Source organism: Natrinema pallidum, from assembly GCF_005890195.1.
Lineage (GTDB): Archaea > Halobacteriota > Halobacteria > Halobacteriales > Natrialbaceae > Natrinema > Natrinema pallidum.
Map to the genome: position 1 here is coordinate 1,961,398 of NZ_CP040637.1, position 55,724 is coordinate 2,017,121.

At 64.8% G+C, this 55,724-nt stretch carries 56 protein-coding genes and 1 pseudogene (1 of these 57 running past the window's edge); 35 read left to right on the top strand and 22 right to left on the bottom strand.

Annotation, left to right across the window (positions count from 1 at the left end; all coding sequences use genetic code 11):
* Positions 1–143 precede the first annotated feature (143 nt).
* Positions 144–383, bottom strand: a complete 240-nt coding sequence (locus FGF80_RS09760; RefSeq protein ID WP_006184147.1) for a DUF5816 domain-containing protein — start codon at positions 381–383, stop codon at positions 144–146.
* Between the two features lie 178 nt (positions 384–561).
* Between FGF80_RS09760 and FGF80_RS09765 the strand changes: the two genes are divergently transcribed.
* Positions 562–972 carry a universal stress protein gene (locus FGF80_RS09765; protein ID WP_007108648.1) on the top strand — a complete coding sequence of 137 codons (411 nt, stop codon included), beginning with the start codon at positions 562–564 and terminating at the stop codon, positions 970–972.
* A gap of 21 nt (positions 973–993) precedes the next feature.
* Here FGF80_RS09765 and FGF80_RS09770 read toward each other — a convergent pair whose 3' ends face one another.
* Together FGF80_RS09770 and FGF80_RS09775 are read right to left on the bottom strand one after the other, a co-directional pair.
* Positions 994–1,437: a universal stress protein gene (locus tag FGF80_RS09770; protein ID WP_138653655.1), complete on the bottom strand. Its 444-nt coding sequence runs from the start codon at positions 1,435–1,437 to the stop codon at positions 994–996.
* Between the two features lie 80 nt (positions 1,438–1,517).
* Positions 1,518–2,519, bottom strand: a complete 1,002-nt coding sequence (locus FGF80_RS09775) for a mechanosensitive ion channel family protein (RefSeq protein WP_006184144.1) — start codon at positions 2,517–2,519, stop codon at positions 1,518–1,520.
* A 138-nt stretch (positions 2,520–2,657) separates the two neighbouring features.
* Here FGF80_RS09775 and trmB point away from each other — a divergent pair, with 138 nt between their 5' ends.
* From trmB to FGF80_RS09810, 7 genes are all read left to right on the top strand, one after another.
* Positions 2,658–3,722, top strand: coding sequence for an HTH-type sugar sensing transcriptional regulator TrmB (gene trmB, locus FGF80_RS09780; RefSeq protein ID WP_138653657.1), 1,065 nt, complete (start codon positions 2,658–2,660; stop codon positions 3,720–3,722).
* Positions 3,723–4,021: 299 nt separating this feature from the next.
* On the top strand, positions 4,022–5,488 hold the full coding sequence (locus FGF80_RS09785; protein ID WP_138653659.1) for an extracellular solute-binding protein: 1,467 nt from the start codon (positions 4,022–4,024) through the stop codon (positions 5,486–5,488).
* Complete coding sequence (locus FGF80_RS09790) at positions 5,478–6,521, top strand: carbohydrate ABC transporter permease (RefSeq protein ID WP_138653661.1); 1,044 nt, start codon at positions 5,478–5,480, stop codon at positions 6,519–6,521. Before FGF80_RS09785 ends, FGF80_RS09790 begins: the two co-directional genes overlap by 11 nt.
* On the top strand, positions 6,521–7,564 hold the full coding sequence (locus tag FGF80_RS09795) for a carbohydrate ABC transporter permease (RefSeq protein WP_006184140.1): 1,044 nt from the start codon (positions 6,521–6,523) through the stop codon (positions 7,562–7,564). Before FGF80_RS09790 ends, FGF80_RS09795 begins: the two co-directional genes overlap by 1 nt.
* A gap of 4 nt (positions 7,565–7,568) precedes the next feature.
* Positions 7,569–8,756, top strand: a complete 1,188-nt coding sequence (locus FGF80_RS09800) for an ABC transporter ATP-binding protein (RefSeq protein ID WP_138653663.1) — start codon at positions 7,569–7,571, stop codon at positions 8,754–8,756.
* 108 nt (positions 8,757–8,864) lie between these two features.
* Positions 8,865–9,980, top strand: a complete 1,116-nt coding sequence (locus FGF80_RS09805) for a Gfo/Idh/MocA family protein (protein ID WP_269150349.1) — start codon at positions 8,865–8,867, stop codon at positions 9,978–9,980.
* 76 nt (positions 9,981–10,056) lie between these two features.
* Positions 10,057–11,022: a sugar phosphate isomerase/epimerase family protein gene (locus FGF80_RS09810; protein WP_138653667.1), complete on the top strand. Its 966-nt coding sequence runs from the start codon at positions 10,057–10,059 to the stop codon at positions 11,020–11,022.
* Positions 11,023–11,203: 181 nt separating this feature from the next.
* Here the strand turns inward: FGF80_RS09810 and FGF80_RS09815 are convergent, their stop codons facing one another.
* The gene (locus FGF80_RS09815) at positions 11,204–12,613 is read right to left on the bottom strand and encodes a cryptochrome/photolyase family protein (protein WP_006184136.1); all 1,410 of its coding nucleotides are present in this window, start codon (positions 12,611–12,613) and stop codon (positions 11,204–11,206) included.
* Positions 12,614–12,927: 314 nt separating this feature from the next.
* Between FGF80_RS09815 and FGF80_RS09820 the strand changes: the two genes are divergently transcribed.
* Both FGF80_RS09820 and FGF80_RS09825 read left to right on the top strand, forming a co-directional pair.
* On the top strand, positions 12,928–14,088 hold the full coding sequence (locus FGF80_RS09820; protein WP_138653669.1) for a tubulin/FtsZ family protein: 1,161 nt from the start codon (positions 12,928–12,930) through the stop codon (positions 14,086–14,088).
* A gap of 165 nt (positions 14,089–14,253) precedes the next feature.
* Positions 14,254–14,442, top strand: a complete 189-nt coding sequence (locus FGF80_RS09825) for a hypothetical protein (protein ID WP_006184134.1) — start codon at positions 14,254–14,256, stop codon at positions 14,440–14,442.
* Positions 14,443–14,559: 117 nt separating this feature from the next.
* Here FGF80_RS09825 and FGF80_RS09830 read toward each other — a convergent pair whose 3' ends face one another.
* From FGF80_RS09830 to FGF80_RS09840, 3 genes are all read right to left on the bottom strand, one after another.
* A complete protein-coding gene (locus tag FGF80_RS09830) occupies positions 14,560–15,261 on the bottom strand; it encodes a 6-hydroxymethylpterin diphosphokinase MptE-like protein (protein ID WP_138653671.1) in 702 nt (233 codons plus the stop codon).
* 261 nt (positions 15,262–15,522) lie between these two features.
* Positions 15,523–16,716, bottom strand: a complete 1,194-nt coding sequence (folP, locus tag FGF80_RS09835; RefSeq protein WP_138653673.1) for a dihydropteroate synthase — start codon at positions 16,714–16,716, stop codon at positions 15,523–15,525.
* A 264-nt stretch (positions 16,717–16,980) separates the two neighbouring features.
* Positions 16,981–18,210, bottom strand: a complete 1,230-nt coding sequence (locus tag FGF80_RS09840; RefSeq protein ID WP_006184131.1) for a Cdc6/Cdc18 family protein — start codon at positions 18,208–18,210, stop codon at positions 16,981–16,983.
* 897 nt (positions 18,211–19,107) lie between these two features.
* Here FGF80_RS09840 and FGF80_RS09845 point away from each other — a divergent pair.
* Positions 19,108–19,866 carry an RNA methyltransferase gene (locus FGF80_RS09845; RefSeq protein ID WP_138653675.1) on the top strand — a complete coding sequence of 253 codons (759 nt, stop codon included), beginning with the start codon at positions 19,108–19,110 and terminating at the stop codon, positions 19,864–19,866.
* Between the two features lie 134 nt (positions 19,867–20,000).
* A complete protein-coding gene (locus tag FGF80_RS09850; protein WP_138653677.1) occupies positions 20,001–21,041 on the top strand; it encodes a hypothetical protein in 1,041 nt (346 codons plus the stop codon).
* A gap of 84 nt (positions 21,042–21,125) precedes the next feature.
* On the opposite strand, the gene FGF80_RS09855 is transcribed toward FGF80_RS09850, so the two are convergent.
* Complete coding sequence (locus tag FGF80_RS09855) at positions 21,126–21,791, bottom strand: HTH domain-containing protein (protein ID WP_138653679.1); 666 nt, start codon at positions 21,789–21,791, stop codon at positions 21,126–21,128.
* A 119-nt stretch (positions 21,792–21,910) separates the two neighbouring features.
* A complete protein-coding gene (locus tag FGF80_RS09860) occupies positions 21,911–22,861 on the bottom strand; it encodes a DMT family transporter (RefSeq protein WP_006184126.1) in 951 nt (316 codons plus the stop codon).
* Between the two features lie 179 nt (positions 22,862–23,040).
* Here FGF80_RS09860 and FGF80_RS09865 point away from each other — a divergent pair, with 179 nt between their 5' ends.
* A complete protein-coding gene (locus FGF80_RS09865; RefSeq protein ID WP_006184125.1) occupies positions 23,041–23,523 on the top strand; it encodes an Lrp/AsnC family transcriptional regulator in 483 nt (160 codons plus the stop codon).
* A 32-nt stretch (positions 23,524–23,555) separates the two neighbouring features.
* Here FGF80_RS09865 and gatE read toward each other — a convergent pair whose 3' ends face one another.
* The 4 genes and pseudogenes from gatE to btuC all read right to left on the bottom strand — a co-directional run bounded on the left by gatE (position 23,556) and on the right by btuC (position 29,149).
* Positions 23,556–25,424 carry a Glu-tRNA(Gln) amidotransferase subunit GatE gene (gatE, locus tag FGF80_RS09870; RefSeq protein WP_138653681.1) on the bottom strand — a complete coding sequence of 623 codons (1,869 nt, stop codon included), beginning with the start codon at positions 25,422–25,424 and terminating at the stop codon, positions 23,556–23,558.
* Between the two features lie 522 nt (positions 25,425–25,946).
* A complete protein-coding gene (locus tag FGF80_RS09875) occupies positions 25,947–26,471 on the bottom strand; it encodes a cupredoxin domain-containing protein (RefSeq protein ID WP_006184122.1) in 525 nt (174 codons plus the stop codon).
* Positions 26,472–26,720: 249 nt separating this feature from the next.
* A pseudogene (locus tag FGF80_RS09880) lies at positions 26,721–27,935 on the bottom strand (ATP-binding cassette domain-containing protein); the annotation flags it as partial.
* A 116-nt stretch (positions 27,936–28,051) separates the two neighbouring features.
* Positions 28,052–29,149, bottom strand: coding sequence for a vitamin B12 ABC transporter permease BtuC (gene btuC / locus FGF80_RS09885; RefSeq protein ID WP_138653683.1), 1,098 nt, complete (start codon positions 29,147–29,149; stop codon positions 28,052–28,054).
* Between the two features lie 58 nt (positions 29,150–29,207).
* Between btuC and FGF80_RS09890 the strand changes: the two genes are divergently transcribed.
* The 4 genes from FGF80_RS09890 to FGF80_RS09905 all read left to right on the top strand — a co-directional run bounded on the left by FGF80_RS09890 (position 29,208) and on the right by FGF80_RS09905 (position 32,100).
* Complete coding sequence (locus FGF80_RS09890) at positions 29,208–30,290, top strand: PGF-CTERM-anchored ABC transporter substrate-binding protein (protein WP_138653685.1); 1,083 nt, start codon at positions 29,208–29,210, stop codon at positions 30,288–30,290.
* A 94-nt stretch (positions 30,291–30,384) separates the two neighbouring features.
* Positions 30,385–30,666: a signal recognition particle subunit SRP19 gene (gene srp19 / locus FGF80_RS09895; RefSeq protein ID WP_006184118.1), complete on the top strand. Its 282-nt coding sequence runs from the start codon at positions 30,385–30,387 to the stop codon at positions 30,664–30,666.
* Between the two features lies 1 nt (position 30,667).
* Positions 30,668–30,928, top strand: a complete 261-nt coding sequence (locus tag FGF80_RS09900; RefSeq protein ID WP_006184117.1) for an H/ACA ribonucleoprotein complex subunit GAR1 — start codon at positions 30,668–30,670, stop codon at positions 30,926–30,928.
* Positions 30,929–31,026: 98 nt separating this feature from the next.
* A complete protein-coding gene (locus tag FGF80_RS09905; protein ID WP_006184116.1) occupies positions 31,027–32,100 on the top strand; it encodes a presenilin family intramembrane aspartyl protease PSH in 1,074 nt (357 codons plus the stop codon).
* Between the two features lie 66 nt (positions 32,101–32,166).
* Here the strand turns inward: FGF80_RS09905 and FGF80_RS09910 are convergent, their stop codons facing one another.
* From FGF80_RS09910 to FGF80_RS09925, 4 genes are all read right to left on the bottom strand, one after another.
* Positions 32,167–32,862, bottom strand: a complete 696-nt coding sequence (locus FGF80_RS09910; protein ID WP_138653687.1) for a DUF6517 family protein — start codon at positions 32,860–32,862, stop codon at positions 32,167–32,169.
* 85 nt (positions 32,863–32,947) lie between these two features.
* Complete coding sequence (locus tag FGF80_RS09915; RefSeq protein WP_138653689.1) at positions 32,948–34,081, bottom strand: sensor histidine kinase; 1,134 nt, start codon at positions 34,079–34,081, stop codon at positions 32,948–32,950.
* Positions 34,082–34,186: 105 nt separating this feature from the next.
* Positions 34,187–35,707: a cysteine--tRNA ligase gene (cysS, locus tag FGF80_RS09920; RefSeq protein WP_138653691.1), complete on the bottom strand. Its 1,521-nt coding sequence runs from the start codon at positions 35,705–35,707 to the stop codon at positions 34,187–34,189.
* 230 nt (positions 35,708–35,937) lie between these two features.
* Positions 35,938–36,558, bottom strand: coding sequence for a DUF7509 family protein (locus FGF80_RS09925; protein ID WP_138653693.1), 621 nt, complete (start codon positions 36,556–36,558; stop codon positions 35,938–35,940).
* A 98-nt stretch (positions 36,559–36,656) separates the two neighbouring features.
* Here FGF80_RS09925 and FGF80_RS09930 point away from each other — a divergent pair, with 98 nt between their 5' ends.
* The gene (locus FGF80_RS09930; protein WP_138653695.1) at positions 36,657–37,061 is read left to right on the top strand and encodes a winged helix-turn-helix domain-containing protein; all 405 of its coding nucleotides are present in this window, start codon (positions 36,657–36,659) and stop codon (positions 37,059–37,061) included.
* Between the two features lie 51 nt (positions 37,062–37,112).
* Here the strand turns inward: FGF80_RS09930 and FGF80_RS09935 are convergent, their stop codons facing one another.
* A complete protein-coding gene (locus tag FGF80_RS09935) occupies positions 37,113–37,664 on the bottom strand; it encodes a DUF7523 family protein (protein WP_138653697.1) in 552 nt (183 codons plus the stop codon).
* A gap of 103 nt (positions 37,665–37,767) precedes the next feature.
* Between FGF80_RS09935 and FGF80_RS09940 the strand changes: the two genes are divergently transcribed.
* The 5 genes from FGF80_RS09940 (at position 37,768) to FGF80_RS09960 (ending at position 42,160) form a co-directional block, all read left to right on the top strand.
* Complete coding sequence (locus FGF80_RS09940) at positions 37,768–38,094, top strand: NifU family protein (protein WP_138653699.1); 327 nt, start codon at positions 37,768–37,770, stop codon at positions 38,092–38,094.
* 180 nt (positions 38,095–38,274) lie between these two features.
* Entirely contained in the window at positions 38,275–38,532 is a 258-nt protein-coding gene (locus FGF80_RS09945) for a BolA family protein (RefSeq protein WP_006184108.1), read from the top strand.
* Between the two features lie 118 nt (positions 38,533–38,650).
* Complete coding sequence (locus tag FGF80_RS09950; RefSeq protein WP_138653701.1) at positions 38,651–39,112, top strand: PH domain-containing protein; 462 nt, start codon at positions 38,651–38,653, stop codon at positions 39,110–39,112.
* A 31-nt stretch (positions 39,113–39,143) separates the two neighbouring features.
* On the top strand, positions 39,144–40,724 hold the full coding sequence (locus tag FGF80_RS09955) for a PH domain-containing protein (RefSeq protein ID WP_138653703.1): 1,581 nt from the start codon (positions 39,144–39,146) through the stop codon (positions 40,722–40,724).
* Between the two features lie 20 nt (positions 40,725–40,744).
* Positions 40,745–42,160: a class II fumarate hydratase gene (locus tag FGF80_RS09960; protein ID WP_138653705.1), complete on the top strand. Its 1,416-nt coding sequence runs from the start codon at positions 40,745–40,747 to the stop codon at positions 42,158–42,160.
* A 45-nt stretch (positions 42,161–42,205) separates the two neighbouring features.
* Here the strand turns inward: FGF80_RS09960 and FGF80_RS09965 are convergent, their stop codons facing one another.
* Entirely contained in the window at positions 42,206–43,282 is a 1,077-nt protein-coding gene (locus FGF80_RS09965) for a CNNM domain-containing protein (RefSeq protein ID WP_138653707.1), read from the bottom strand.
* A gap of 301 nt (positions 43,283–43,583) precedes the next feature.
* On the opposite strand from FGF80_RS09965, the gene FGF80_RS09970 reads away from it, so the two are divergent.
* Positions 43,584–43,817: an HVO_2901 family zinc finger protein gene (locus FGF80_RS09970; protein WP_006184102.1), complete on the top strand. Its 234-nt coding sequence runs from the start codon at positions 43,584–43,586 to the stop codon at positions 43,815–43,817.
* A 97-nt stretch (positions 43,818–43,914) separates the two neighbouring features.
* Here the strand turns inward: FGF80_RS09970 and FGF80_RS09975 are convergent, their stop codons facing one another.
* Together FGF80_RS09975 and FGF80_RS09980 are read right to left on the bottom strand one after the other, a co-directional pair.
* Positions 43,915–44,646 (bottom strand): DICT sensory domain-containing protein, encoded by a 732-nt coding sequence (locus tag FGF80_RS09975; protein WP_138653709.1) that lies wholly within the window; start codon positions 44,644–44,646, stop codon positions 43,915–43,917.
* 5 nt (positions 44,647–44,651) lie between these two features.
* A complete protein-coding gene (locus FGF80_RS09980; protein ID WP_138653711.1) occupies positions 44,652–45,014 on the bottom strand; it encodes a DUF7344 domain-containing protein in 363 nt (120 codons plus the stop codon).
* Between the two features lie 417 nt (positions 45,015–45,431).
* Between FGF80_RS09980 and FGF80_RS09985 the strand changes: the two genes are divergently transcribed.
* Both FGF80_RS09985 and FGF80_RS09990 read left to right on the top strand, forming a co-directional pair.
* Positions 45,432–45,920, top strand: a complete 489-nt coding sequence (locus FGF80_RS09985) for a PH domain-containing protein (protein ID WP_138653713.1) — start codon at positions 45,432–45,434, stop codon at positions 45,918–45,920.
* Positions 45,917–47,500 carry a PH domain-containing protein gene (locus FGF80_RS09990; RefSeq protein WP_138653715.1) on the top strand — a complete coding sequence of 528 codons (1,584 nt, stop codon included), beginning with the start codon at positions 45,917–45,919 and terminating at the stop codon, positions 47,498–47,500. The genes FGF80_RS09985 and FGF80_RS09990 overlap by 4 nt, the downstream gene beginning before the upstream one ends.
* 14 nt (positions 47,501–47,514) lie before the next feature.
* Here FGF80_RS09990 and FGF80_RS09995 read toward each other — a convergent pair whose 3' ends face one another.
* Positions 47,515–48,381 carry an SDR family NAD(P)-dependent oxidoreductase gene (locus FGF80_RS09995; RefSeq protein WP_049907821.1) on the bottom strand — a complete coding sequence of 289 codons (867 nt, stop codon included), beginning with the start codon at positions 48,379–48,381 and terminating at the stop codon, positions 47,515–47,517.
* Between the two features lie 1,299 nt (positions 48,382–49,680).
* Here FGF80_RS09995 and FGF80_RS19150 point away from each other — a divergent pair.
* From FGF80_RS19150 to FGF80_RS10035, 9 genes are all read left to right on the top strand, one after another.
* Positions 49,681–49,833 carry a hypothetical protein gene (locus FGF80_RS19150; protein WP_175417013.1) on the top strand — a complete coding sequence of 51 codons (153 nt, stop codon included), beginning with the start codon at positions 49,681–49,683 and terminating at the stop codon, positions 49,831–49,833.
* Positions 49,826–50,299: a hypothetical protein gene (locus FGF80_RS10000; RefSeq protein ID WP_138653717.1), complete on the top strand. Its 474-nt coding sequence runs from the start codon at positions 49,826–49,828 to the stop codon at positions 50,297–50,299. The genes FGF80_RS19150 and FGF80_RS10000 overlap by 8 nt, the downstream gene beginning before the upstream one ends.
* A gap of 188 nt (positions 50,300–50,487) precedes the next feature.
* Complete coding sequence (locus FGF80_RS10005; RefSeq protein ID WP_138653719.1) at positions 50,488–52,605, top strand: minichromosome maintenance protein MCM; 2,118 nt, start codon at positions 50,488–50,490, stop codon at positions 52,603–52,605.
* Positions 52,606–52,607: 2 nt separating this feature from the next.
* Complete coding sequence (locus FGF80_RS10010; protein WP_138653721.1) at positions 52,608–52,988, top strand: hypothetical protein; 381 nt, start codon at positions 52,608–52,610, stop codon at positions 52,986–52,988.
* Complete coding sequence (locus tag FGF80_RS19585) at positions 52,981–54,234, top strand: hypothetical protein (RefSeq protein ID WP_238705272.1); 1,254 nt, start codon at positions 52,981–52,983, stop codon at positions 54,232–54,234. Before FGF80_RS10010 ends, FGF80_RS19585 begins: the two co-directional genes overlap by 8 nt.
* Positions 54,231–54,467 (top strand): MarR family transcriptional regulator, encoded by a 237-nt coding sequence (locus FGF80_RS10020; protein ID WP_138653723.1) that lies wholly within the window; start codon positions 54,231–54,233, stop codon positions 54,465–54,467. Before FGF80_RS19585 ends, FGF80_RS10020 begins: the two co-directional genes overlap by 4 nt.
* Positions 54,468–54,593: 126 nt before the next feature.
* Positions 54,594–55,187 (top strand): hypothetical protein, encoded by a 594-nt coding sequence (locus FGF80_RS10025; RefSeq protein WP_138653725.1) that lies wholly within the window; start codon positions 54,594–54,596, stop codon positions 55,185–55,187.
* A complete protein-coding gene (locus FGF80_RS10030) occupies positions 55,184–55,366 on the top strand; it encodes a hypothetical protein (protein WP_138653727.1) in 183 nt (60 codons plus the stop codon). The genes FGF80_RS10025 and FGF80_RS10030 overlap by 4 nt, the downstream gene beginning before the upstream one ends.
* Positions 55,367–55,650: 284 nt before the next feature.
* On the top strand, positions 55,651–55,724 hold the start of the coding sequence (locus FGF80_RS10035; RefSeq protein ID WP_138653729.1) for a hypothetical protein. 157 nt of this gene lie beyond the right edge of the window; the window shows 74 of its 231 coding nt (coding positions 1–74); the start codon lies at positions 55,651–55,653; its stop codon lies beyond the right edge, outside the window.

Here is a 55,724-nt window from a genome sequence, read left to right on the forward strand (position 1 = left end):
ATCGAGTCCCGCCTCGAAAGGAAGATTCGCCAGTGTCGGCGCGGAGCCGACGTGCGGTCAGTAATCAGTCTTTACCGGCTGTTCTCCGGATTTTCACGGCCGCAGAAGCGGTCTCACGTGGACTCGAGCGTGTGGCAAACCGATCACTCGTGGGCGGCGTCCCACTCGGTGGGTTTGCGGAAGTTCCCACACCGGTTGCACTTGATCCGGCCCATCGAATCCATCGCGTTGTCGAGGCTCTCGCAGTTCGTACAGAACCAGCCATACCGATGGGTCGTGTCTGGCGATTCGTAGGCGACGAGGAACGCCCCTTTCGATCCCCTATCGCCGTCCGTCTCCGAAACGTAGACGGTGTCGCCGTCGTCGGTCGACCTGCTTTGCATGCCCGCTCGTACGCTTGCACCCGGTAAATGGCTGTCTTTCCGGGTCGAATTCGCCGCCGAGAGCGGGTCACCGGATCCGGAGTGCAATTCATGACATAACCTGCCACATGTGACACATACTCATTCCTGATAGTCCGTACTGAAAGGTTTACCCGCTCGGAAGGCGTCCGGATGTCTAATGTCGCTGGTCGTGGTTCCCGTTCGGTATCCGTTGTCGAAACACTCGCGGCGAACGCTCGAGCAGGCGATCGAGATTGCTCGCGAGCGCGACGCAGCGCTGACGATACTCCACGTCGACCTGTACCAGAACGGGAAGAAAACAACGCGAATGGATCTGAAAAGTGCCGTCGAGCGGACCTTCGGACGGCTCGAGAACGCACGGTACGTCGTCCGAACCGGCTTCCTCGTCGAGGAGAGCATTCTCGACGAGGTCGGGGCGGAGGGTGCCGATGCCGTCGTCATCGGGACTAAACAGGCAAGTCGGCTGCGACGGCTCTTCCAACGCCTGACGGATAACCCGGACATCGACCGCTATCTCCGGGCCCACCTCGACTGCGAGGTCATCACGGTCGACAGCGCACGCGCGTGACCGCGGTCGAAAGCTGGCCGCTCACTCGTCGCTGCCGGCGTTTCGCACGACGAACACCGGAATCGAGGCGTTGTCGACGACCCGCTCCGAGACGCTCCCCAACGACGCTACTTTTTCCCGTGGGCTCTTGCCGCGCGTCCCGATCACGATCAGGTCGATCCCCGCCTCGTCGGCGTACTCGAGGATCGTCTTCGCGGGCGTCCCGTGGCGGACTTCGCTGACGGTCTCGAGGTCCGCCGCCGCTGCCCGTTCCTCGACGTCAGCGACCGCGTCCCGTCCCTCGTCCTCGAGCGAGCGCTCGAGGTCGGCACCGGTCTCGTCGTCGGCCGCGGCGGTGACGCGGCTATCGACGACGTACAGCGAGTGGACCGTCGCATCGTTGTCCGCGGCGAGTGGCAGTCCGTGGGCGAGCGTCTCGGGAACGGTATCGCTTCCGTCCGTCGGAATGAGAACATCGTCGTACATCTGTCGACTGACTGCGCATTGAACCGGAGACAGCATAAATCACCCCCACAATACCGAGCGAGCGGAAGCGCCGGCCGCCGTCACTGATCCGTCGGGTCCGCGGGACGCTCGCCCGCCGGCCCCGGCGATCGGGACGCGTTCGCGTGCGGTCGCTCGAAACCGGAGTCGTCGACGGACACGCGGGCGACGCCGCTGCTTCCGTCGAAGACGTGGTGACGACGCGGGTAGGCGAACTCCGCATCGATATCGGCGAAACGCTCGTTGATCGCGTCCTGAACCGCCGATCGGACGACGATCTGCTTGTAGGGGTGGTTCATCCAGAAGAACAGTTCGAGGGCAATCCCGTGATCCCCGTACTCGGCGATGTAACAGGAGGGGGCGGCGGCGTAGCGGGCGCTGCCGATCCGGATGTCGGGGCCGCCCGAAATAACCGCATCGACGCTCCTGGCTGCTCGTTCCGCGGCCTGCCGTGCCGCCTCGAGATCGCTGTCGTAGGTGATCTCGAGCCTGATGGAGATTCGTGTTCGTTCGTCTTCCGCGGAGAAGTTGACGACGTCGCGCGCGTGGATTTCGGAGTTGGGGATGACGATGAAGGTGTTCTGGAGCGTGAAGATCTTGGTGTAGCGGATCGTGATGTCCTCGACGAATCCGCGGTGGCCGGCGTCAGTGACCTCGATCATGTCGCCGATCTCGTAGGGACGATCCGCGAGGATGTAGAGGCCGTTGATCAGACTCCCGACCAGCGGCGCGAGCACGATCGCGATCACGGCCGAGATGACGGTCACCGAGAGGAGGATCTGCGTGTCGCCGACGCCGAGGATGCCGGCCGCGATGCCGATCGCCCAGAGCAACACGGCGAGTCTGACGCCCCGGAGCACGGTCCGTGTGACGCTCGGTCGTTCGATCCTGCGAGCGACCGTGCGACCGGCGACCCGAACGGCGAGTTTCGAGAGGTACCAGCCGACGACGAGGACGAGGAGGGCCAGCGCGATTTCGACCGCGAGTTCGGGCGTCCCGCTCGGCAGCACAGCCTGAGCCGCCTCGACTACCGAACTCGCATCTCTCCGGAGAACCTCGCGCATACCAAGACGCTCAGGCCCGTTGTGGTTAAGCGTTCTGACCGTCAGCTTTGGTGGACCGAAATCGACAACCCGATTTCGAAAACGCGTGCTACTCGAAGTATAATAAATCATTTAGCGGTCGGGGTCGTAGCGTCCGATATGGCACCAGACGAACTTCGCTCGACCGTCGAGCGCGTCGGGGACCGCTTTAACCTCGGCGAGTACGAGATCGACGCCTACCTCACCGTCCTCGAGCAGGGCCAGCTCACGGCGAGCGAGATCGCGGACCGAACGGAGATTCCCCAGCCCCGCGTCTACGACACCGTCCGCAGCCTCAGCGACCGCGGGCTGGTCGAGCTGCGGGAGTCCCGTCCGATGAAGGTCGTCGCGATCGATCCCGGAGAGGCCTTCGACGACGTCCAGACGTCATTCGAACAGATGATCTCGGAACTCGAGGCCCGCTACACCGCGCCGGCCCGCGATACGGAGGCCGTCTCCCTCGTGAAATCGCGATCGACGATCCTGCGCTATCTCGAGGAGGTCATCGACGCCGCGGAGTACGAACTCTCCCTGTCGCTGACACCGGACCTGTTGACGCGGTTCGAGGCGGAGTTGCGGACGGCGATCGAGGCCGGCGTGAGCGTCGACCTGATCGTGACGCCCGCGAGCGAAGCGCCCGATCCCGCGGAGTTCGAATACGGCGCGGTCGCATCGACCGCCCGCGCTCGCCGGGGAATCACGACGCCGGTCGTCGCCGTCGCCGATGGCAACTACTCGGTCTATGCCACCCAGGACGCCCTGCGCGACGACCAAGATCGATACGGTGTCATCTTCAACCGCTCCGCGCTCGGCTTCCTCATCTCCGGGTTCTTCGGGACGGTCCTCTGGACGACCGCCGAGCGAGTGCTCGGCGAGGACGGAACCGACCGAACGTACCCCCGGAAGTACGCCTCGATCCGCCGGTGTGTAAAGGACCTTATCGAGGAGGGCGGGGAGTTCTACGCGACCGTCGAGGGACGGGACGTCGAGGTCGGCGGCCAGCGGATCGTCCGCGGTCGCGTCCGCGACATTTCCTTCGAGGTCAGCGAAGAGGTCGCCAGTCTCACGATCGAAACCGACGACGGCGACGTCTCCGTCGGTGGCCGCGTCGCCGCTCTCGAGGACGTCGAGGCCCACGAGATCCACATCGGTCGGGACGAACCGCCGACGCTCGAGGACCGCTGATCCCGCCACTGGGACCGACCGCGCCGGGAGCCGACGTTCGCCGCGCCGAACCGGTCGATGAATTTGCCGCGTTCCGTACGATGAACAGCCACGTAGGCCGTCGGCCGGCATCTGCCGACCGCTGTCGGCCAATCGGTGATTAGCGTTCTCGAGGTGGGTCCGGTCGGTAGCGGGCCGATGTCCGTGCCGCTGGCGCTCGACGGGTCGAAACCGTAATCGAAACGAGATCCGAACACTCAGACCGTATTACAATATTTATAGCTAACAATTAAGGTGGAGAACGTAGTCCGTTGCCGCGCATGGGACGCGATACCACCGGACAGTATAACCGCGCCCGTCTGAGGCGGCGGTCGTTCCTGGCGGCTGCATCGGCATCGACGGCGGGAGCGGTCGCCGTCACCGGCTGTCTCGGCCGGGGTCGCAGCCCCAATACCGTGGTGATGACTGCCGACTCGGGTGTTGCGGGGATCATACACAGCGACGGCGACGAGCCCTCGGTTCAGCAGGCACTCTGGGACGCCGGTCTCGACGAAGACATCCGTGTCGAGATCCAGACTGTCGTCAGCGACTCCGCATCGCGGATGCAGACGGCTCAGTCGGCGCTCGAGGCGGGTCGCGCTCCGCCCGATATCCACATGATGGACAGCGGCTGGACGGTTCCCTTCATCCTCCGGAACCAGACGGTCAACCTGACCGACGAGTTCCCGAACGACGTCCTCGAGCGAGTCAACAGTCAGTACCTCGATGCAATCCTCAGAACGGCGCGTGACCCGCTGGGTGGAGACCTCCACGCACTGCCGTTCTTTCCGGATCTCGGGTTCACGCTGTACCGCGAGGACCTGATCGAAGATGCCGGCTACGACACCAGTAACTGGCCGTCGGAGCCGCCCCACTGGGAGGAGTTCTCGGCAGCGGTCCGCGACGCGCGGGATCAGGCCGGCCTCAATTACGGGTTCACGACGCAGGCGGCCGCCTACGAGGGGCTGTCCTGCTGTACGTTCAACGAAGTCATGACGTCCTGGGGCGGGGCGTACTTCGGCGGGGTGAACAACCTCTTCACCGCGGGCGACCGGCCGATCACCGTCGACGAGGAACGGTGTATCGACGCGATCCGGATGATGCGCTCGTTCATCGAGGGCGAGACGGAAAACACCATGGACGGCTACGCCCAGATCTGTCCGTCGGCCATCGTTCAGTGGACCGAACAGCAGTCGCTCAACCCGTTCGCCAACGGCGAGGCCGTCTCGAACCGCAACTGGTCGTACGCGATCGCGGAGACGGGCGGGGAAGACGCCTTCGGCGAGAACCTCGGGGTCACGACGCGACCGTACGCGGTCTCTCGGCAGGAAGCCGAGTACGACGGCACCGGCGGGACCGTCGCCGCACTGGGTGGCTGGAACCTCGCCGTGAGCCCGTTTTCCGAGCGGCAGGGGCAAGCGCTGCAGGTCCTCGAAGCGTTCGCCACCGAGGAGGTCATGCTCACGGTCTTCGAACTCGGGGGCTACTTACCGCCGAACCTCGACCTGGTCGCGGAGGCGAGTCCGGACGAGGTCGGTCCCGTCGCTCGCTACGGCGACGTGGTCCAGCGGGCCAGCGAGAACGCGGTCCCGCGGCCAGCGACCGACCTCTGGCCGGAACAGTCCGCGCTGATCTATCAATCGGTCAACGCGGCGTATCGTGGCGAACAATCCCCCGAGGTCGCGATGAGCGACCTCGCTGCCGAACTCGAGCAGAGCGAAGCCGAGGTGGAAACGAATGGCAACTGACACGGATACGGACGGGTTGATCGGCAGCGAGTCCGGACGGGAACGAGACCGTGAACGGACCGGTAACGCCGTCGTCAACTGGATGGAGGGGCTGAGCGAGGCGGCATACGCGTACCTGCTGTTGCTGCCTGCGTTCGCGTTACTGACGCTGATCGCGTTCTATCCGATGCTCCGAACGTTCGTCATGTCGCTTCGTGCCAACCAGACGCGGGGACTCGACCCCCTCAGCGGCTTCGTCGGCATCGAGAACTACGTCGACATCCTCACCGGGAACGCGCGACTGGCCCGGCAGTTCCTCGACGTCGGACTGACCTCGTCGTTTCCGTTTATCGAACTCGGCACCCCGTTCTTCCAGCAGGCGCTGTTCGTCACGCTCGCCTTCGCGGTCATCAGCGTCATCTTCGAGACGGTGATCGGGTTCGGTCAGGCTTACGTGCTCGACCAGGAGTTCACGGGGCGTCGCTGGGTCCGCGTGGCGATCATCCTCCCGTGGGCGGTGCCGATCGTCATTCAGGGAATGATTTTCTTCCTGCTGTTCCAGCCGACGGTCGGGTTCGGCTCCGATCTCATGCAGAGCATCGGCATCTTCAGCGGGACGCCACTGGCCAACAGCCGGGACGCGTTCATCATCATCCTCGTGGCGGACATCTGGAAGTCGTCGGCGTTCATGGCCCTGCTAATCCTCGCGGGACTCCAGAGCGTCGATCGGAGCCTCTACGACGTCGCCCGCGTGGCCGGGGCCTCGCCGTGGCAGCGATTCAAGCTGATCACGCTGCCGCTCGTGATGCCGGCACTGCTGGTCGCGATGCTGTTCCGAACCATGGACGCGATGCGCGTCTTCGGGCTGATCGAGTCGACTGCCGGCTGTACGACCGTGCCCTCGCTGAGTTGTCTCGTCGTCGAAGCGATGTTCGGCGGGACTCGCATCTACGCGACGGCCGCCGCCGTGGCCTTCGCCACGGCACTCGCGATCGGCCTGATCATCGGCGGCTACGTACTCCTCTTCCGTGACACCGACGGAGGGATGTACTGATGACCGATCCAACGGCACCCACCGATCCGAACGACACCGGAGGCATCGACGACGCCGGCGGCGGACCGCCGCGAGACCCGACTCTCCGCCGACCCGACGGCGGCACGACGGCCCTCGAGGACGACCGCGACGCCGAACTCGACCGCGGCCCGTTCCAGCGGTGGGTGGCGAACTCCATCTCCCACCCCGAGCGGGTGTACCGGGCGATGTTCTACGTCGCAGCGATCTTCTTCCTCGTGACGACGCTGTTCCCGTTCTACTGGCTGCTCATGGTGGCACTGACGCCGGAAGGACAACTTCAGGACATCGTCTTTACGCCCAACGGCTTCAATCCGAGCGCGTTCGTCGAGGTCTTCGAGGTCATCCCCTTCCACGTCTACATGTTCAACAGCTTCGTGATCGCGCTCGCCTCGACGGTCGTCGTCCTCGTCATCGCTAGCCTCGCCGGCTACGCCTTCGGCCGCCTCGAGTTCCCCGGCCGGACCCCGCTCATGCTGCTCGTGCTGGTTATTTCCTTCTTCCCGCCGGCCGCGTTCTTCATCCCGCTGAACGACCTCTTCAACACCTCGTTCGTGTTCCTCGAGCCGATCACCGGCGATGGGACGCTCTACAACACGCCGTTTGCCCTCGTAACCCCGCTGTCGGCGATCTTCATGCCGCTCGCGATCTTTATTCTCACGACGTTCTACGGACAGATCCCGGACGGCCTGGAGGACGCGGCTCGCGTCGAAGGGACGACTCGGCTCGGTGCATTGTTTCGGGTCATCATCCCGCTGTCGGCACCGGGCGTCGCGACGGCCGGCGTGTTGACCTTCATCGCCGTCTACAACGAGTTCTTCTTCTCGTTCCTGATGACGGACGGCCAGCCGGAAAACTGGGCACCCATTCTCGACGGAATTCTCGCGTATCAGGGGCAGTACGAAGTTCTGTACAATCTCATGGCGGCCGCGAGCATCCTCGGGGTCATCCCCGTCGCGATTCTCGTGGTGATCGCACAGGAAAAAATCGTTAGCGGGCTGACTGCGGGCGCACTCAAAGAGTAAGACAATGTCACGAGTCCGACTCGAGAACATCACGAAACGGTACGGAGACGAAACGGCAGTCGACGACATCAGCCTCGAAGTCCAGGACGGCGAGTTCGTTACCTTCGTTGGCCCCTCGGGCTGTGGGAAGTCGACGACGATGGAGACGGTCGCGGGGTTGACCCAGCCGACCGCTGGGCGAGTCTACATCGGCGACGACGACGTTACCGATCTCGCCCCGAAGGATCGGGGCGTCGCGATGGTCTTCCAAAACATCGCGCTGTTCCCGCACATGGATGTCTACGAGAACATCTCGTTCGGGCTGCGGCTCCGAAAGTACGACGACGAGGAGGTCCGGCGGCGCGTCGAAGAGGCCGCCGACATCGTCCAACTCGAGGGTATGCTCGATCGGATGCCAAAGGAGATGTCCGGCGGCCAGCAACAGCGGGTCGGGATCGCCCGCGCGATCGTTCGCAACCCCGACGTGTTCCTGATGGACGAGCCGCTGGCCAACCTCGACGCGAAGTTGCGGGTCCACATGCGGACCGAACTCCAGCGGCTCCATCGGGAACTGGATGCGACGGTGATCTACGTCACCCACGACCAGGCCGAGGCGATGACGATGTCAAACCGGATCGCCGTGCTGAACGACGGCCGGCTCCAGCAGATCGCCCCGCCGCTGGTCTGTTACAACGAACCAACGAACCTGTTCGTCGCTGGCTTCATCGGTTCGCCGTCGATGAACTTCGTCGAGGGGACGCTCGTCGAGGGCGGCCTCGAGATGACCAACTTCACCGTCGCCCTCGATCCGTCGCGGCTGCCGGACGCGGCGGTCGGCGACGCCGTCACGCTCGGGATCAGACCCGAGGATGTCCATCTGTCGTCGTACGCGGAGTCGCTCGCATCGTCGACGGACCGGATCGACGCCCGAACCGACGTCTTGGAACCGATGGGCGACGAGGTCTTCGTCTACCTGCTTCTCTCCGAGACCGCCACGGGCTCGATGGAGCAAGACCCCGCGGCGTCACCGAACCAGTTGCTGATGAGCGTCACACCCGACACGGAGATCGAGGCGGGCCAGGATGTCGATGTCGTCCTGGATCGGTCGAAGATCCATCTCTTCGATACCGCGACCGGTGACGCGCTGGTTCACGGCATCACCGACCTCCCCGAACGAGAGCCCGGGACGACGCCGACCGAAGCCGACAGCTGAACCCCGTCGGTACGCTCGAGCGGGCGGTCCCTGTCGCCGATCGCTCGGCGTTTGGCGACGGACGGAAGTTCCTCGAGCCGAAGTATTCTATATAGCGGATATGGGTGTATCAGTCCGAACGGAGACGAACGCTGGCAGTGCCAGAACACCAGGGATATGATAGAAGATCGATCGGAAATCGAAACCGGGATCGTCGGCCTCGGCAACATCGGCCAGTATCACGCCGAACGACTCGTCGACCTCGGCGTAACGCTCGCTGGGGGCATGGATGTCGCCGCCGAGGCGCGAACGCGCTTTGCACGGCGGTACAACGTGGACGTCTACGACAACCACCACGAACTGTACGATACCGTCGACGCGGTCATCATCACGACGCCGAACAAGTACCACGAGGAGTACGCCATCGACGCCTTCGAGCGGGACCTCCACGTCCTGTTGGAAAAGCCCCTCGGCCACTCGACGGAAAGCGCCGAGCGAATCGCCACTGCGGCAGCAGCGTCGGACGGCTACGCGATGGTGGGGTTCAATAACCGCTTTGCCAACACGGTCCGAATCGTGAAAAACCGGATCGATCGGGGCGAACTCGGCGACGTGTCCCACGTCGAAGCGAACTACGTCCGGCGGCGCGGCATCCCGGGCCGGGGCTCGTGGTTCACCCGGCGACAGATCGCCGGTGGCGGCGCGCTGATCGACCTCGGGGTCCACGCCGTCGATCTCGCCCTCTTCCTGCTCGGCTATCCCGAAGTCGAGGAAGTAAGCGGCATCGCCCGCAGCGAGTTCGGCTCCCGCGAGGAGTACGCCTACCTCGACATGTGGGCGGACGACGCGGGTCCAGAAGGGTTCGACGTCGACGACTCCGCCAGCGCCTTCATCCGCTGTGCGGGGAATCGAACGATCTCGCTCGAGGTCGCGTGGGCGACCAATCGGCCAGCGACCCACGAATTCGTCGCCCGCGGGACCGAATCCGCGGCCCGCTTCGATCTCCTCGACGGCGATCTCACGTTCCATTCGGCGAGCAAGGTCGGACCGGACCATCTCGAGGACACGACCATCGAGACGCGCCAGAACGATACCCACTCCGACGAACAACGGGAGTTCTTCGACCGGATCGTCGGCGAGGGCATGCGCGGGAACAGTATCGAAGAGGCCCTCACGGTCCAGCGGGTCATCAACGGGATCTACCGCTCGAGCGACGCCGGCCACACGGTGCCCATCGAGGAGTGAAACGCGGGCGACCGGTCGACACCACCGAGTGCCTGCCAGCCCTCGTTTTATCTGTCCGGTCGTGCTGGCACGTCTCATGGAGATCGGCGTGCATACCCCACCGCTGGCGGACGAACCGCTCGAGAGCGCGCTGTCCTATCTCGACGGACTCGGCGTCGGGGCGATCGAACCGGGTGTTGGCGGGCATCCGGGACAGGACCACCTCGAGCGGGCCGCATACCTCGACGACGAGAACGAACAGGCGGAACTCCACGATCTCCTCGAGGAGTACGACATGCGGATCAGCGCGCTCGCGACCCACAACAACCCGCTCCATCCCGACGACCAGCGGGCCGAGGAGGCCGACACCGAACTCCGCGAGGCGATCCGACTGGCGGCCCAACTCGAGGTCGGGACCGTCACCTGCTTCTCGGGGCTCCCGGCCGGCGGGCCGAGCGACGAGGTGCCAAACTGGATCACAGCCCCGTGGCCGCCCGAACACGCCGACGCGCTCGAGTACCAGTGGGAGCGGGCCGTCGACTACTGGGGCAAACTCGCGGCTCTAGCCGCCGATCACGAGGTCGACATCGCGATCGAGATGCATCCGAACATGCTGGTCTACGAGCCACACGGGCTGGCGCGACTGCGCGAGGAGACCGGCGAGCGGATCGGCGCGAACGTCGACCCCTCGCATCTCTACTGGCAGGGAATCACGATCACCGACGCGATCCGCTATCTGGGTAAGCGCGATGCGATCCATCACGTCCACGCCAAGGATACCAAAATCTACGACGCACAGGCCCGCGAAAAGGGAGTTTTGGACACGACCGCCTACGACGACGAACCCAACCGCTCGTGGCTCTTCCGGTCCGTCGGCTACGGCCACGGCGAGGCCCACTGGAAGGACATCGTCTCGACGCTCCGACTGGTCGACTACGACGGCACCCTGAGCATCGAACACGAGGATTCCCTGACCAGTTCGCGGGAAGGCCTCGAAAAGGCGATCGACCTCCTCGAGCGGGCGATCTTCGAGACCCAGCCCGAAGACGCCTACTGGGCGTAGGTCGACCTCGGCGGCTATTCGCCGACCGACTCCGTCGACGGTTCGTCCCGGGAGGACAGACTAGCGCATAGCATAGTCCGGCGGATAAGGATGATGGCGGATCTAATCGACCGACAGCCTCGGAGTAGCCGATCCGCCGATGGCGTTCCGACCCATCCCCGAACGACGAGGCGGCGCGGTCCTACTCCGACGCCTCGCCGCGCGCCCGTTCGAAGAGTTCGATGGCTCGGTCCCGCCGGTCGGCGTGGTCGACGATCGGTCCCGGATAGTCGGGAGCGATCCGCTCGCGCTCGGCCGGCTCGAGGTCGTGCCAGCCGTGGATTTCCGCGGCGGTCGCGGCCGCGAGTTCGGGGACGTACTCGCGGATGTACTCGGCGTCGGGATCGTACTCGCGGCCCTGTTTCATCGGGTTGAACACCCGGAAGTACGGCTGCGCGTCGGTCCCGGTCGATCCCGCCCACTGCCACCCGCCGACATCGTTTGCGGTGTCGTGGTCCGCCAGTTTCTCCCGGAACCAGGCGTAGCCCGCGCGCCAGTCGGTCAGGAGATCCTTCGTCAGGAAGGAGGCGACGAGCATCCGCACGCGGTTGTGCATCCACCCGTCCGCACGGAGTTGGCGCATCCCCGCGTCGACGATCGGATACCCCGTCGTGCCGGCTTTCCAGGCCTCGAGTGCGTCGGGATCGTCGCGCCAGTCGATCTCGTTCTCGTAGCCGCTGAAGTTCTCGGTGACCGTGTTCGGGTTGAAGGCGAGGACGTGGGCGTAGAACTCCCGCCAGGCGAGTTGGCGCTGGAACTCGCGGACGCTCTCGCGATCGGCGTCGCGCTCGGCTCGGTCGGCGGCGCGCTCGGTGGCGGCGTACAGCTCCCGCGGCCCGATCGTTCCCCACTTGAGGTGTGGCGAGAGTCGAGAAGTCCCGCTTTCGGCGGGATAGTCGCGCATCGCGGCGTACTCGTAGATCGGCCCCGAACAGAAGTCGGCCACTCGCTCCCGGGCCGCCGCCGTCGTCACCGTCGGGGGCGTCGCCTCGGGTTCGTCGACGCCGAGATCCGCGAGCGTCGGAATCGAATCGCCCGAGACGGCCGCGAGATCGCCCGCCTCGGGTTCGTCGGCCGGCGCTCGCTTGTCGCGGTCGCGCCACTTCTTCCAGAAGTACGAAAAGACCGAGTAGTGTTCGCCCTGATTCGGCGTAATCGATCCCGGTTCGTGGTGGATCGCATCGTGGACCGACTCGGCCGTGATCCCCTCGTCCGCGAGTGCCGTCCGGACGGCCTGGTCGCGTTCCCGGGCGAGCCCGCTATAGTCCTCGTTCCAGACGACCGTCGCGGCGTCGTGTGTCGTCGCGACCCGGGGCACGACCGTGCTCGCCTCGCCCCGCACCACGAGCAGGTCACTCCCGTGTGCCCTGTACCACGAGCGAAGGCTCTCGAGGGCCTCGAGCAGACATGCGACCCGGACCGGCGAGGCGTGTTCGAGGACGGACGGATCGAGCACGAACAGCGGGACGACCGGCTCGTCGGCCGAGGCAGCGCGTGCGAGCCCGCGATTATCACCCGGACGGAGGTCCCGACGGTGCCAGTGAACGATCATACCCGAACCTGACGGGCGGAGAACGGAAAATGTGGGGGTATCGGCGCACCACGAGCGATGGCCCGCTCGGGGTGTGACCGCATCGCCACGTCGTCGATGACTCGGCCCATGCGGAAGGTGCTAGCGCTCGATGAGAGTCAGGATTGACAGAGAGTAATGAGTTCGTGAGAGTATTTTCTTCGATTATACGCGGTTCATAACAATGCCTTCGTCCGCGGAGACACAGGACGTGGAACCCGTTCCGGTCCCGGTCGATCCGTCCGGCGACGCTGTCCGGTCGCGGTCGCGCCGGGGAACGGCCACGTCAGACAGCTATGAAACTCGCACTCATCGGCTTCGGTCAGGCAGGCGGGAAGGTCGTCGACGAGTTCCTCGCGTTCGACGACGCGATCAACGGCGGCTTCGTCGAATCAGCGATCGCGATCAACTCGGCGACGACGGACCTCAAAGGCCTCGACCGCGTCTCCGTGGAGAACCGAGTCCTCATCGGACAGGCACGCGTGAAAGGCCACGGCGTCGGCGCTGACAACGAACTCGGCGCGGAAATCGCCGAGGCGAACATCGACGAACTACAGGGCGCGATCGATCGGATTCCGGTCCACGAGATCGACGCGTTCCTCGTCGTTGCAGGCATGGGCGGCGGGACCGGGAGCGGCGGCGCGCCGGTCCTCGCGAAGCATCTCCAGCGGGTCTACACACAACCCGTCTACGGGCTGGGTATCTTCCCCGGCACGGACGAGGGTGGTATCTACACGCTCAACGCGGCCCGCTCGTTCCGGACGTTCGTCGACCAAGTCGACAACCTGCTGGTCTTCGACAACGACGCCTGGCGCAGCGCCGGCGAGTCCGTCGAAGGCGGCTACGACCGCATCAACCGCGAAATCGTCGAGCGGTTCGGCCTCCTCTTCGCCGCCGGCGAGGTCCGAGAGGGCGATCACGTCGCCGAGAGCGTCGTCGACTCGAGCGAGATCATCAACACGCTCTCGAACAGCGGCGTCTCCACGGTCGGCTACGCCAGCGAGACGGTCGAGATCGACGACGGCCTCCTGTCCTCGCTGACCGCCGACGACGAGTTCGACGAAGGATCGGCGACGAACCGACTGACCAGTCTCGTCCGCAAGGCAACTCTCGGCCGCCTCACGCTCCCCTGTGACGTCGCCAGCGCCGACCGTGGCCTGGTCGTCGCGAGCGGCCCGCCGAGCTACCTCAATCGCAAGGGCGTCGAACGCGGCCGCCAGTGGCTCGAGGACGAGACCGGCAGCATGGAGATCCGCGGCGGGGATTACCCGATCACGGTTCGGGACGAGGTCGGGACGATCGTCCTGCTGTCGGGTGTGACCGACGTGCCGCGGATCGATCAACTACAGGAGGTCGCGATCGAGGCACAGGAGACGACCGCGGACGTACGGGCGACCGCCGACGAGGACTTCGCGTCGCTGATGGACACCGGCGACGAACTCGACGCGCTGTTTTAACACCCACGGGTCCGATCATATCGTTCCCGTTCGGGACAACCACGTCGGTCGAACCACGGGAGCAGTCGTGCAGACGGTGTTAGGAGCAGGTTACCACGCAACGGAGTGAACGGCGTTCAGTATATCGATACAATAACGAACGGAGATATTCCCGACGGACCATTCATGAGGGGACAGGAGAACGAACCCGCGATGCGATCGATGCTGCGAAGCGCACTCGAGGCGGCGTTGCTCCCGGGAGACGACGGAACTGTCATCGAGGAGTGTCGTCGGTGTGGGACGACGCTCGAGTCGACGCTTACGAACTGTCCGTCCTGTGGGTGTCGCGATATCGCCGAGTATCGGATTCAGTGAGCGGCGGCCAGTGACGGAAGTCGAGACCGGCGTCGGCGGCGTCGGCGGCGTCGGTCACGGCGGGATTCGGTGGCGGGAGTCGGGAGCTGGAATCGAATCGAGGGTCGACGAGCCTCGTTACGGGATCGGAAGCGCGGTCGTCTCGATGGCGTCCCGTCGACCGTCGAGTACCGCGAACCGCTCGTCGCGGCGCACCTCGAGCCAGAAGAGGAGGCGCTCGGCCCACTCGAGTTTGCGTGCTTTCGGCGGGTCGACCGTGGGATCGTCGAAGTCCCAGCCGACGAAGACGAGGCGAGCGGCACCGATGTGATCGGCGAGAAAGGCGGCCCGGTCGCCGTCGGTAAAGCCGCCGAAGTTCCGGACCGAGCCGCGCGGTGCGGCCTGTGTGGTCGGCAGGACGTAGTCGTGGTTGCAGTCCGGAACGACCGTCCGGATCGCGTCGAGATTATCGCCGTGACCGTGAACCGCGACCGGGACGCCCCGCGCGGTGAGTCGCTTGACGGTCGCCGGGTTCTTGTCGAGATCCGTCACCATGCAGTCGGAGGCAATATCGTGGCTCGCGAGCGTCTCGACGGCCGTCGACGCGGCGACGACGACATCGGCCTCGCGCGCCCGCTCGAGGGCTCGGTCGGTCTCGAGGGACGGCCCTGCCCCCGCTACGGCGACGGTCGTTTCGGGACCGATCGGCAGTTTGGAAGGGTCGAACGACGTCTCGAGAAGGGACGCGAGGCGATCGCGCCCTCGCTCGTCGCCGGCGCGATCGTAGCCGAAATCGCGGCGGATCGCCTCGTAGACCGGTTCCCAATCGTCGAACTCCATGTGCCCGTCTTCGACGCCCTACCCGTTTGTGTGTTCGGTCTCGGGAGACGGATAGCGGGGGAGGATAGCAGCAGGAATCGCCGAACTCAGAAGTAACGGAGAGACTCTATGATGCTGTGTCTGGACCCAGTTCGCACTGGGCAATGTAGTAGCGCAATAATTCCGTGTTATGGGCCGGGGGTCGCCTCCAAAGTACCCCTACCCGGGAGGCTACCTCGGCGTCCACTCTCTCCTTTTGAAGCATACGGCATAAGCTTTCTCTTAACGCAGCAGCCTTGACAGCTTCTCTCCGAGGGCCGCGATGTCGTCGCTTTTTCCGGCGAGACGACCTGAAACATCGGAAACTGCCGTCGCCGATCCCATGACAAGGAGGTCGCCGTCGGACGACGGCTGGACGACCGCACCGTGTTCCGCTGCGATCGACATCAGCCGCTCGCTCGCGTCGTCGTCGAGACCCTCGATCTCGAGCAGTTGGGTCCCCCAGTCGTCCGCGAACGCGGGATCGATCCCGCGCTCTCTGAGATGGGTTCGAACCGTGCGGGTCGAGTCCACGTCCAGTTGCGAGATGGAGACCCCGTCGATACTGGCACTTGTACGCTCGGTAAAGGCCTTCCCGATCAGCGCCGCGTCCCGCGTTTCGGCCACGTCGTGGGTCCGGATCACGTGTGCCCCACGTTCGACGGCCATCGAAGTCGCCGCCAGGCTCACCGGTAACCGCTCGTCGGTCTCGCGGTCCGCGAGCTCGCCGAGGAAGTTCTTCCGATTGATCGAGACCAGCATCGGCCGGTCGAGCGCACGGAACTCGCGGAGTCGGCGGAAGGCATCGCGGTCGTCGGCGAGCGTCTGGGCCTCGCTCCACCCGCCGAACGCGGGGTCGACGATCGTCTTGTCGGTCAGTCCGTTCTGTTTCAGCGCCTCGTATACCTGCTCGACGTAGTCGGCGTTCGCCGCCCAGTCCGGGGACTTCCGTGCCGCCCAGTCGGTCTCCTCGACAGCACCCGGCCGCTCGAGGTCGGGCGGACTCGCCATCTTGGCGACGGCGACGTCGTACTCCTCACAGACGGTCGGCATCTCGGGGTCGGCGAAGCCGCAGATGTCGTTGACCATGTCGAACCCCTTCGAGAGAGCCTCGTCGGCCACCTCGGCGTACCGCGTTTCGATCGAGAAGATCGCGTCCCCGGAAACGCTCTCGATCGTCTCGAGCGCGACGTACAGCCGCTCGAGTTCCTCCTCGGCCGAGAGCACGTCGAAGCGTTTGTTCGCCGACTCGAGGCCGATGTCGACGATGTCGGCCCCCTCGTCGATCAGTTCCTCGTCGACGTAACGGGCCGCCTCGCCGGAATCGTCGAAGACGCTCGGATCGTACGGCGATTCCTCGCTGACGTTCAACACGCCCATGATTCGAGGCGGATACTCGTCACCGATCCCGAGGCCGGCGGCGTCGACGCTGTCCATACTCGGTCTGTGGAAGCGAGGCAAAAAGGCATCGTGGTTCCGGCGAACCGTATCGCCTCCCCGCATGGCTTCCTCTGACGGGGGAGGGGTGCCGAATCGGTCCCGAGGACGACCGCGTCGGGCAGTGGGCTGCCGGAACGCCGGACCTGATCCAGCGGACCCCATCGATCGTCACAGTCCAATACCGTCGCCTCCGGAGACGACATCGCTGTCGATATAAAACCCCCGCGGAACGGTGTCTCAGTCGGACGCTCGGCCGAGTCGTCACTCGCCGTCCTCGAGGACGGCGAGTCGCGAATCCCGCAGGAGGACCTTCTTGACGATCGAGGGGTTCTCGAGCAGGCGGTGTTTCGCGTGTGCGCCGCGGCCGCGACCCCGGCCCTCGCGTTCGGACTGGATCACGTTAAGGAAGTTCTGTTCCTGGAGGATTTCCTGGACGCGGCGTTCCGAGAGCACGTCGAAGTCGAGTCGACGTGCGACCTCCTTGTACTGGTTGTAGATGATCTTCGTCGGGAACTCCTTCTCCGAACTGTTCTCGGTCAGCAACGTCAACGAGTAGAGGATCGCCTTCGCCTGCTGGGGCGAGCCCTCGATCAGTTCGTTGAACCGGTCGGCCTCGGTCTTCTCCTTGGCGTCGCGGACGTGATCGGCGGTGACCCGCGTGTCGTTTTGCTTCTTCGCGATCCGACCCGCGTTCCGGAGGATGTCGATCGCCTTTCGCGCGTCGCCGTGTTCCTGGGCGGCCAGCGCGGCGGTCAACGGAATCACGTCGTCGGAGAGCACCCCGTCGTGGAAGGCGTCGCGCCGTTTCTCGAGAATCTCGACGAGTTGGTTGGCATCGTACGGCGAGAAAACGAGTTCGTCCCGCGAGAGGCTCGATTTGACGCGTTCGGAGAGGTGATCGGGGAAGTCGATCTTGTTCGAGATGCCGATGATCCCGATACTCGAGTCCGAAATGCGGCGGTTTTCGCCGGCCCGGGAGAGTTTGCGCAGTACTTCGTCGTCCTCGAGCATGTCGATCTCGTCCAGGATGACGATGGTCACGTCGGTACAATGATCGATGGCCTGCCAGAGGCGCTTGTAGTAGTCGCCGGTACCAAGCCCGCGGTCGGGGATGGTGACCCCGCTCGCGTCGGGTTCGTTGACGATCTGGGCGATCGTTTTGACGATTGAAGCTTCCGTGTTCTGTTCGCCACAGTCGATGAATGCGTACTTGACCGTGATATCGTCGTGCTCGGCCTCGGTGATCACGCGCTGGGTGACCGACCGCGAGATGAGCGATTTACCGGTTCCGGTCTTGCCGAAGATAAACAGGTGGTTGGGTTCGCTCCCGAAGATAGCCGGGTTCAGGGCGTCCGCAACCCGTTGCATCTGCTCGTCACGACCGACGATCCGATCCGGACCGGGCAGGTGCGTGATCTCGAGCAGGCGCTCGTCGGCGAAGACCGGATCGTCGTACCGAAAGAGCGGGTCTCGATCGTCGTTGGCGGACATTGCGATATCCAGCCCCTTCCAACTGGATTGAAATAAAGGTATGGAGATCGATCGCGGATGTAAATAGCCTGCGTGAGTGGGACGAATCGGGAGATAACAGCGGTATATCGGAACTGCTGTCCCAGGGCCACCCTCGCGCTTCTAACGAAGCGCGACGGGACCGTAGGCGGACACCCCCATCGCGGATGTAAGGCTCGCACGAACGAGTCGGTGTGAGCGTCAGTCGATCCGATTCGGGGAATCCGATCGGGTTCTTTTCACGAGGACAGAAAGACAGTAAACCCACCGGAAACAGCCCGGAAAGACCGTAAACGAGCAGTTAGCTAGTTCCAGTCGGGGGACACACCCCCCTCGCGTTTGTAACGGCAACAGCGGAGGGGTGGAACAACTGATCCCGAAATATCCGGGTTTTGACCCCGAATTCGAGCCAAATTTACATCCGCGGAGAAGGTGTGTTCCGAAACAGGGACCCCACACGGAATTCCCGTTACAAACGCGAGGGGGGTGTGTCCCTCTCCCACTGTGTATGATGTCAGGCTCTCCTTCGAAAACGCACACGTATGCGGCGTCAAACGCGTCCCTCTTGCTTTCCCGTAACAACTAGTTACTAGACTAGTTTAACTAGAATCGAGAAAGAGGAGAAGAAAGGGGAACACGGACTGCGAGGACGTAGACTGCGAGGGGCATGGACACTCGAGTGGACGTGAGGTGCTCGAACGGAGCAGACGTGAATAACTCACACGAAACGACGAACGCGTTTCTTTTTGCGTTCCCGTTCGGTACTCCAGGTATGCACACGCTCATCGCGACGACGGGACCGTCGGACACGCTTACGTCCCATCGTCTCCGAACTGGTACGGTCACCCATCGTCTCGAGTCCATCGCACTGACGACCCAATGAGTGACGACGCACCCACCCGGACGGACGTGGATCGGACGCCGCCGGCCGTCGCCGTGGTCGACGCACAGTCGCCGGGGAACGTCGGAACGATCGCTCGTGCGATGAAGAACTTCGGCTTCGACGACCTCCTGCTGATCGATCCGCCCGAACTGGACCCCGACGGCGAGGCTTATGGCTTCGCGGGGCACGCTCGCGAGGACGTCCTTCCCGACGCCGACGAAATCACGTTCGACCACCTCGCCGAGAACTACCACACCATCGGCTGTACGGCAGTAACGAACGAGGACGACCGTAGCCACACGCGGTTTCCCTACTCGACGCCGGCGGCGTTGGCAGAGCGATTGCCGACCGTCGAGGGACCGACCGCGCTCGTCTTCGGCCGCGAGCGCGTCGGCCTGACGAACGAGGAACTCGCCCGGATCGACGAGATCTGTTCGATCCCAGCGAGCGCCGAGTACCCTGTGCTCAATCTCGGGCAGGCCGCCACGGTAACCCTCTACGAACTCCGCTCGCTTACGCTCGAGGACACGCAATTGCCCGATCTCGAGCGCGTCCGCGCGCCAGAGCAGACGATCGATCGGCTCTACGACCAGTGGGCGGCGCTGCTCGAGGAGATCAACCACCCGGCGGAGAAACGCGACAAGACGATGCGGATGCTCCGCCGGGTGTACGGACGGGCCGACCTGACCGAACGCGAGGCAACCACGCTAGTGGGCCTCCTCCGGCGGGCGACCGACCGGCCGGCCGAGAACTGACTCTCGGGCGGCAGGTGTCGACTCGTCTGGCGGAGGAAGGTGTCAGTCCATCAGCCGGAAGGTGTCAAATCGATCAACACAGCCGCTCTCGATGGCCATTACAGTAATACGTTCCCGGTAACCACGACTACTGGATGACCGACTTACGTCGACGGAACGCGTTGCAGTTGCTCGGCGGTGGCATGGCGTTTCTGGCCGGTTGCTCGGAGACATCCGACGGAAACGGTACCGAGAGCGACGACACCGACGACACTGACTCGAACGATTCGAACGGCGCGACCGATGCCATCGAGGGCGACCTCCCGTCGTACGCCTCGATGCTCCCGACGACCGAGCGCTCGGCGTACTTCTACGGTGCGATCGACGTCGAGACGATGAGCACCCTGCTCGAGGACGAGGGTGCCGAAGCCGGCGCGGAACCGACGGACCCGCTCGTCGGCAACCCGGTCGTCGTCGCACTCCTCTGTTCGTTCGGCCTGCAACAACTGGGGTCCTCTGCCGGACGCGATGCGTACACCGACCACAACGAGACGGCCGACGGCGAGGAGCAGTTCGTCTACGCCCTCGTCGGTTCGTACGATCGCGACGGCCTCGCGACGGCGCTCGAGGCGGCGGGCTACACCGCCGAACGCGAGGCGGACGCCTACACCGTCTATACCGACGCCGAGAGCGACGAGGTCGTCGGAATCTCGGCGGGCGTGTACGCGTACTCGTATCCCAATGGCAGCGAGTCCGCGTTCGATCCGATCGCCGCGGTCGAGCGGACGGTCGCGACGGCAGCCGGTGACCGACCGCCGAAACACGAGGTCGACGACGGCTTCGAACGACTGCTTCGAGCCGGCGAGAACGGCGGGATCACGAGCTGTCTGTACACCGACGCCGACGAGTTCGACGCGGCATCCCTCTCGAGCGATCGGGCAACCGACGAGGACAGCCTGCAGTTCGCATTCGACGCCTTCGAGGGGGCGAACGGCGTCTCCCAGCACCTCGCGGTGGCCGACACCGATGCGGCCGCGACCGCGACCGCCGTCGTCACCTATCGCAGCGAAGACCGCGTCGACGAGGGCCGCCTCGAGTCGGCGCTGGGAACGGAAGCGGAGACCGTCGAGTTCGCCACCATCGGTTCGCGGGTCGAAATCGACGCCGAGTACGGTGGGGAGTTCGCCCGCGAGTAGCCGCTCCGTCGGCCGCCGACTCGAGACCGATCGAGCCCGGCGGGAAAAACAGTTCCTCGAGCCCGGTCCCAGTCTCCCGGATCGCTACTGCGGTTCGACGACCGACGGCTCCCCTTCCCGTGTCGATCGAGTCGGCTGCGACTCGCGGCGGCCGGACTCGGAGACGGTCCCGATCCAGCCACAGTCGCTACACGCGAACAGCCCTTGGCCGTCGATCAGCGACCCGCCACAGTCGGGGCACGTGTCCCCCGTCGCCGACGCGAGACGTTCGTCCGGATCGGCGACCGACCCGAGCGGCGTCGGGAGACCGCCGGTTCGAAGCGTCGCGATCACCTCGTCGGTGGTATAGGTGTCCGTGGTCGCCTCGTCGGAGTGTGGGAAAACGCCGAGCAGTTCGTCGCCGGCGTAGAGTTCGAGACATAACAGCGGCGTCACGAGTCGCTCCCGGGTCTCGCCGGTTACCTGTGACGTCGTCGTGCGCTTTCGGAACGGCGGCCGGATCGTCACGTCTCGCTCGTCGGCCCACGCCGAGAACCGGTCGTAGCTCTCGAGGACTTCTTGGTGGGGGCTCTCCTCGGACAGTGCGATCTCCTTGGGCCAGCTCCGAAGCAATAGGTCGTCGATCGCGCCTTCCGACTCGCAGGCCTGTATCGTCTCGATCTGCTCGTCCACCGGCTCGAGCAGCAACGGCGCTCGGACGTGACACACCACGGTCAGTGCCGGACGGTCTGGGTCTCTCGTCGGAGTCATCAGTCAGGTGGTCGGGCAACGTGTGTGCTAATAAATGTTTTCGACGGGGCGGATATGGCCCGCTTGCCGGATCGGCCGGCGCGGGCGGGAACTGCCGTGATCGGACGCGACGGGCCCGATCACGGCGTCGTGGTGGTGGCACCGTCGACGGCCGAGCGAAGCAGGGACCGCAGCGCCTCGCGTTTGATCATGACGAAGCCGGCGAGGATCGTCACCAGACCGATGAGCGTGAGCGAATCGACGATGTATCCCAGCGTGACCCAACTCACGCCCATCGCGACCACCGGCTCGGCGTAGCTGACGAGGATGACCTGCGTCGCTCCGCTTCGCTCGAGCAGGTGGAAGTAGAGGAAGAACGCGAACACGCCGGAGACGACCGTCAGGTAGACAAACGAGAGCACCATCCCCGACGTCAGTTCGATCGCCGCAATCGACTCCCCGCGCAGGAACGCCCAGCCGAGCAACACGCCGGCCCCGATGAGCATCGCCCACGCCTGGAGCGTCTCGATCGGAAGCGCCGAGTCGATCGGGCGGACGAGGACGCCCCCGAGTGCGAACGCGACGGCCGCACCGAACACGAGCGTCGCGCCGACCGTGACATCGCTGCCGAGTGCGGCTGACGACGGCTGGACGACGGCGATTACGCCCACCAGTCCGAGCACGAAGCCCGCAACTCCGGCGGGTGCCAGCCGCTCTTCTGGAAGCACCACTCCGGCGAACGCTGCCGTTAGGATCGGTGCCGTGCTGACGATGGTCGCCGCTACCGCGCCCGACACGTACAGTTCGCCGAGATACAACAGGCCGTGATAGAACGCGATGACGAACGTGCCGGCGACGGCAACGGCCGCCCATTCGCCCCGACCCGCCGGCCGAATCCGATCGTTCGTCACGGCCGCGTATCCGAAGACGATCGCGCCCGCGATCGCGTACCGAAAGCCGGCGAACAGAAGCGGCGGGACGTACTCGAGTCCGATCTCGATCGCGACGAACGAACTCCCCCAACACAGTGCGAGTATCGAAAAGAGCACCGCTTCGCGGTACCCATCTGGAACCGAATCGATTGATCTCATATTCCATTCGGAAATCGCGGACGTATTTAGATCCTTCTACAAGCACGCCGCGTTTTGAGAACCAAAGACCACACATATGAACGTATTTCGAATTACCCATCACTGAACAGGGCATTCTTGTAGAGAACTCCAATCACCTCGGTCGGAAAACACATGTCGGTTGGGGCCGAACGCCGCCCATGGACGAACGCGACGTGCGCCTCCTCAAGGCGATCGCCGAACTCGAGACCGGGAGCCCCGAACGGCTCCACGAAGCGACCGACATCCCGATCTCGACGATCCACTATCGGCTCAACAACCTCCGGGACGAGGGCGTCATCGAGAACGACCGCTACGATATCGATCTCGAGGAACTCGGCCTGGGCGTCACCGTGTTGATCGAGGTTCACGCGGACTATCAGGGCTCCTACGAGACGTTCGCGGATCGGCTCCTGACCGTCGAGGGGGTTACGAACGTCTACTTCACGATGGGCGAGACGGACTTCATCGTCGTCGCGCGCCTGAGCGATAGCGGCATGGTCGAACGCCTGATCGCCGAGTTCGAACAACTCGAGGGCGTCGAACGGACCGACTCGACGTTCGTCATTTCGGCGATCGAAGAACGGGACGCGCTTCAGAGCTACAGCCTCGAGACGCTGCTCGAGGAACTCGTCGGCGAGTGAGACCGGTGGGAAAACGGGACGCCGGTAGCGGGCTACGTTCGCTTCTGAATCTCCTCGCGGAGGAGTTCGCTGACGAGGTCGCCGTCGGCCTTCCCGCGGAGCGCACCCATACACTCGCCCATGAGTCCCGAGAAGGCCTGCATGCCCTCTTCTTCGACCTGGTCGCCGTTTCGGTCGACGACCTCGACGATCGCCTCGCGAACCTCAGCCTCGTCGGCCCCGCCGAGTCCGGCGTCGTCGGCCGCCGCCGCGGCCGTTCGGTCCGGGTCCTCGGCCAGCGCCTCGAGCAGGTCCGGCACGCCCTCGTTGGGCAGGTCGCCGTCCTCGACCATGCGGAGGACACTCTCGAGGTGGCTCCGAGTCAACGTCTCGACGGGTACGTCGTCACGCCGGAGTTCCGTCAGCGTCGACTCGAGCGTCGTCGCGGCCAGCGTCGGATCGATCCCGTCGGCTACGACAGTCTCAAACAGGGGCATGTGCTCGCCGTAGGCGACCTGCTCGGCCAGCCCCTCGCCGAGGTCGTACTCGTCCTGGTAGCGGTCGACCTTCTCGGTCAGGAGTTCGGGTTCGGGGACATCGCTCGGATCGGGTTCGACCGGCGGCACGTCCGTTTCGGGATACATCCGCGCCGCGCCCGGCAGGGGACGGAGATAGCGGGTCGTCCCGTCGTCGTTCGCGCCCCGCGTTTCTTCGGGCACGCCCTCGAGCGCGGTCTCGGCGCGTTCGGCGGCGGCCTCGATGGCGGCCTCGGCCACGTCCGTCTCCGCGGCGACGATCGCGACGGCGTCCTCGGGACCGGCACCGACCGCCTCGCGCAGGGCCGTGACCTCGTCCTCCGTGACCCCGTACGCAGGCAGTTCGTCGGTGTGGAAGATCCCGCCCGCGCCGTGGCGCTTCGCGTGATCCGAGAGTTCGGTCCCGAGCCGGCGGTCGGGGGCGATCTCACGACCCACGATCCCGTCGAAGCCATACAGCGGGACCGCCGTGACGGACCCGCCGGAGCTCAGTGCCCCCGCGATGACGCCGCTGTCGGTGTCCTCGAAGACCGCGGTCACGTCCTGTCCGTCACCGACCGACGCGTCGCGATCCGCGAGTTCGTCCCGGATCTCGACCAGTTCGGCCTGTCGGGCGACCTCGTTGCGGACGATGTCATCGATGTCGTCGAGGCTCTGGACGCCCTTGATCTCGACGCGAGCGCCCTCCTCGATGGAGACGTTGACGTCCTGGCGGATCGTCCCCAGTCCGCGTTTGACCTTGCCCGTCGAGCGCAGCAGCATGCCGATCCGCTCGGCCGCCTCGAGCGCCTGCTCGGGGCTCGAAATGTCCGGCCTCGTCCCGATCTCGACCAGCGGAATGCCGAGTCGATCGAGGCTGTAGCGCACCCCGTCGCCGGTTTCCTCGACGCGCTGGGCGCTCTCCTCCTCGAGCAGCATGTCCTCGATCCCGACGGTTCCCTCGCTGGTCTCGATCTCGCCGTCGGTGGCGATCAGCGACGAGCGCTGGAAGCCCGTCGTGTTCGAGCCGTCGACGACGATCTTGCGCATGACGTGGGCCTGATCGACCGGGCTCATATCCATCAGCTGGGCGACCTCGAGGGTCGTCTCGAGGGCCTCCGCGTCGAGTTCGTGGGGTGGTTCGTCGTCCTCTTCGACGAGACAGGTCGTGTCGTAGGCGAGGTACTCGAACTCGCGCTCGACCTTGCTCTCCTCGACGGCGGCGTCGTCGAGTTCGCCCAGTTCGCTCCGGGTGGGATGGAGGTAGCGCGTGAAACTGCGCGTCGACTCCGCGGGCTCGCGGCGGTCGGTCGGACACTGGCAGAACAGCTTCGTCGCCGTGTCGAGTTGCTGGTGGATCTCCAGCCCGGCGACGAGTCCGAGGGCCTCGTAATCGTACTCGGTCATTGGCAGGCACTCGGTGGCGGAGGGGTAAAAAACCGTTCAGTTCCGCCGTGCGCGATGAACGCCCGCGTTCGTGGATCCGCCGCTGTACACGGACCCTGACAGTCGACGGGCAGGTGCTGGTCATCACCGAGTGCTGGGCCTGGGTGGGGAGTCCTACGCGCTCTCGAGGCAGTACGCGGACCTCGAGTCGATCGTCCGGGACGCCGTCGAGACGTCCGTCTCGGAGGTCAAGAACGGGACGTTCCTGCGGCAGAGAACGTCTCCGATCCGCTCACGGAGTGAGTCTCGTCGTACTCGTTTTTCCGCTCGAGAACCCCCGGCTACTGCGAATCGGTCCTCCACGCCCGCCGGTTCGCTCACAGGCGTCGTTCTTGGCTCATTCCCGAGGTAGGTACTCCAAGTCCGTACCCCGGGCTTCGAGCAGCCGGCTCCGATCGTTCGGCTCCCGACGTTCGATCGGCCACGGACCGCCGCCCGAACGCCATGCAGCGAGGGACCCGTTTCCGGAACGCCCGCAGTCCCTCAGTAGCCGCTCTCGTCGTTGCCGTTGCTCTCGGTCCCGGTCGCTGCGCCGGTCTCCGCGTCGTCCCCGCCCGTCGACAGATCGAAGCCATCGTTGAACTCGACATCGCCGCGCATCGACTCCGGATGAAACTCGCAGTAGTATTCGGCCGCGTCCTCGTTCGCTTCGAACGTCATCGATACCGTCTCACCCGCCTCTTCCGACGAGTCGGACGCTTCGAGCTCCTGGCCATCCTCGGTCTCGACGATTAGTTCGTGCTCCGCCCCGTCGGCGTTGATCCAGACGAGTTCGTACACCTCTCCGTCCTCGAGGTCCAGCGTCGGGTTCTCTTCACCCTCGATCTCCACGGGTGCGATACCGTACCAGTATTCGATTCGCCCAGCGAGGATAATCGGCTGCCGGTCGGTCTCCTCGTCCTCGCTACCGTTTTCCTGGGCTGTCACAGCGCCCGTTAGAGCGGTCCCCGCAGCCGCCGCACCGATGAGTTCGAGTGCGGTTCGCCGCGTCTGTTCGAAGCTGGTCATACACGGGCTCGATCCCGTCGCGGATAAAAAAGACGGACGCCCGTTTCTCGAAACAGCGTGTAATTTGACGGTGGAATCGGGTATTGATTCTCCCACCAACCAACGAAACGGACATCGATCAGTGCTTCCAGCGGGGATCGCTTCCAGCCGATATACGGGTGCTGCTCTCGACCGGATTACTGGCTTCGGAACTCGTTCCGATCACGTACTGGTCGCTTGCTCACGGCTTACTCTCACTGTCGACAGTCGTTACCCGTCGGTCGAATCGGCCGACGCCGCCGGGTTGGACTGTGACTTCTCGAAAACCATCGTGACCGCATCGAGCACACGACGCTGCGGGACCTCGAGTGCTCGCTCTCGATAGCTCTCGTATCGGTTTCGGGCAGCACCGCTACCGGCGTTCCGCTCCTCGAACGGCCCCGTTTCGATTCGGACGAGCGATTCGGACTCGTCGAGTACGGGGAGAAGCGTTCGGGTACCGGTTCCCACCACGAAATCCGCGAGTACCGTTACGTCGGCATCACGAACCAGCCGCCCAGCGCTGTCTACCTCTTCGGAGGAGAGCCGCGTGAACGGCTCGGTCTCGAGGGGATCGATGCCGATCGACCGCGCCGCTTCGGCTGCTGCGTCCCCGCTCGAGACCGGTCCGAGCGTCACTTCGATTCCCGCGGCTTCCAGTCGAGCGACGACGCCGCCAGCGGCGGTTCCACTCCCCAACACGTGGACGCGCTCCGGAAGTGAGTCCTCGTCGCAGTCGGCCCTGAAGGCGGTCACCGTTTCGGTTCCCGTCACCGGATTCGGCGTGACGACCGCGGTGGCGTCGAACGACGCTGCGAGCACATCGCTCGTCACCACCGCGGACGGCGCGCCGTCCCGGGCGACCCCTCCGTCGGCGAGCACCACGAGCCGATCGCAGTACCGTGCGGCCAGATCCAGGTCGTGAATCGCCGCGACCACGGTCCGACCCTCGTCGACCAGGTTGCGGACCAACTCGAGCGTCTCGACCTGGTGAGTGATGTCGAGACTCGCCGTCGGCTCGTCGAGCAGCATGACCGGCGTCTCCTGTGCGATCGCTCGCGCGAGTACGACCCGCTGGCGCTGCCCGCCGCTGATCTCGTCGATCGGTCGGTCGGCCAGGTCGGCCGTGCGCGTCCGCTCGAGGGCGCGTTCGACCGCCTCGTGATCCGCAGGCGTCGGCGACGAGAACCGCGAGCGATGCGGATGACGGCCCATCTCGACGACGTCGCGAACCGGGAAGGAAAACGAGAGCGTCGTGTCCTGGGGGACGACGGAGACGAGGCGGCTCGAGGCCCGCGAGGAGAGGTCGTGAACGTCGACGCCGTCGATCGTGACCGACCCGATATCGGGCGTGAGCGCGCCGCTGATGAGCCGCAGCAGCGTCGTTTTCCCGGCCCCGTTCGGGCCGACGAAGCCGACGAACTCGCCCGGCTCGATCGTGAGTGAGACGTCCTCGAGTACCGAGAGATCGCCGAACGCGAGCGAACAGCCGTCGGCGGAGACGGTCACCGGCTCGGGTCCGACTTCGGATTCCCGTGTGTCTTCGCGGCGATCGGCGTCGGTCATACCGAATGCACCTCCCGACGAGTGAGCAGAAACAGGAAGAACGGTGCGCCGAGCGCCGCCGTAATGATTCCGACGGGGACGACGGCGGGACCGACCCGGGCGATCGTGTCGGTCACGACCAGGAACGACGCGCCGGCGACCGCACTGGTCGGCAACAGGATTCGGTGATCGGGGCCGACGACGAGCCGCATGATGTGTGGGACGACGAGCCCGACGAAGCCGATGATGCCCGCGACCGCGACGCCGGCGGCGGTAATAATGCTCGCGAGCACGAGCAAGAGCAGTTTGGTGCGTTCGACCGCGATGCCGAGGTGGTGAGCGTCCTCCTCACCGAGCAGGAGAACGTTCAGTTCCCGTCTGAACGCACACAAAACGAGGACGCCGGCCAGCGTGATCGGGAACGCGAACGCCACGTCGCTCCACTGGCTGTTGTTGAGATGCCCCATCATCCAGAAGACGGCTTCCCGCAGCGAGTCGCCGCTGTGGACGAGCATGTACGAAATCATCGCGCCGAGGAACGCCTGGACCGCGACGCCGGCGAGCAACAGCGTCGCGACCGGCGTCCGCCCCCCGTCGGTCGCGATCGCGTAGACCAGAAACGCCGTCGCGAGCGCGCCGACGAACGCCGAGAGGTGAAGCCCCCCGAACGGGACCAGCGCCGGAAACGCGATGGCGGCGACCGCCCCCGCGGCGGCACCGGAAGACACGCCGATGATCGACGGATCGGCCAGCGGGTTTCGGAAGAACCCCTGCATTACGGTTCCCGCAGCGGCGAGCGCGAGCCCGACCGTCGCCGCGAGCGCGATGCGGGGCAACCGAATGTCCGCGACGATGATCTGGCGCGTCGCCGGAACGTCGAACGAAAAGACCGCGGCATACTCGAGCCCTGGAGCTGGAACCGAGATGCCGAGGACGGGAACCGAGGCGCTGCCGACGGTTACGCCCGCGGGAACGACGATTGCGTTCAGCGTCGCCATCGCAACCGTCACGGGGTCGATTCTGACCGGTCCGAGTGCGGCGCTGGCCAGGACGACGGCGATGAGCAGTACGACGAGTCCAGCCGACCACGCCGCTGTTCGGGCCGGTCGGTACATATGACATCCAAACTTTCAGTGGGCAAATATTTGTTGAAGTAGGGTGGAGGGTGATGCAATGCAACGATACCTATCCGTGTTTCTGGCCGTCCTGATCGCCGTTTCGGCGTTCGCACCCGTTACGGCCGGGCAGTCACACGGCGAGACCGCTTCAACCGTCGACTGCGAGTTCCCGCTCGAGGTGACCGACGCAACGGGCGAGACGATTTCGCTCGAGGACGCGCCCGACTCGGTCGTGGCGCTCCAGCCGAGCGACGCTCAGACAGTGTTCGAGATCGGTGCCGAAGACCGCCTCGACGGGTTGCCCTACAGTCAGGCGACCGCCGGCCTCGATCGCGGTGATCGGACGAACGTCGGCAACGGCTTCTCGATCAATCACGAGCGCGTGGCCGATCTCGATCCGGACCTCGTCCTGGCCGCCAATATCACGAGCGAGGAGGACATCGATCAGCTTCGGAACGCCGGATTCACCGTCTATCACTTCCGCGAAGCGGGATCGCTCGACGACGTTCGCGACAATGTGATCACCACCGGCGAACTCACCGGGGAGTGCGACGGTGCCGAAGAGACCGTCGACTGGATGGACGAGCAACTCGAGATCGTCGACCGGGCGCTCGAGGGCGAAGACCGGCCACTCGTGTACTACGCGATGGGCGACGATGGAACGACGGCCGGGACTGAAACGTTCATTCACGAAGCCCTGACGACCGGTGGCGTCGAAAACATCGCGGAAAGGGCGGACATCGGATGGTACGAACAGATAAACAGCGAGATCGTCATCAGCGAGGACCCCGAGTGGATCATCCATCCCGACGCCAGGGACGAACCGCCGATCCCCGACTCGGTCGAGGCCACGACGGCCTATCAAGACGATCACGTCTTCGCAGTGAACGCGAACCACATCAGTCAACCCGCACCGCAGGTCGTCTACGCAATCGTCGACATCGTGGAAACCGTCCATCCCGAGGCCTACGAAGCGGCCAGTGAGGAACTCGAGACGGCGAACGAAAGCGATAACGAGGCCGACGAGAGCACTGATGAGAGCGGTGAGAGCGGTGAGAGCGCCATCCCCGGCTTCGGTATGCCCGCCGCACTGATCGCGTTGCTGGCCGCTGCCGGAGTCGTCGTCCGCCGACGATAACCCGCCGTCTCCGTTTCGTCCCGTTTCCGCCGCCGCCGTTCGCCGACGTATCGTTTTGAAAAGGGTTTACTCGCCGGACCTCCCAGGGATGCGCATGGTCGAGAACGTCATCTGGCCCGCCTATCTCGATGCGTCCCTCTCGCGGGCCGAGGGACGGCGCGTATCCCAGGATCTGGCGGTCGAGGAGCCGACGGTCGACGAGATCGCGAAGGCCGTCCAGCAGATCGGGTACGACGCCACGATCGAGCGGGACAAAGCCTACTCTCGAGAACACTGGGCCGAACGGGGCCGCGTCGTCGTCCGCGGGGCCGACGACTCGACGAAAAACGACCTCGTGCAGGCCGTCGCGGCGTACGTCGTCGCGATGCGTGAGTAACATGCATCGGGTTGGCACGGTCGTCCGTACTGCACAGGGGCTCGCAATCCTGCGGGCGGACGAGGCCGACGGCGGCCAGCGCGCCACCGATATCGACGGCTATCGCGACGATATCGGGACGATGGTCATTAATGACGACCTCGAGACCGTCGGCCGCGTCGTCGACGTCTTCGGCCCGGTTTCGCGGCCCTATCTGGCGGTGACTCCCGACGACGGGGTCCACCTGCCGTCGCTGGTCGGATCGACGCTGTACGCCCGGTAACGGCCCGATCAGACGGCGCTCGGGCCGGCGTCGCTCGCTCTTTTTTCGGCGGCCTCGAAGTGGAAAGGCCAATAGGAGCGGGGTGCAAACGCCGCGCCATGAACGACCGTACTCGGGTCCTCGCCGCCGTCGGCGCGACGGTTTGCCTGTTTCTCGGCGTCCAACTCGGCGCGCTGGCGCTGGTCGACCCGTTCACCGAATCGGGCCGACAGGCCGTCGAGAACCCCGACGATCCCACCAACAGCATCCTCTACGTCGGCGTCATGCTCGTCGCGACGGGGCTCATGCTCGCCGCGTTCAAGTACGACCTCGACCGCCTCATTCGACTCCTGCTCGTCGGCGTGAGCGTGATGATCTCGTGGTACGTCTTCGCCGAACTCGTCCCCGCGATCGTCGGCCCGTTCGTCTCCGAAGGGGTCGCAAGCGGGCTCACGATCGTCGCTTCCTTGGCCGTCGGCGGTGCACTCCTGTGGTATCCGGAGTGGTACGTCATCGACGGCGCGGGGGTGGTGATGGGAGCCGGTGCTGCCGCCCTGTTCGGGATCAGCTTCGGTCTCCTGCCCGCACTGCTGTTGCTCTCGGCGCTCGCGATCTACGACGCCATCAGCGTCTACGGCACCGAACACATGCTCGACCTCGCCGAGGGCGTGATGGACCTCAAGATTCCCGTCGTACTCGTCGTCCCGCTGACCCTCTCGTACTCCTACCGCGCGGCCGGCAGCACCGACGACGTTCTCGAGGACGGCGGCACCGAGCCTGCGGCACCCGACGACCCCGCCGGTGACGCGCCCGGCGGCGACGCCACGGACGGCGATGCAGCCGACCCCGACGATACCGACGCGGCCGCCGACGACGGACCGGACGCGGACGGCGCGCTCGACCGGGACGCGCTGTTCATCGGCCTCGGCGACGCCGTCATTCCGACGGTTCTCGTGGCCAGTGCGGCGGCGTTCCTCGACGTCAGCACCCTCGCCGTTCCCGTCCTCGCGGTGAACCTGCCGGCACTCGGCGCGGCGGTCGGCACGATCGCCGGCCTGCTCGTGCTCATGTACATGGTTCTCGAGGGGCGGGCTCACGCCGGACTGCCGCTGCTCAACGGCGGCGCGATCGGCGGCTACCTGCTCGGCGCGCTCGCAAGCGGGCTCTCGGTCGCCACCGCGATCGGCCTCTGAACGCGTTCACGGTCGCCGATCATGCCGTCCCCCGTGGCGACTTCCGTCCCGTCGAGTCGGCTCGACTCACCCCTCGCCGCCGTCCGCACCGTTTTCGACGAGATCGACCTCGATATCGTCGTAGTGCTCGAGACCGCGAACCAGCGTATCGATCCGCGCGGTCTCGCCCGGCACGACGTCGGCGGCGGGGTAAACGGCGGCCACGACGATGTGATCGTCCTCGTGGTCGCGCTGGACGATGTCGAGAACGATATCGGCCTCGTACTCGTCCTGCAGCGTTGCCGTGCCCGCGTACGTCTGGAATGAAAAGCGCTCTCCCAGCGCCTCGAGCGCGCGACCGCCAACGGCTCGTTCGATCTCGAGGCCCGCGTAGTGGTTCTGAATGCGGTCGGCGATCTCCCTGTTCGAGAGGTCGCTCACCGGGTTGAAATCCTCGTTGCCGACGCGAACCTGTGGCGTCGTGACCACGCCGAACACGCCGGATCGAACCGGATCGTCGCCGAACTGCTCGGCCGGCAAGTCGATCGCTCGATCGTACGTGCTGACGTAACTCGTCGCTTCGATGTCTTCGCCGCCGACGCGTTCCTCGTCGACCCGTCGTCTCGTCCCCCGGTACTCGTAGCCGGCTTCCGCGGCCGCGTCTTCCGAGACGCGCGCCGGCGCTGCTGCAAACGTCGTCATGTCGTTGATGCCGCTGAGGCAGCCGGCCGCCGTCCCGACCACGCCGGCACCGAGCGCGCCGATGAACTGCCGTCGATCCATGTCACTCACTCCGACCAGCGTCGAACGGATAAACGACGCGGCGATCTGCACGGCGTGATGACCATGCGGCCGGCGTTGCCCCCTCCTACGAGCCGAGGACGGAGACGCCGCGCACTTCGAATCTGGCACCGCCGTCACGGCCCGTCGTGACCGAAACCGACCAGCCGTGTGCATCGACGACGTGTCCGACGATCGCGAGCCCGAACCCCGATCCACCGGCGTTCGAATAGCCGGATTCGAACACCTGCTCGCGCTGTGCGGCCGGGATCCCCGGCCCGTCGTCTTCGACGTAGAAGCCGTCGAACGCGCCCGCCTTGCCCGCCCAGTCCGCAGCCTCCGCTTCTTCGCGGCGATCCTCGTCGACCGCCGGTTCGCTTCGCTCGTCGGTTCCTGCCACCGGCTCGAGCGCCCCGATTTCGATGCGCGAAGCATCGCCCGCGTGTTCCACGGCGTTTCTGAACAGGTTCTCGAACAGATGACTCACGAGCGAGGCGTTCGCACGGATCACGATGTCGTCGCGGACCGAGACCGTCGCCGACCCCGTTTGGACGTTGGCCCACGCGGTTTCGACCGCGGTCGCGAGCGACAGCGGGTTGGCCTCCTCGACTTCGTCGACAGTCACGAGCACCAGCGCGTCGGCGATGATCGCTTCCATGCGCTCGAGCGCCGAGCGCAGCGCGCTCCGATCCCCGTCGCCGGCTTCGAGAGCAGCGCCGTCGTCCAACTCGAGCATCTCCGCGTGGGCCAGCGCGACCGATAACGGATTGCGAAGGTCGTGCGAGAGCAGTTTCGCGAACGACTCCATCCGGTCGGCTTGGTCTCTGGTCCGTTGCTCGAGCAGCCGTCGCTCGGTGATATCGATGTGCATGACGAGAACGTACGCTTCGCCGTCGTGTTCGTACGGCGTTGCCTGCAGCATGTACCAGCCGTCCTCCTCAGGGCCGTGACAGGGGTACTCGAGGGAAAACGTGTCTCGATCGCCGGCCGCGACGGCGCGGATGCCCCGTGCCGTCGCCGTCGCGTCGGGGTCGTCGCTGGCTTCGCAGACCGCGAGGTAGTTGCTCCCGACCCCACCCGCGTCGTCGCCCAGTCCCCGCGCGTCGCCAAACGAGTGCCACGACTCGTTCGTGTAGACGATCTCACCCGCCTCATCCAGGATGGCGATGCGCGCGGGAAGCGCGTCGAACCCGGCCGCGACGAACGAGCCAGAACGTCTCATTGTCCCTCATTCGAACGCGACCTACTTGAGGCATATTGCCGCTGGACCGTCATACGACTCCTGGCCGACCACGGCGGGACCGGCGAGCACCGGATCGAACCCAGCTCACTCCTCGGACGGCAGCCGATACGTCGACCCGTCGTCCGTATCCTGCACCTCGATACCGAGCGCCGCGAGTTCGTCGCGTAACTCGTCGGCGCGCTCGTAGTTGCCGGCCTCGCGCTCCCGCTCGCGGACCTCGAGAACGAGGTCGACGACGTCGCCCGCGAGGTCCGCGGAGCCGGTCGTCTCGCCGGTAAAGGAGAGGCCGAGCACGCCGCCCAGTTCCGCGAGCGTTTCCACGGCCCGCCGAAGGCCGCGGTAGTCGTACGCGAGCTCGGCCTCGCGGTCGGTATCGCCGCGTGCAGCCTCGAGATGTCGGTTGATTGCCGTTGCGATCAACAGCAGCGCCGACTGGGCCTCCCGCGTGTTGAAGTCGTCGTTCATCGCGGCCGTAAACGTCTCGCGCGCGCCGTCGATCGCATCGCGCAACGCCCCGTCTTCGACTTTCGAACTCGCTGCCGGGGAGTCAAGCGCCTCGACGGCCGCCTCGTAGCCCCGCTCGAGTTGCGCCCAGCGCTGCTCGGCCTCGGCGATCGTCTCGTCGGAGTAGAGCTGTTTGCTGTTGTAGGAGCCGGCGGTCAGGAACGTCCGCACGACGTTCGTTCCCCAGCGGTCGATCGCGTCGTCGACCGTGACGAAGTTGCCCAGACTCGAGGACATCTTTTCGTCGTCCATCTGGAACAGTTCGCAGTGGAGCCAGTAGTTGGCGAACTGTTGGTCCGTCGCGGCTTCGGACTGCGCGATTTCGTTTTCGTGGTGGGGAAAGACGAGGTCCCGGCCGCCGACGTGGATATCCAGGGTCTCGTCTAGGTGAGTCATGCTCATCGCCGAGCACTCGATGTGCCAGCCCGGACGGCCCTCGCCCCACGGCGAGTCCCAGGTCAACCCCTCGGGCGGGTCGCCGCCGTGGTCGACACCCTCGTGGCGGTGCTCTTCGACGGCGTCGGGATCGACGCCGCCCGCTTTCCAGAGCGCGAAATCCGCCGGATTACGCTTCTCGGAGCGCTCGTCGGGTTCGCCCTGGGATTCGATCTCGTCGAGGTCCTGATTCGAGAGTTTGCCGTACTCGTCGAACCCGGTCACGTCGAAGTAGACCGAGCCGTTGGACTCGTAGGCGTAGCCCTTCTGGATCAGGGTCTCGACGAGGTCGATGATCTCGGGCACGTGTTCGGACACGCGGGGATAGACCTCCGCACGCAGGAGGTTCAGCGAGCGCATGTCGTCGATCGTCCGCTGGATGTAGGTCTCCGCGACCGCGGCCTCGCTCTCGCCGAGGTCGTCCTCCCCGACGCGGGCAACGATCTTCTCGTTGACGTCGGTGAAGTTCTCGACGTGACGGACGTCGTAGCCGAGGAACTCGAGCCAGCGGTGCATGACGTCGACGTGGACCCACGACCGCGCGTGGCCCAGATGCGGCGGGTCGGAGACCGTCAGGCCACAGTAATACAGGAGTACGTCCTCGGGGTCCCGTGGCTCGAACGGTTCGCTCTCGCCCGTCAGCGTGTTCGTCACGTGCAGCGTCATGACGCGCATTTCCCCCGGACGAAAGTTAAACGGTGTGATGACACCCGGGTGCGCCACGCGCCGGTCAGCGGGACGAGCGCGTTCCGGGCGCGACCGAGACCGGTCGGACACGAGGTGCCCGACGCAGGGGCCGATATAGTCGCAACTGAAACGATTGACACACTGATCGCAACGCCGTCGTGTGATCAGGTGTGCAATGACGTTCAGTTGCGACTATAGCACGTCCGGTGTCACTCGAGCGCCTCGAGGTCGCCGAACCGCTCCCGGTTCATCGTCGTGACGACGAATCGGCGCACCGTATCGATCAGGTCCGCCTCCGTATCGTACGTTTCGATCCGGAGGTCCCAGCGGGTTCGCGCCGACCGGATCATCTCGCTCGTCACGTTCGCCTCGTGGACGAAGACGATCCGATCCCCGTGCGTTTTCGCGACGTTCTCCAGGATGCTTCCCGCTTCCTCGCCGACACCGAAGTTGTGTCCGAGAAAGGGGACGACGAAGACAGTCGCGTTCGCGTGGCGAGCGTACTCGATGCTCTGGGTCACCGCATCGATCTCGTCCGTATCGATATCGACGTCGACGGCGAGGAACGCGTTGACGCCCGGGTCGGCCCGAAGCGTTCCCTGTACCCGCCGGAGCAGTGCTTTCGCCTCGTCGATCGCGTCCTCGTTCTGGAAGAGCGTTCTGAGCGGGCCGGGAAGAGCGTCGATGTCCACGTCCCGTACCTCCTCGTCGGACAGGACGTAGTTCAGATTGAAGGATTTGTACGGTCCCATCAGGTAGAGGAGGAACCGATCGTACGTGACCGCGCCGAGCCGATCGGCGATGCGATCTCGCGTGATATCCCGGGCCATGCCCCGACCAACTCGTCGGGTCGTTATAAAGACGGATGTTTTCAGCAGATGCTGGCTTGACAAGGACTAAGAGACGAGAGCGAGTAGTTCGCGCCACGATGGGGACGAAACACACGCGGGTCGCCGACGACCCGGACGATCCGGACGATCTGCTCCCGGCGGAAAGCGTGCTCTCCCTCGAGGAGTACCTCGAGATGCAGGCCGCGATCGGCAACCGGACCCGTTTCGAGATCGTCTACCGACTCTCCCGGACCGACGAACTGACCCCCACGGAACTCGAGTCGATGATGGAGATCGACGATAGCACCCTCCACTACCATCTCAACGAACTCCGGGACGTGGGCCTTATCGAAAAACGCGTTCGGACCGAACGGGACAGCGAGGGGCTGTATACGTACTACAGGGGGACGATCCTCGGTGACGTCATCCTCGAGCACGGCGTCGAGGAACTCCTCCGTCGCGAATGGGCGTTCAGCGAGGCGTACGATAGCAGCGAGCACTGAGCACGGACATCGCGATCACTCTTCTGGCGCTCGAAGCCGTCTCCCCGTTTCTCACGCCGTGTCAGCGTCCGCTCGCTCGAGCGCGTCTTCGACCGCCCGCAGCGCGTCGGCTCCCTCGAGGCGGTCGACCGTGACCACCATCGTTCCATCGGCGACGCCCGCCGCAGTCGCTGCCAGTCCGTCGGCCGAAAGCCGCGCCAGGACGTCGGCGAGTGCGGCGGCATCGACATCCCCCATCGCGACGATCGCGGTGCGATCACCGCCGGAGGGACCGATCGCCACACCGCCGACGCTAACGAGCGGTGCGGTGGATTCGCCGTCCACGTCGGCTCCGTCGGCATCGGCCTCGAGCGGGCCGATCCCGCGTTCCATCCGGACGCGAACGGCTCGCGATTCGGTCTCGTACGCCGGTAGTTCGTCGGCGTATCGCCGTAGCGCCGTCGCAATGGCGTCGGTCTCGCCGTCGACCGGGAGAAAGCGAGCCGCGGCGGTGTAGTTGACGACGCCGGCCCGCAGGGCGGTCCGGAGGAACGGCCGCCGGTCGACCGCCCGACGGGTGTCGGCTGCCAGTGACATATCGAGGACGGCGTCTCGCGTCGGCATAAAGTCGCCGCCATCGCGTCGGACGGCTCGCAGTCGCGCCGTCGCCGCCGTCGGGGGAGCGTTCGCCCGACAGTATATATCGCTCCAGTGCCTCGTCTTCCTCATGAGCGAGTCCGACACGGAGCAGTCCCCCGAGGACGCGGTCCGCGACGACGTGTCGCTGTTCCTCCGACGGAACTTCCCCCAGATCGAGATGCACGGCGGCGACTCGTCGATCACCGAGATCGACCTGGACGAGCGCCGCGTCTCGATCAACCTGAGCGGTGCCTGCAGCGGCTGTGGCGTCAGCCCGATGACGACGCAGGCGATTCGTCGGCGTCTCCCGTCCGAAATCGACGCGATCGACCACGTATCGGTCAGTACCGGTCTCGAGGGGCTCGCCGACGAGGCGTCCTCGGGTCGCGACGTGCCGCCCGACACCCCGTTCTGAAACCCCGACCCACGGTCTCGGGTCCCGCACTCGATCCGGTTCCGGGCCGAACGGGACCCGCGACGACTGTTTCGATCGCGGCGAACTGACGGCAGCCCCCGTCGCACGACACCGACGACGACCTGTTGGCCGTTGGCCGCGACCGCGGTACTTTTGCCACGAGCGATGCATGCCCTTCGTATGGAACCAGCAGCCGTCGAGGACGTCATCGAATCGAATCTCGAGGACAGCGAGGCGACGGTCACGCACGCACGCGATGAACACGACGATGACCACCTCGCTGCGACGGTCGTCTCGCCAGTCTTCGATGGGCTCTCGCTCGTCCAGCAACACGAACGGGTCTACGACGCGCTCGGCGATCACATGACGACCGACATCCACGCCCTGGAACTCTCGACGTACACGCCCGCGGAGTACGCCGACCTCGACGAACAGTAGGTGCGGATCGGTTTCGCGCCGTCCTCGAGACGGCGCTCGTCGGTAACGTGACCGATGACGATGTCGTCCGACCGCTCGGAACCGTGGCTTTATCCACGTGGATTGACAGGATATGGGCATGGAGTCGCTTCATCCCCGCATCCGGTTGCTCTGGATCGCTCGCGGCGCGCTCGCGGCGGTCGTCCTCGCCGTCGCACTGGTCGTCCTCGACCAGTGGCGGCTCACCGTCCCCACGGTCGCGATCGGGGTCGTCGTCGCGCTCGCGCTCGCCCTCGTCGTCGCCTACGCCGTTCGCCGCTATCAGGGCTGGCGGTTCGAACTCCAGGACGACGCCCTCTACCTCGAGCGGGGCGTCGTCACCGTCGTCGAGACCGCGGTCCCGTTCGTCCGCGTCCAGCACGTCGACACGCAGTTCGGGCCGATCGAGCGTGTCCTCGGGCTCTCGAGCGTCGTGGTCTATACGGCCGGCTCCCGGAACGCCGACGTTCGGATTCCGGGCTTGACGCCGGATCGGGCCCGAAGCTTGCAGGAAACTCTCCGTGAACTGGCGATCGAGAGCGAGGCCGAGGACGCCGTCTAACATGAAGCGCTTACACCCACTGAGTGGAGTGATGCTGGCTCTCCAGCGCGGCGTTACCGGTTTCTCCATGCCGTTTTTCTTCGTCATGATCTCGGCGAGCGTCGTCGATTTCGTCGCTATCGGCTGGGTGTTCTGGCTGGCCCCGATCGGCTTCGTCGCCGGCGCGGGGTACGGCCTCGCCCACTACTACCGATTTGGCTACGCAGTGACGGCCGATACCGTCGACGTCTCCTCGGGGGTGTTCTCTCGCCGATCCCGGGAGATCCCCTATCGGCGGATTCAGAACGTCGACGTCTCGCAGGGTCTCCTACAGCGGGTGCTCGGTGTCGCCGTCGTCTCGATCGAGACCGCCGGCGGCGGTGACACCGAGGCGACGCTCCGCTTCGTCAGCGAGGACGAGGCCGACTGGATTCGAGCGGAGATTCGCCGACTGACGGCCGCGACAGCGGAGTCGACCGCCGATTCCGACGCCGACCGACCGGCATCCGCCGCCGAGTCGGTTCCCGCTTCCCCCGCCGCATCCACCCGCCGCGACCGGTCGGAAGACGGGACCGCACCGACCCAGTTGTTCGAACTCGAGGCCGGGGAACTGCTGCTCTACGCCCTCTCATCGTTTCGGTGGGGGGCGGCGGTCTTCCCGCTCGTACTGGTGTTGTTCCTGACCGACGCCGATTCGGGGACGAACCTCGTGCCCGCATTCGTGTTCGACGCCGCGCGCCCCTTCGGCGGTCCGGCGACGCTCGAGGGAGCGGCAGTCGGGCCGCTGCTCGTATTGATCGCGGTCTCGCTCGTCCAGTGGTCGGTTTTCACGTACGTCTCGAGCGCGGTCTATACGATCGCGAGCTATTACGGGTTCCGTCTCGGACGCGCGGGTGACGACTTCGTCTACGAGCGCGGGCTGCTTCAGCGATACAGCGGCTCCATTCCCGCGGACAAGGTCCAGTCGGTCACGATCGCCGAGAACCCGCTCCAGCGACTGCTCGGTTACGCCGGCCTCTGGGTCGAGACGGCGGGTTACGGACCCGACAGCGGTGACGGCAGCCAGGCGACGGTTCCGATGGCTCGACGCGATCGCGTCTCTCGGTTCGCGGAGAACCTTACCGGTGCCAAGCCGTCGCGATTCCAAAGCCCGCCACCGCTTGCGCGGCGACGGTACCTCGTCCGCTATGCCCTGATCGGATGCGTCGTCGTCGCCGCCGCGTTCGGGCTTGCACGGGTCTCGGCCCTCGAGCGCTGGTATCTCGCGGCGGTCGTCTTCGTCGCAGTGCCGCCCGCGGCCCACCTGCGGTACGCCAACCTGGGCTACGTCGTGGGTGACGACCACCTCGTGATCCGGACCGGCTTCTGGAAGCGCCGGACGACCGTGATTCCCTACTACCGGATTCAAACGGTCGCGACGCGGCGATCCGTCTTCCAGCGGCGGCTCGAGCTGGCGTCGCTGACCGTCGATACCGCCAGTTCGCGGACCTTCGTTTGGGGAACGCCGACGATCTACGACATCGACCTCGAGACGGCCCGCGAGATCCACGGCACGGGCCGAGAACGGCTTCAGTCGGCACTGCGCGACCGCGCTCGGACGGACGATATCGGGCTTTCGGTGGATTTTACGTGACCGGCCCCGAGGCTCCGCGTATGGCAGACGGAGACGATTACCGACTCGAGGAGGACAGCCTCGGCGAGATGCAGGTCCCGGCCGACGCCTACTGGGGCGCACAGACCCAACGTGCGATCCAGAACTTCCCCATCTCGGGGATCACGTTCAGCCGGCGGTTCGTCCGCGGACTGGGCGTCGTCAAGAAGGCCGCCGCGCAGGCCAACCGCGACCTCGGGCTCGTCGACGACGACGTCGCCGAGGCCATCATCGAGGCCGCCGACGAGGTCATCGCCGGCAAGCACGACGACCAGTTCCCGGTCGATATCTTCCAGACCGGTTCGGGGACCTCCTCGAACATGAACGCCAACGAGGTCATCGCCAACCGCGCCGCCGAACTCATGGGCTCGGAGATCGGCGACCGCGTCGTCCACCCCAACGACCACGTCAACTACGGCCAGTCGAGCAACGACGTCATCCCGACCGCGATGCACGTCGCCTCGCTCGAAGCGGTGGAGAAAGACGTCATTCCGGCGCTCGACACGCTCCGCGAGGCCTTAGAGGCGAAAGAGGAGGAGTTCGACGACGTCGTCAAGACCGGCCGCACGCACCTGCAGGACGCGACCCCGGTTACGCTGGGACAGGAGTTCAGCGGCTACCGCACGCAGGTCGAGAAGGGCCTAGCCCGCGTCGACCAGGTACGTGACCACCTCGGCGAACTCGCGCTGGGCGGGACCGCGACCGGGACCGGTCTCAATACACACGAGGAGTTCCCCGGCCGCGCCGCCGAGTACATCACGAAGGAGACCGGCGTCCAGTTCCGCGAGGCCGACAACCACTTCGAGGCCCAGGCCGCCCACGACGCGATGAGCGAGGCCCACGGCGCGCTCCGAACGGTGGCGGGCTCGCTGAACAAGATCGCAAACGACCTCCGACTGCTGGCCTCCGGTCCGCGCAACGGCCTCGGCGAGATCGAACAGCCCGAGAACCAGCCCGGCTCCTCGATCATGCCCGGCAAGATCAACCCGGTCGTCGCCGAGGCGGTCAACCAGGTCCACAAACAGGTCGTCGGCAACGACGCCGCCGTCTCCGCCGGCGCGGCCGAGGGCCAGATCGACCTCAACCTCTACAAACCCGTGCTCGCGCACAACTTCCTCGAGTCGGCCGAACTGATCTCGAACGCGAGTCAGGTCTTCGCCGAGCGGTTCGTCCGCGAACTCGAGGCCAACGCGGAGTACTGCGAAGAGCGCGTCGAGCAGTCGATGGCGATGGCCACCTCGCTGAACGTCCACATCGGCTACGACAAGGCAAGCGAGGTCGCAAAGACCGCGCTCAAAGAGGACAAGACCGTTCGGGAAGTGGTCCTCGAGAAGGGCTATCTCGACGAGGCGGAGGCCGACGAGGTCCTCGATCCCCGCAAGATGGCCGAACGCGGTATCCTCGGACAGGACGACTGAGACGGCCGCGGGTTCGGTGTTGATCCGTCGGGACCGACGCGTCGGTCAGCGATCGACGGGTTCGAGTTGTGCGCCGTCGAGTGGGTCCTTGATGTCGCCCATCACCGCCTCGAGCAGGTCGGTCACGGTGACGAGGCCGACGACGGTACCATCCTCGATCACCAAGGCGAGTTCCTGCTTTTCGGTCTGGAACTGGTCGACCGCGTCGCTGACGTCCGTGTCGGGCGAGAGCGTCATCGGCGGTGCCGCCAACTCCTCGAAGCCGACGGTGCCGTCGGCCAACTCCTGGCGGTGTCTGACGAGGACCGGCGTGTAGAGGATGCCACGGAAGTCCGTCAGTTCGCCGCCGACCAGCGGATAGCGGGTCTGGGGGCGCTCCTCCATCTTCCGGACGTTCTCCTCGGGGTCGGCGTCGGTCGAGAGCGCGACGATCTCCTCGGAGGGCACCATCAGTTCGCTGATGGACTGTTCTCCGATCTGGAACGCGTTCATCACCTCTTCGCGACGTTCCTCGGAGAGATCGCCCTCTTCGAGGATCGAGCCAAGCCGGTTCCGCAGGTCGGCGCGGGACTCGATGACGTCCTCCTCGGTCTCGAGCCACGCGCCGGTCATTTCGATCCCGAAGAGCTTGAGGGTCAGTTTCGCGATGCCGTCGCCGAGCGCGATGACCGGCGAGATGAGCCGGTAGAACCAGTACAGGGGCGTCGCGCCGTACCGACAGACCAGCCGCGACCGCTCGACGCCGAGATACGTCGGCGTTTGCTCGCCGTGGGTCAAGTGGACGAGGTTGATGATGAGGAAGGCGAGGATCGCGCCGCTGCCGATCGTCGCCAGCACCGTGTTCTCGAACAGCGGTTCGAAGATCGCGGCCAGCGCGGGTTCGGCGACGATCCCGACGGCGATGCTCGAGGCAGTGATCCCGACCTGGCACGTGGTCAGATAGAGTTCGAGGTCGTCGGTCATCGCCCACGCCCGCTCGAGTTTCGGGTTGTCACCGACGAACTCCGCCTCGGAGAACTGCCGAGCGCGCGTCAGCGCGAACTCGATCGCGACGAAGAAGGCGTTCGCCAGAATGAGCACTATGCCCGCGAACAGCCGTCCACCGATGACAAGCGAGTTCATCATTCGGCCATTGAACTGGTGAACATAAATCAGTCAGGTGAAATCGGTCTCGTCAGAAGCGACCGGCTAACGGCCGTCCTACTAGCTACCTGACAATCAATCGGGCGGTGGTGTTCCGAGCCCGCCGTTCGGCTGATCCCCCAGCACACGGAATACTCGAGGGCGAGTAAACACTCCGTTCGGGCTGTCTTTTTTCCCGACCCGTCGTCGGCAAATCCGGACAGAGCCGCCGAATCAGCCCGAAATCGAGCGGAATAAAAGAACCCAAGCAGTTTTGGCGAATGCTCGCGTCAGACGAACTATGCACACCTGTCGTAACTGCAACCAGTCGTTCCAGACCGAACTCGCCCTCGAATTACACCGGGATACGTGTACAAACGGACAACTCCTCTGTGAGGTATGCGGGGAGCGATTCCAGGAAGGCGCGGCGACCGAGGATGGCTGGCACTACGAGTGTCCGAACGACGACTGCGACGGGGATGGACTCGAGAAGGACCTCTATCGCGTCGGAGCCGTTCGCACCGCAACCCAGTAGCCCCGGGGCGTTCCGTTTCGTCCCCTGGCCCGGCCGACGATAGCGGATCGACTATCGGGGCTGGCACGCCGAGACGGAAGCCGGATCGACGGGCGCGTCATCGGCCGTCGGACGCCGCCTCGAGATAGGCGACCAGATCGCCGACGAGTCTCGGGTCATACGTCCAGAAGCCGTAGTACTGCCCTGGGTCGCGTTCTTCGGCGACCAACGCACAGCGGTGTTGATCGGTCCCGCCGCCGTCGAACACCACGAACCAGAACGCGTCGAAGTCGCCATTGGCGTCCGTGACGACCGTTACGTCGTCGGTAAGCACCCCTTCGTACTCCCCGTCGAGGAACACGATCACGGCGAGCGAGTCGCGCTCGCCGAACCGCTTGTACACGTCAGTCTGTGCACGGAGCGCTGCCGGCCGCTGGAAGCCGGCGTACAGCCGCCCCGTTCCGACGCGCCACGCCCGTTCTTCGATCTCCCGTGACGTGGCCACCATCTGCCGGCGATCGTACGACGAAAACAGCGTGTTCTCGAGGAAACTGAACAGGGTCGCGCTATCGAGGTCCCGCTCGGCGAGTTCCCACGGCGGATGGATGTCGGGCGAGAGGATCGCCTCGAACTGATCGAGACCCAGCGCACCCCGGAACTCCCCGTCGCCATCCCGGACGATCACGAACCCCATCTCGTCGATCGTCCCCAGTGACCGGTGGGTCACGTCGACGTTCCGCGTCTCGAACTGCTGTCGGAGTTCCGCGATGACCGACTCCTCGTCGGTGTAGATCTCGAGCGTCTTCCGTCGTCGGTCGACGCTCTCGAAAGCGTCTCGAAGCGAGTGCATGTCGGTCAGTCGTCGACCCGCAACGCGGCGGTGACCGCGTCCGGAATCGATGTCTCGGTCACGGTGTTCGTTTCGCTGTCGAACGTGATGAACCCCAGATCGGCGAGTCGCGGGAGGATCGAGTGGTAGAGCCGGATTCGAATCCGGTCGCGGTCCGATGGCGTCGCGATCGTCTCGTCGTTAGTCGCCGCTGTGGCCGCGAGTACGGCGGCGAGTTCGTCGACCGTCACCGTCGAGTGATCGGAGAGATAGACGATCGCGTTTCGAGCGTGAAACCGCCCGAGAAGACGGAGTACGTCGTCAATCGGGACGTCATCGGCCGCCGTCCGGAGGGCGAACAAATCGGGGGTGGTGTGATGATTTTCCATTACATAGGTCAATGGTAACTATGCACAAATAGTTGTGGTTCGCCGCCGAGACGGACGTTCACTTGACGACGGACGTTATCGAGTTTCGACTCGCTTCTCGCGTCTCCGCCGTGACCGGCGATCGTGTCCGCTCACGTGCCGGTCGTGTCACCAGCATGCCTCGGTGGCTGCCGTTGACCGACCGCGACGACTACTGTCGACGCCAGTCCTCCGGTTGCGAGGGTCATCGGTATCGTCACAGCTGAAACGAATCGTACACCCATCACAGGTCGTACGGTCAGGTGTCCAGTGGTGGTCAGTGGCTACTGTCGTCTCGAGTGCCCGATCGGCTCGTCCTCGCGAGTCGACTTCGTTTCAGGCCGTGAGAACGACCGTCGCTTTCCCATCCTTTAATCCGGTCGTACCCTCACGATACGTATGGAACGGCTCACTCCGCGAGTGCGCGTCGTTTGGCTCCTTCTCGCGCTCGTTCGAGCTGCGATTTTCGGTGGCGTCATCGTCGGCGCGGCGTTCGGTCTCACCCGTACGGCCGTCTGGGAGTCAGCGCCGGCCGCCCTCGTGCCGGCTGCCGTCGCTCTCGCCGTCGCTCTCGCGCTCCTTCGCATTCTCGTGGCCTGGCGGCGCTACGGCGTCTGGCGGTTCGAGCTTCGGGACGACGATCTCTACATCGAACGCGGCGTCTTTACGCGCGTCAAGACGGTCGTCCCCTACGTTCGGGTCCAGCACGTCGACTCTCGGCGGTCGCCGCTCGAGCGAACGACCGGGCTCGCGACGGTCGTAGTCTATACTGCCGGCTCCCGAAGCTCCGACGTGGCGATCCCGGGACTCACACCGACTCGAGCCGAGGACCTGCAGGAATCGCTTCGCCAACTCGCGATCGAGACGGCGGGTGAAGACGCCGTATGACGACGCTCCATCCGGCGTCGGTCGCCGTTCGCTCGCTCTCGCGGAGCCTCAATACCGGCTTCCTGTTTGTCGTCATCGGGATCGTCGCCTCGCCCGGCGGGAACGGGACGAACCTGCTGTCCGTGGTCGGACTCGTCGCGATCGGGATCGTCCTCGGGATCGTCTACGAGTTTGCCTACTATCGGCGGTTCCGGTACGAACTCACCGACGACACGTTCGACGTTACCTCCGGCGTACTCGCACGCAGGGATCGGGAACTTCCCCTGGGACGGGTCCAGAACGTCGATATCAGGCAGAACGTCCTCGGCCGCGTCCTCGGGATCGCCGCCGTCCACATCGAGACCGCGGGTGGCGGTCAGACCGAAGTCAGCCTGCAATACGTCGACGAAGACGAAGCCCGCCGTCTCAGACGCCAACTCCGCGACGGTGCGAGTACCGACGCACCCGACGCGGACGAGACGGGGACCGCCGTTATCGAACCCGACGCGGCGTCGGCCGGCGACGAGACGGTCCTGTTCGAAATGCGGCCCCACGAACTCGCGATCCTGAGCGTGTTCACGATCGATCCAGGGGCGAGCCTGCTGGGCGGTATCGCGCTCTCGTTCGCCAGCGGGTTCGACCCCGTGGCGCTGGTTCCGGCGACCCGTCTCGGCGGGCTTCCCGGCCCGGAAGCGGGCTTGATTGCGATCGCATGGGGCCTCCTGCTCTTCGTGCTCGCGGCCTGGCTCATCAGTGCCGCTCTCACGTTCACCCGCTACTACGGCTTCCGGCTCACCCGCGTCGGCGACGAACTCTACTACGAACGCGGCCTCCTCCAACGCTACAGCGGGACGATTCCCCTCGAGAAGGTCCAGGCGCTGACGATCACGGAATCGATCCCCTTCCGCTGGTTCGGCTACGCCGCGTTGAGCGTCGAAACGGCGGGATACGCTCCCGGCCAGTCCGAGTCCCGCGGATCGGAGTCCGCGATCCCGCTGGCCGACGCCGACCGGGTCGCCGACCTCGCGCGTGCGATCGAGCCGTTTGGTCCGGTCGACCTCGAGTCGCCGCCGCGACGCGCCCGCGAACGGTATGCGGTCCGATACCTGCTCGTCGTCGCCGCCGTGGTCGGCGTCGCGTTTCTGCTGGCGCGATACACGGGCCTCATCCGCCAGTGGTACGTTCTCGCCGCCCTCGCGGTCCTCGCCCCGATCGCGGCGCATCTGAAATGGCGGAACCGGGGCATCCGCCTCGACGACCGATACGTCCTCGCCCGGACGGGGTTCTGGCGACGGACGACGAAGGTCGTCCCCTACTACCGGGTACAGGCCGTCCTCCACCAGGCGACGATCTTCCAGCGCCGACGGCGACTCGCCAGCGTCACCGCCGATACCGCAAGCTCCGCCTCGCTACTCGGCCGGGCCGCGACCGCTCACGACGTGGATACGGACCGGGGCCTCGAGATACAGGCCAGTATCGAGGACCGATTACAGGAACGCCTCCGTGCGCGCCAGCGCCAGCGGACGGGCGGGCGATGGTTCCGTGACGGGATCGATCCGACGGACGAGGATTCGGCGACCGAGAGCGACGGCGAGGAGTGACCGACCGACGGGAATCAGTAGGTCAGGCTCATCCCGCCGTCGTGAGTTATATCCCCGCCGTTGAGGTGCTTGCTGTGGTGTGAACACCCCATCACGAACAGGTTCGCGACTTCGGAGGGGTCCATCATCTCCGTGCTGCGGGTGTGCTCTAACATGACGTTCTCGACGACCTCGTCGACGGTCATATCGCGGCGGTCGGCCGTCTCGGGGAGTTGTTTCGCGACGAGCGCCGTCTTGACGTAGGCAGTGCTGACCGTGAACGCCCGGACGTTCCCCTCGCCTTCGGCGGCGATCGACTGCGTGAGTCCGCGCAGTCCGAACTTCGTCGTGTTGTACGCGACCTTGTCCTGGGTTACGATGTGGCCGTGGACCGAACACATGTTCCCGACGACCCCCGCGCCGTCCTCGTTGTCGCGGAAATGAGGGAGACAGTGTTTGGTGAGCACCATCGGAGCCCGCTGCATGACATCGTGCATCAGGTCGTACTTCTCGAGCGGGAACGACTCGATCGGCGCGACCGTCTGCAGTCCGGCGATGTTGGCCAGATAGCGGATACTGCCATGGTCGGCCGCTTCCTCGACGATCCGCTCGAGATCCGAATCGTTGGTCAGGTCGGCGACGACCGTAACGAGTTCGCCCGGCAGGGACAACTCCTCGGACTGCGTTTGCGTTTCGGCGAGCCCGTCCTCGTCGCGGTCCGTCGCGACGACGGTCAACCCGTTTGCGGCAAAGGCCAGCGCGGTTGCCCGTCCGATACCCGAGCCGGCACCCGTCACGATCGCGACGTTCTCGGCGGCGTAATGTGGGTCCTCGAGTTCCAGCAGCTCATCGCGAGCGAGTTCGGACGGTCCGTACTTCGCCAGGGCCTCGTCGACGGTCATGTCAGCCATATCGAATCGGACGGCGACCAGCGTGGAATAACTACCGCCCAGAAGGAGTTACGCTGTACCGGTGAACCGCTGACTCAGGTCTCACAGGCGGAACACGGGGGTGGTTATTCGATCGGTTCCCAGTCTCGCTGGCCCGTTTCCGACGAGCGTCGATACGTACCGTGGGCGCTGTACTGGATATAGCGATATATCGTGTATGCCGGTTCGGACGGGTACTCCGCCTGAAATCCGAATGGCCGAAAGCACCGTTGAACGTGGCTCCCCAAACTCATACCCACGCAGTACCGAGATGGATCGCCCGAACAGTTCCGATACCGAAGTCCGCACCCTCTCCGCTGAAACCCGCTCAGTGGCGTTCTGAGTGAGCCGACCGGGAAGGTAAGACCCCAAACCCCGATCCGAGGAACATCGCCGTCAGCGGAGTGTACGAGAGCCATGCACGTCCTGTGACGTCCAGACGGGCACGACCGCTGTAGTTGCCCTCATCGAGACCGTCGCGGTCGAAGCCAGTCGTCTTCCAACGATTCCTTCGGATGACTCGCCCACTCCCGTCGACGGTTGAAAAAGACGCGACCCCACCGATGGCCTCTCGACACCGAACTGAACGAACGCTGGCAAGTCGTGATACCACAGCAGTCCACTTCGCCGCAGAATCGGGCCGCTCGAGGCAGAAAGTGGCGACTCGGTGAAACAGCGGGTACTGTACCTCGCCGGATAACAGTCGGATCGACGCAGAACTGGGCCGGGGCTGGTAGCATGTCAGCCGCGTCGACGGATCGTCGCCCCATCCGACGGAGCGACAGGTCGACTCGAGTACTGGAGAGCTACCACCACCGGTCGGGAAATCGACGCTTCGACGCACAGTAGCCAACCCGACAGGGACGATGACCGCGACAGTTGCGTGGTACCCGTTCCTCAAACGCGTTCGACCTCCAGCACTCGAAGGCGAGATCGATCTGATCGGATTGGTGGATGAATCACCTCAGCGGGCAGTAGAGGCTGGGACCGCGAGTGACGAGCGACTATCGTTTACCGGCCGCTCGACCATCTCCTGTATCTTGATCTTTGGTACCAACGTCGTCTCATTTCTATCTCTATCTGTATGCCTGTTATCTTCAATTATCTCTAACTCTAGCCCTAGTAGCTGCGCAGTATCTGTGCTATGGATAGAGATAAGCTCACTATTCCGGCGGGTATAGTGCCCTATAACGCCGTTTCTACCGGTTTCAGTGGTGCACTTTTCTCGGTGCACTGTGCATGCACTGTATCAGGTACCCGAGGTGTCGGTGCATGAGCGCCCAGACCGACGACGGGTTCGGCCCGTTCTGTGGAGCGCTCGGCTGCAACGATCCGGCCGAGGTCGTGATCCGCCACCCCAAACACGGAGATATCGTCGTCTGTGACGACTGTACCGGCGGCTACGTGGTGATCGGCCATGTCTAACGAGCCGGACGTCCGTCCGGAGGAAGCCCTCCAGGTCGCCCAGCGTGCGCTCTCGAAGGTGAACGGCCTCGAGGACGAAATCGAGGACCTCCAGGAGGATCGCGACGATCTCGTCGACGATGTCACCGCTCTCGAGTTGCGGCTCTCGGAGATCGACGACGAACGCCCGTACGATGGGCTGACGCTCAACGAGAAAATCGGGAAGGTTCGCGAACACGCCTTCCGTCGTGCTACTGGCGGCCACGGAAAGGCCGCGCTCGACTACAACGACGTCATGTGGAGTGTCTTCGACGGCGAGCCCGGCGCGAAGCACTGCTACAAGCTGATGCGGAAGGCCGCGGAGGCCCGTGGCTTCGATGTCGGTAAACAGGACGGGAGCAAGAAGCTCCTCGTCGACGCCGCCGAGGCAAAACGCGGAGCGGCGTTTTTTCCCGAGAACAAAACCGCCTCAGAGGGGGTGAACTGAAGATGGGTATTTTCCAGCGAGGAGTACCACCTCCTTTGGATTCGGTGTAAGTACGGTTGTAGTGTAGTGTGTAAGCAACTGTCGACTACCTGAGGGTCCGCCGAATCCGACGCCGTCCGACGCCGTCGTTGTCGGTCGAAAACGGCTGATTCGGTTTTGTTCTCAGGAAAAAGACCGCGACCGATCCAATGTCACAATCTCAGCCGAAGGCAGAATCGAGCAAAGACCTCGTCGATACCCTCGGAGACTTCCTCCGAGCGTACTACGACGATCGAGACTCCGGCCGAACCCAGATCAAGGAGCTCGCCCAGAAGTATCCCAGTGAACAGCGCTCGCTCGAGATCGACTACGATGACATCTACCGGTTCGACCCCGAACTGGCCGACGATGTCCTCGAGCAGCCCAAACAGATGCAGCGGTACTTCGAAGAGGCGCTGCGGCTGTACGATCTCCCGATCGACGTGAGCCTCGTGCAGGCCCACGCACGCATCTACAACCTCCCGGAGGAGTACACCTTCTACCCCGGCGAGTTCTCCCCCTCGAAACACCTCGGAGACTACCGGGGGATCCGCGGAGAGATCACAAAGACCTCCGATGTCTACCCGAAGATCGAGGAGGCCGCGTTCGAGTGCCAGCTCTGCAGCACCCTCAACCGGGTTCCTCAGTCCGAGGGCGATTTTCAGGAACCCCACGAGTGCAAGGGCTGCGAGCGACAGGGGCCGTTCAAGGTGAACTTCGATCAGTCGGAGTTCGTCGACGCCCAGAAGCTCCGGATCAAGGTACCACCGGAACTCGCCGACGGCACTGGCCAGAAGATCGACGCGTTCGTCGAGGACGATATCGCCGGCGACGTCACCGTCAGCGACCGAGTCGTCGTCTCGGGAATCATCCACTTCGAGCAGGAAACCGAGGGCTCGAAGAAGCAGCCAAAGTTCGACCCCTATCTCGAGGGCCACCACATCGAGATCGAGCAGACTGATCAGCAGGATCTCGATGTCTCTTCGGAGGAACGCAAACGGATCCAGGAACTCGCCAACGGTGCCGAGGGTGATCCTCTCGACATCGCCGGTCAGTCACTCTCGACGAAGGTCTTCGGTTATGACCTCGAAAAAAAGGCGCTGGTCCTCGCGATGACTTCGGGTGGCCAGATTCAGTACGAAGACGGCGACACCGACCGGTCGACGCTGAACGTCTTCCTGATCGGCGATCCCGGAACCGGCAAGTCGAAGCTCATCGACCGCGCTGAAGATGTCGGCTGGCGAACTGTCGGAGTGACAAGTCGACGAGCAACCGGGCCCGGACTGACGGTCTCCGCCGAACAGGACGACTTCGGCGACGGTGACTGGTCGCTCGAGGCCGGCGCGTTCGTGAAAGCGAACGGCGGTACGGTCTGCATCGACGAACTCGACGACATGGACTCCGAGGTCCGGTCGTTCATGCTTGAGCCGATGTCGAAGCAGAAGATCAACGCCTCGATCGCCGGCGAGCAGGCGACGTTCGAGACACGGGCCTCGGTGATCGCTGCGGGCAACCCGAAGCACGGCCGGTTCGATCCGTACGAACCCATTCCGGAACAGTTCGACTTCCGGTCTGACCTGCTATCGCGCTTCGACCTGATTTTCACCGTCCAAGACGTCCCCGACGAGGAGGGCGATCGGCAACTGGCCGATCACGTTCTCGACGTTCGTGATGTCGCGAAACGCGACAAGGACGATCTCGACGATGGGGACGATACTGCCGAGTCGATCGTCGACCCCGAGATCTTCCGGAAGTGGATCGCCCTCGCGAAGCAGCAGCCGGTTCCGCCATTCGAGAGTCAGGCTGTCAAAGAGCAACTACGCGAGAGCTACCTCGAGATCCGCAAGCTGTACGATGTCAGCGAGAACTCGCCAGTCCCGGTTACCCTACGCGACCTCGAGGGACTGGTCCGGATCGCGGAGACCGCCGCGAAGTTCGAACTCTCGGAGACGATCACCATGCGCCACGCAGAGATCGCGACCGAGATGGCCGGCCGCTCCATGCAGGATGTCGGGAAAAACGAGGACGGCGAGTACGACGCCGATATCGTCGAGACGGGCCAGTCGAAGAGTCAGAAGAAGCGGCGGAAACTCCTCGCGTCGACGATCAACGAACTCGAGGGCGAGTACGGTAACGGCGTTCCCCGCGAGCGCGTGATCGAGGCCATGACCGAGGACGACGACCGGTGGAACGCCGATCGGCTTCACTCGGACATGGACTCGATGCTTGAGGATGGCGTCGCGATCGAGCCACAGACCGACCATATCCGCTACCTCGGGAGGGCGTGATCATGTCCCAAACCGAAGCCACCTCGAGGGAGATCTACGAGAGCGTGGTCGACTACGTCGCACACAACACGGGCGGCGTCCAGCCCCCGCTGATCCACGAAGCGCCGGTCGTCTCGAGCGTCTCGTTGATCTATCCCGAAGAACACTCCTCACGGGTCCGGTCGGCGATCGCGGCGGCCACATCCCGCGGGGATCTCTTCCGCTACGTCGACGAGTCGGGCGACCACAAGCGGACCTATCTCGGCACCGATGATGCCGACGCGCTCGAGGACAGGATCAGGGAGTACCACGATCGTTCCGAGAGAACGACTCGCAACGGGGCGCTCTGTCTCAAGATCGCGAACCAGCGCGTCGGCGACCTCCGAGGTGAGGACGATGAGTGATAGCGACAGCGATCACTGTCTCGTCTCCGTGGACAGTGGGGCTCACGAGGGCGAATGGCTCAGGATGGTTGCCTGTCCGATTCCACACTGCGATGCAGTCCTGGGGGAGGATTACGGGCGGTTTGCGAGCCACTTGGCTGCTGAGCACGGCCCCGAAGACGTCGGGCTGTCGTCTGATGGACGCCGTGTCGCAACTGACGGCGGTACATCCTCGAGCGGTATGGAACGATTCGAGGGTATCGACGAGATCGTGCCGAACGGCGGTCGCGATCGCGACGGATCGCACCGAACCCTCGGACGATGGACCTTCGAATACACACCGGCACGCGAGTTCGTTGAAGACCGACTCGAGGGTCGCGTTCTCAACGCCTGCGCGGGCAAGACGCACCTCGAACACGACGGCGAGGTCGTTCGGAACGATCTCAACCCAGACCGAGACGCCGATCTCCACGTCGACGTGTGCGAGATAGCGGACCACTTCGTCCCCGGAGAGTTCCATACGGTCGTTTTCGACCCGCCGTTTGACGACCACCAAGCGGACGACAAATACGACGGGCTGCGCGCTGACGGCGTTCTCGAGGCGTTCAGCGAGTTCGCGAAGCTCGTCCGGCCGAACGGTCGCGTCATCACGTTCGGCTGGAACTCGTGGGGGATGTCGTCGGTGGACGCTTTCGAGCGCGAGGAGACGATCCTCCTCCAGCGCGGCCCGTGCCTTCGCGATGTTATCGTGACTGTGGACCGCCGGACGAACCATTCTATCACGGTGAAACGCAGCGGAAACACCCGCACACTACACACGGACACTGATCATCCAGTCTCACAGTCTGAAAACTCTATGCGAGCCGAGGGGGGGGTCAGACCGATGAGCGTCTTCGAAGACACCGTCGAACTCTGGCAGAACGCCCTCGAGCACGACGACGTCGAGACCGTCGACGGTCCGACCTCGATCGAGACGCTCCTGGAGGCACGCGACCACTTCGAGCAGCTGGACAACGAGCCCAGCGATGGCTGTCTCGTGATTGCCCTCGAGATGGCCCGCGAAATCTCTCGAGGCTGGGTCGAGACCACGGGCCCGACGACCCCGTCCGGCCACGAGGAGTTCCGTCCGTTCAACGAGATGGTCTCGGTCACGACTCGCGGTGGCACCCCCGAAGCGTTCATCTGCCGATCTGACGCCGTCCGCCTGGACATGACGATCCTCGATCCCACCGGCGTCGTCGCGATCGACTTCGAAGACATACTATGACCACACTCACCGACCACGACGACACGATCGAAAGCCTGCCGCCGAGCGCGAAGCTTGCCCTCTGGGTGCTCGAGTCGGAAGGCAAACTCACCCAGCAGGAACTTCGCAAGGAAACACGCCTCCACCAACGAACACTCCGCTACGCACTCGATCGCCTCGACGAGGAAGGGTTGATTGACTCTCGACCGAACCCGGCCGACGCTCGCCAGTCACTCTATTCGATAACGAAGTGAGAAGTCACGATATTCGTGACAATATCGTCTCTTAAGCGTCACTGTCTCTATATCTGATACCAAGCCCAAACTGGTGACGCCATCGGGGCGGATGATCCGGGGGCCGCCAGCGGAGGGTATCTTCTCATGCACGGCACACACGCTTTCTGTCCAGAGTCCGGTGCGTCGCTCTCAGAGGACACGATCGTCACCGATACCGGGCGCGAACTCCGCTATCCCGAGAACGATCAGGCGTACGGCGACGACTCGTACATCCTCACCACCGGCTCACGGTGCTCGAGCAAGATCGCGCTGATGAGCCGCTTCCGGGAGTGTCACGAACGGCACTTCGGAACGCGGTGGATCGACGAGGGCCGCGTCGAGAAGCTCTACCGGCGCGTCGCCATCCACCTCCGGAAGCTCAAGACTGACGCCGACGGCCAAGACACGACCCGCGACGAGTGGGTTTGGTTCGCCCTGGCCGAGCGCCTCGATCGGGAAGACGAGCCCACTGACTGGATGCATGCCCACGCTGATCAGGTCTGCCCGAACTGCGGTGGGCAACTGCAGTGGTACGACGCGCTGCGAGGTTCGCTCCCGAAGTGCGTCAACGACTGCTACGGCGACGGTCGATTCGTCGGCGGCGAGATCTGCGAACGCGTCGCGACGGTCTACAACCGTGCGTTCGGTGACGACATCGGAGGGGGCGTCAAACCGACCGAACTCGAGGTCGTTCCATGACCGTCCAGTCCATCAGTCCTGGTCTCCCGGTGGAGGTCCGCTTCGCCGGCCGTCGCCTCGAGGGCGTCGTCGACGAAGTCCGGTGGACGCCGACGTGGGGCGAACCGCGCTCGGAGATCGTCGTCGATGCCGACGGTACTACGATCACGACGGGACGCGCTTCGATCCAGCCCCGATGATGTCCGACGTCGTCCCTACCCCGTCGGACTGAGGGCTCCCCTTCACCGCTCCCGCTGACACACCTCGTTTCGGGACGGGCACCATCCCGCGACTACCGCTCGACCACGGGCCGTCCCGACTCGCGCTGGACCTGGCCGGGATGGCTTCTCGCTCACCACGAGATCCGGCGCACCCCCTTTCGAACGTGTCCGTCCTGCAGGCGGGCCGCGCTCCGTTTCAACCCTGACACACCACTCAAGCGCGGGCCGGGTTCGATTCCCGGCACGGATGTCTTTTCAACACGATGACTCAGCCAGCTGCCCTCGAGGAGCGACTCCGAGCCGGCGATCAGACGCTGGTCCGACTCCCGCTGCTCGG

Bases quoted from the DNA above. Each gene is read 5' to 3' on its own strand.
- FGF80_RS09965 (WP_138653707.1), bottom strand. From the start codon at position 43,282: ATGAACTCGCTTGTCATCGGTGGACGGCTGTTCGCGGGCATAGTGCTC.
- FGF80_RS09830 (WP_138653671.1), bottom strand. From the start codon at position 15,261: ATGGAGTTCGACGATTGGGAACCGGTCTACGAGGCGATCCGCCGCGAT.
- trmB (WP_138653657.1), top strand. From the start codon at position 2,658: ATGGCACCAGACGAACTTCGCTCGACCGTCGAGCGCGTCGGGGACCGC.
- FGF80_RS09865 (WP_006184125.1), top strand. From the start codon at position 23,041: ATGGACGAACGCGACGTGCGCCTCCTCAAGGCGATCGCCGAACTCGAG.
- FGF80_RS10030 (WP_138653727.1), top strand. From the start codon at position 55,184: ATGACCGTCCAGTCCATCAGTCCTGGTCTCCCGGTGGAGGTCCGCTTC.
- FGF80_RS09935 (WP_138653697.1), bottom strand. From the start codon at position 37,664: ATGCCGACGCGAGACGCCGTCCTCGATATGTCACTGGCAGCCGACACC.
- FGF80_RS09900 (WP_006184117.1), top strand. From the start codon at position 30,668: ATGCATCGGGTTGGCACGGTCGTCCGTACTGCACAGGGGCTCGCAATC.
- FGF80_RS09970 (WP_006184102.1), top strand. From the start codon at position 43,584: ATGCACACCTGTCGTAACTGCAACCAGTCGTTCCAGACCGAACTCGCC.
- FGF80_RS09860 (WP_006184126.1), bottom strand. From the start codon at position 22,861: ATGAGATCAATCGATTCGGTTCCAGATGGGTACCGCGAAGCGGTGCTC.
- FGF80_RS09770 (WP_138653655.1), bottom strand. From the start codon at position 1,437: ATGTACGACGATGTTCTCATTCCGACGGACGGAAGCGATACCGTTCCC.
- FGF80_RS09795 (WP_006184140.1), top strand. From the start codon at position 6,521: ATGACCGATCCAACGGCACCCACCGATCCGAACGACACCGGAGGCATC.
- btuC (WP_138653683.1), bottom strand. From the start codon at position 29,149: ATGTACCGACCGGCCCGAACAGCGGCGTGGTCGGCTGGACTCGTCGTA.
- FGF80_RS09760 (WP_006184147.1), bottom strand. From the start codon at position 383: ATGCAAAGCAGGTCGACCGACGACGGCGACACCGTCTACGTTTCGGAG.
- FGF80_RS09995 (WP_049907821.1), bottom strand. From the start codon at position 48,381: ATGACCGTCGACGAGGCCCTGGCGAAGTACGGACCGTCCGAACTCGCT.
- FGF80_RS09910 (WP_138653687.1), bottom strand. From the start codon at position 32,862: ATGGATCGACGGCAGTTCATCGGCGCGCTCGGTGCCGGCGTGGTCGGG.
- FGF80_RS19585 (WP_238705272.1), top strand. From the start codon at position 52,981: ATGAGTGATAGCGACAGCGATCACTGTCTCGTCTCCGTGGACAGTGGG.
- FGF80_RS09815 (WP_006184136.1), bottom strand. From the start codon at position 12,613: ATGATCGTTCACTGGCACCGTCGGGACCTCCGTCCGGGTGATAATCGC.
- FGF80_RS09825 (WP_006184134.1), top strand. From the start codon at position 14,254: ATGAGGGGACAGGAGAACGAACCCGCGATGCGATCGATGCTGCGAAGC.
- FGF80_RS19150 (WP_175417013.1), top strand. From the start codon at position 49,681: ATGAGCGCCCAGACCGACGACGGGTTCGGCCCGTTCTGTGGAGCGCTC.
- srp19 (WP_006184118.1), top strand. From the start codon at position 30,385: ATGGTCGAGAACGTCATCTGGCCCGCCTATCTCGATGCGTCCCTCTCG.
- FGF80_RS09845 (WP_138653675.1), top strand. From the start codon at position 19,108: ATGAGTGACGACGCACCCACCCGGACGGACGTGGATCGGACGCCGCCG.
- FGF80_RS09800 (WP_138653663.1), top strand. From the start codon at position 7,569: ATGTCACGAGTCCGACTCGAGAACATCACGAAACGGTACGGAGACGAA.
- FGF80_RS10005 (WP_138653719.1), top strand. From the start codon at position 50,488: ATGTCACAATCTCAGCCGAAGGCAGAATCGAGCAAAGACCTCGTCGAT.
- FGF80_RS09960 (WP_138653705.1), top strand. From the start codon at position 40,745: ATGGCAGACGGAGACGATTACCGACTCGAGGAGGACAGCCTCGGCGAG.
- FGF80_RS09950 (WP_138653701.1), top strand. From the start codon at position 38,651: ATGGAGTCGCTTCATCCCCGCATCCGGTTGCTCTGGATCGCTCGCGGC.
- FGF80_RS09990 (WP_138653715.1), top strand. From the start codon at position 45,917: ATGACGACGCTCCATCCGGCGTCGGTCGCCGTTCGCTCGCTCTCGCGG.
- FGF80_RS10010 (WP_138653721.1), top strand. From the start codon at position 52,608: ATGTCCCAAACCGAAGCCACCTCGAGGGAGATCTACGAGAGCGTGGTC.
- FGF80_RS09915 (WP_138653689.1), bottom strand. From the start codon at position 34,081: ATGAGACGTTCTGGCTCGTTCGTCGCGGCCGGGTTCGACGCGCTTCCC.
- FGF80_RS09810 (WP_138653667.1), top strand. From the start codon at position 10,057: ATGGAGATCGGCGTGCATACCCCACCGCTGGCGGACGAACCGCTCGAG.
- FGF80_RS09790 (WP_138653661.1), top strand. From the start codon at position 5,478: ATGGCAACTGACACGGATACGGACGGGTTGATCGGCAGCGAGTCCGGA.
- FGF80_RS09855 (WP_138653679.1), bottom strand. From the start codon at position 21,791: ATGACTCCGACGAGAGACCCAGACCGTCCGGCACTGACCGTGGTGTGT.
- FGF80_RS09980 (WP_138653711.1), bottom strand. From the start codon at position 45,014: ATGGAAAATCATCACACCACCCCCGATTTGTTCGCCCTCCGGACGGCG.
- FGF80_RS09840 (WP_006184131.1), bottom strand. From the start codon at position 18,210: ATGTCCGCCAACGACGATCGAGACCCGCTCTTTCGGTACGACGATCCG.
- cysS (WP_138653691.1), bottom strand. From the start codon at position 35,707: ATGACGCTGCACGTGACGAACACGCTGACGGGCGAGAGCGAACCGTTC.
- FGF80_RS09820 (WP_138653669.1), top strand. From the start codon at position 12,928: ATGAAACTCGCACTCATCGGCTTCGGTCAGGCAGGCGGGAAGGTCGTC.
- FGF80_RS09785 (WP_138653659.1), top strand. From the start codon at position 4,022: ATGGGACGCGATACCACCGGACAGTATAACCGCGCCCGTCTGAGGCGG.
- FGF80_RS09975 (WP_138653709.1), bottom strand. From the start codon at position 44,646: ATGCACTCGCTTCGAGACGCTTTCGAGAGCGTCGACCGACGACGGAAG.
- gatE (WP_138653681.1), bottom strand. From the start codon at position 25,424: ATGACCGAGTACGATTACGAGGCCCTCGGACTCGTCGCCGGGCTGGAG.
- FGF80_RS10020 (WP_138653723.1), top strand. From the start codon at position 54,231: ATGACCACACTCACCGACCACGACGACACGATCGAAAGCCTGCCGCCG.
- folP (WP_138653673.1), bottom strand. From the start codon at position 16,716: ATGGACAGCGTCGACGCCGCCGGCCTCGGGATCGGTGACGAGTATCCG.
- FGF80_RS09925 (WP_138653693.1), bottom strand. From the start codon at position 36,558: ATGGCCCGGGATATCACGCGAGATCGCATCGCCGATCGGCTCGGCGCG.
- FGF80_RS09930 (WP_138653695.1), top strand. From the start codon at position 36,657: ATGGGGACGAAACACACGCGGGTCGCCGACGACCCGGACGATCCGGAC.
- FGF80_RS10025 (WP_138653725.1), top strand. From the start codon at position 54,594: ATGCACGGCACACACGCTTTCTGTCCAGAGTCCGGTGCGTCGCTCTCA.
- FGF80_RS09875 (WP_006184122.1), bottom strand. From the start codon at position 26,471: ATGACCAGCTTCGAACAGACGCGGCGAACCGCACTCGAACTCATCGGT.
- FGF80_RS09765 (WP_007108648.1), top strand. From the start codon at position 562: ATGTCGCTGGTCGTGGTTCCCGTTCGGTATCCGTTGTCGAAACACTCG.
- FGF80_RS09945 (WP_006184108.1), top strand. From the start codon at position 38,275: ATGGAACCAGCAGCCGTCGAGGACGTCATCGAATCGAATCTCGAGGAC.
- FGF80_RS10000 (WP_138653717.1), top strand. From the start codon at position 49,826: ATGTCTAACGAGCCGGACGTCCGTCCGGAGGAAGCCCTCCAGGTCGCC.
- FGF80_RS09955 (WP_138653703.1), top strand. From the start codon at position 39,144: ATGCTGGCTCTCCAGCGCGGCGTTACCGGTTTCTCCATGCCGTTTTTC.
- FGF80_RS09775 (WP_006184144.1), bottom strand. From the start codon at position 2,519: ATGCGCGAGGTTCTCCGGAGAGATGCGAGTTCGGTAGTCGAGGCGGCT.
- FGF80_RS09940 (WP_138653699.1), top strand. From the start codon at position 37,768: ATGAGCGAGTCCGACACGGAGCAGTCCCCCGAGGACGCGGTCCGCGAC.
- FGF80_RS09890 (WP_138653685.1), top strand. From the start codon at position 29,208: ATGCAACGATACCTATCCGTGTTTCTGGCCGTCCTGATCGCCGTTTCG.
- FGF80_RS09985 (WP_138653713.1), top strand. From the start codon at position 45,432: ATGGAACGGCTCACTCCGCGAGTGCGCGTCGTTTGGCTCCTTCTCGCG.
- FGF80_RS09850 (WP_138653677.1), top strand. From the start codon at position 20,001: ATGACCGACTTACGTCGACGGAACGCGTTGCAGTTGCTCGGCGGTGGC.
- FGF80_RS09905 (WP_006184116.1), top strand. From the start codon at position 31,027: ATGAACGACCGTACTCGGGTCCTCGCCGCCGTCGGCGCGACGGTTTGC.